The sequence below is a fragment of the Rhizobium sp. AG207R genome, from assembly GCF_027109195.1.
Classification (GTDB): Bacteria; Pseudomonadota; Alphaproteobacteria; order Rhizobiales; family Rhizobiaceae; genus Rhizobium; species Rhizobium dioscoreae.
Window position 1 is genome coordinate 113,967 of sequence record NZ_JAEPVT010000003.1, and the last position, 56,144, is coordinate 170,110.

55 protein-coding genes (2 of these 55 cut by a window edge) are annotated in these 56,144 nt (G+C 60.6%); 13 read left to right on the forward strand and 42 right to left on the reverse strand.

What is annotated here, in order from left to right:
* The 3 genes from JJQ51_RS08050 to JJQ51_RS08060 form a co-directional block, all read right to left on the reverse strand.
* On the reverse strand, nt 1-613 hold the 5' portion of the coding sequence (locus JJQ51_RS08050) for a LysR family transcriptional regulator (RefSeq protein WP_183809767.1). Its footprint begins 284 nt before the window's first position; the window shows 613 of its 897 coding nt (coding positions 1-613); it begins with the start codon at nt 611-613; the stop codon falls past the left edge of the window.
* A 70-nt stretch (nt 614-683) separates the two neighbouring features.
* Complete coding sequence (locus JJQ51_RS08055) at nt 684-1,022, reverse strand: ArsR/SmtB family transcription factor (RefSeq protein WP_113333660.1); 339 nt, start codon at nt 1,020-1,022, stop codon at nt 684-686.
* Nucleotides 1,023-1,123: 101 nt separating this feature from the next.
* On the reverse strand, nt 1,124-1,894 hold the full coding sequence (locus tag JJQ51_RS08060) for an SDR family NAD(P)-dependent oxidoreductase (RefSeq protein ID WP_269244515.1): 771 nt from the start codon (nt 1,892-1,894) through the stop codon (nt 1,124-1,126).
* Nucleotides 1,895-1,991: 97 nt separating this feature from the next.
* Here JJQ51_RS08060 and JJQ51_RS08065 point away from each other — a divergent pair, with 97 nt between their 5' ends.
* Together JJQ51_RS08065 and glpD are read left to right on the forward strand one after the other, a co-directional pair.
* Nucleotides 1,992-2,765: a DeoR/GlpR family DNA-binding transcription regulator gene (locus JJQ51_RS08065; RefSeq protein ID WP_269244516.1), complete on the forward strand. Its 774-nt coding sequence runs from the start codon at nt 1,992-1,994 to the stop codon at nt 2,763-2,765.
* Nucleotides 2,766-2,879: 114 nt separating this feature from the next.
* Nucleotides 2,880-4,391, forward strand: a complete 1,512-nt coding sequence (glpD, locus tag JJQ51_RS08070) for a glycerol-3-phosphate dehydrogenase (RefSeq protein ID WP_269244517.1) — start codon at nt 2,880-2,882, stop codon at nt 4,389-4,391.
* Nucleotides 4,392-4,400: 9 nt separating this feature from the next.
* Here glpD and soxR read toward each other — a convergent pair whose 3' ends face one another.
* Nucleotides 4,401-4,865: a redox-sensitive transcriptional activator SoxR gene (gene soxR / locus JJQ51_RS08075; RefSeq protein ID WP_183761499.1), complete on the reverse strand. Its 465-nt coding sequence runs from the start codon at nt 4,863-4,865 to the stop codon at nt 4,401-4,403.
* A gap of 74 nt (nt 4,866-4,939) precedes the next feature.
* On the opposite strand from soxR, the gene JJQ51_RS08080 reads away from it, so the two are divergent.
* Together JJQ51_RS08080 and JJQ51_RS08085 are read left to right on the forward strand one after the other, a co-directional pair.
* On the forward strand, nt 4,940-5,515 hold the full coding sequence (locus tag JJQ51_RS08080; protein WP_269244518.1) for an NADPH-dependent FMN reductase: 576 nt from the start codon (nt 4,940-4,942) through the stop codon (nt 5,513-5,515).
* Between the two features lie 169 nt (nt 5,516-5,684).
* Nucleotides 5,685-6,896: an acyltransferase family protein gene (locus JJQ51_RS08085; protein ID WP_269244519.1), complete on the forward strand. Its 1,212-nt coding sequence runs from the start codon at nt 5,685-5,687 to the stop codon at nt 6,894-6,896.
* Nucleotides 6,897-6,984: 88 nt separating this feature from the next.
* Here JJQ51_RS08085 and JJQ51_RS08090 read toward each other — a convergent pair whose 3' ends face one another.
* On the reverse strand, nt 6,985-7,776 hold the full coding sequence (locus JJQ51_RS08090; RefSeq protein ID WP_269244520.1) for a hypothetical protein: 792 nt from the start codon (nt 7,774-7,776) through the stop codon (nt 6,985-6,987).
* Nucleotides 7,777-8,174: 398 nt separating this feature from the next.
* Here JJQ51_RS08090 and JJQ51_RS08095 point away from each other — a divergent pair, with 398 nt between their 5' ends.
* Nucleotides 8,175-8,372 (forward strand): hypothetical protein, encoded by a 198-nt coding sequence (locus JJQ51_RS08095; protein WP_269244521.1) that lies wholly within the window; start codon nt 8,175-8,177, stop codon nt 8,370-8,372.
* A 133-nt stretch (nt 8,373-8,505) separates the two neighbouring features.
* On the opposite strand, the gene JJQ51_RS08100 is transcribed toward JJQ51_RS08095, so the two are convergent.
* The 3 genes from JJQ51_RS08100 to JJQ51_RS08110 are packed head-to-tail and all read right to left on the reverse strand — an operon-like array spanning nt 8,506 to nt 12,295.
* A complete protein-coding gene (locus tag JJQ51_RS08100) occupies nt 8,506-9,627 on the reverse strand; it encodes a mandelate racemase/muconate lactonizing enzyme family protein (protein ID WP_269244522.1) in 1,122 nt (373 codons plus the stop codon).
* Between the two features lie 21 nt (nt 9,628-9,648).
* Nucleotides 9,649-11,148, reverse strand: coding sequence for an aldehyde dehydrogenase (locus JJQ51_RS08105; protein ID WP_269244523.1), 1,500 nt, complete (start codon nt 11,146-11,148; stop codon nt 9,649-9,651).
* Nucleotide 11,149: 1 nt separating this feature from the next.
* Nucleotides 11,150-12,295: an iron-containing alcohol dehydrogenase gene (locus tag JJQ51_RS08110; RefSeq protein ID WP_269244524.1), complete on the reverse strand. Its 1,146-nt coding sequence runs from the start codon at nt 12,293-12,295 to the stop codon at nt 11,150-11,152.
* A 116-nt stretch (nt 12,296-12,411) separates the two neighbouring features.
* Here JJQ51_RS08110 and JJQ51_RS08115 point away from each other — a divergent pair, with 116 nt between their 5' ends.
* Nucleotides 12,412-13,311 carry a LysR substrate-binding domain-containing protein gene (locus tag JJQ51_RS08115; RefSeq protein ID WP_269244525.1) on the forward strand — a complete coding sequence of 300 codons (900 nt, stop codon included), beginning with the start codon at nt 12,412-12,414 and terminating at the stop codon, nt 13,309-13,311.
* 337 nt (nt 13,312-13,648) lie between these two features.
* On the opposite strand, the gene JJQ51_RS08120 is transcribed toward JJQ51_RS08115, so the two are convergent.
* The 6 genes from JJQ51_RS08120 to JJQ51_RS08145 all read right to left on the reverse strand — a co-directional run bounded on the left by JJQ51_RS08120 (nt 13,649) and on the right by JJQ51_RS08145 (nt 19,244).
* Complete coding sequence (locus JJQ51_RS08120; protein ID WP_095436050.1) at nt 13,649-14,056, reverse strand: F0F1 ATP synthase subunit epsilon; 408 nt, start codon at nt 14,054-14,056, stop codon at nt 13,649-13,651.
* A gap of 77 nt (nt 14,057-14,133) precedes the next feature.
* Nucleotides 14,134-15,564, reverse strand: coding sequence for a F0F1 ATP synthase subunit beta (atpD, locus tag JJQ51_RS08125; RefSeq protein WP_269244526.1), 1,431 nt, complete (start codon nt 15,562-15,564; stop codon nt 14,134-14,136).
* Nucleotides 15,565-15,588: 24 nt separating this feature from the next.
* Nucleotides 15,589-16,473: a F0F1 ATP synthase subunit gamma gene (locus JJQ51_RS08130; RefSeq protein ID WP_015341388.1), complete on the reverse strand. Its 885-nt coding sequence runs from the start codon at nt 16,471-16,473 to the stop codon at nt 15,589-15,591.
* Nucleotides 16,474-16,502: 29 nt separating this feature from the next.
* Entirely contained in the window at nt 16,503-18,032 is a 1,530-nt protein-coding gene (gene atpA, locus JJQ51_RS08135; protein ID WP_113333649.1) for a F0F1 ATP synthase subunit alpha, read from the reverse strand.
* The gene (locus JJQ51_RS08140) at nt 18,032-18,598 is read right to left on the reverse strand and encodes a F0F1 ATP synthase subunit delta (RefSeq protein WP_069613404.1); all 567 of its coding nucleotides are present in this window, start codon (nt 18,596-18,598) and stop codon (nt 18,032-18,034) included. Before JJQ51_RS08140 ends, atpA begins: the two co-directional genes overlap by 1 nt.
* Nucleotides 18,599-18,860: 262 nt before the next feature.
* Nucleotides 18,861-19,244: an AGROH133_08824 family phage infection protein gene (locus JJQ51_RS08145; RefSeq protein WP_145636119.1), complete on the reverse strand. Its 384-nt coding sequence runs from the start codon at nt 19,242-19,244 to the stop codon at nt 18,861-18,863.
* 257 nt (nt 19,245-19,501) lie between these two features.
* Between JJQ51_RS08145 and JJQ51_RS08150 the strand changes: the two genes are divergently transcribed.
* Nucleotides 19,502-20,557: a nucleotidyltransferase family protein gene (locus JJQ51_RS08150; protein WP_269244527.1), complete on the forward strand. Its 1,056-nt coding sequence runs from the start codon at nt 19,502-19,504 to the stop codon at nt 20,555-20,557.
* A 2-nt stretch (nt 20,558-20,559) separates the two neighbouring features.
* Here JJQ51_RS08150 and JJQ51_RS08155 read toward each other — a convergent pair whose 3' ends face one another.
* The 3 genes from JJQ51_RS08155 to JJQ51_RS08165 are packed head-to-tail and all read right to left on the reverse strand — an operon-like array spanning nt 20,560 to nt 24,947.
* Nucleotides 20,560-22,791, reverse strand: a complete 2,232-nt coding sequence (locus JJQ51_RS08155) for a primosomal protein N' (RefSeq protein WP_269244528.1) — start codon at nt 22,789-22,791, stop codon at nt 20,560-20,562.
* Nucleotides 22,792-22,840: 49 nt separating this feature from the next.
* Complete coding sequence (locus tag JJQ51_RS08160; protein WP_269244529.1) at nt 22,841-23,977, reverse strand: AAA family ATPase; 1,137 nt, start codon at nt 23,975-23,977, stop codon at nt 22,841-22,843.
* A 25-nt stretch (nt 23,978-24,002) separates the two neighbouring features.
* Nucleotides 24,003-24,947, reverse strand: a complete 945-nt coding sequence (locus JJQ51_RS08165) for a GNAT family N-acetyltransferase (protein WP_269244530.1) — start codon at nt 24,945-24,947, stop codon at nt 24,003-24,005.
* A gap of 247 nt (nt 24,948-25,194) precedes the next feature.
* Here JJQ51_RS08165 and JJQ51_RS08170 point away from each other — a divergent pair, with 247 nt between their 5' ends.
* Together JJQ51_RS08170 and JJQ51_RS08175 are read left to right on the forward strand one after the other, a co-directional pair.
* On the forward strand, nt 25,195-26,130 hold the full coding sequence (locus JJQ51_RS08170) for a tyrosine recombinase XerC (RefSeq protein WP_269244679.1): 936 nt from the start codon (nt 25,195-25,197) through the stop codon (nt 26,128-26,130).
* A 148-nt stretch (nt 26,131-26,278) separates the two neighbouring features.
* Nucleotides 26,279-27,370, forward strand: coding sequence for a TraB/GumN family protein (locus JJQ51_RS08175; RefSeq protein WP_269244531.1), 1,092 nt, complete (start codon nt 26,279-26,281; stop codon nt 27,368-27,370).
* Here JJQ51_RS08175 and JJQ51_RS08180 read toward each other — a convergent pair.
* The 20 genes from JJQ51_RS08180 to sdhC form a co-directional block, all read right to left on the reverse strand.
* Nucleotides 27,354-27,860, reverse strand: a complete 507-nt coding sequence (locus tag JJQ51_RS08180; protein ID WP_186449532.1) for a DUF2867 domain-containing protein — start codon at nt 27,858-27,860, stop codon at nt 27,354-27,356. The genes JJQ51_RS08175 and JJQ51_RS08180 overlap by 17 nt on opposite strands.
* Nucleotides 27,861-27,961: 101 nt before the next feature.
* Nucleotides 27,962-30,823 carry a M16 family metallopeptidase gene (locus JJQ51_RS08185; RefSeq protein ID WP_269244532.1) on the reverse strand — a complete coding sequence of 954 codons (2,862 nt, stop codon included), beginning with the start codon at nt 30,821-30,823 and terminating at the stop codon, nt 27,962-27,964.
* Between the two features lie 112 nt (nt 30,824-30,935).
* Nucleotides 30,936-32,342: a dihydrolipoyl dehydrogenase gene (gene lpdA, locus JJQ51_RS08190; RefSeq protein ID WP_269244533.1), complete on the reverse strand. Its 1,407-nt coding sequence runs from the start codon at nt 32,340-32,342 to the stop codon at nt 30,936-30,938.
* 27 nt (nt 32,343-32,369) lie between these two features.
* Entirely contained in the window at nt 32,370-33,008 is a 639-nt protein-coding gene (locus tag JJQ51_RS08195; RefSeq protein WP_269244534.1) for a LysE family translocator, read from the reverse strand.
* A gap of 17 nt (nt 33,009-33,025) precedes the next feature.
* Nucleotides 33,026-33,781, reverse strand: a complete 756-nt coding sequence (locus tag JJQ51_RS08200) for an SDR family oxidoreductase (protein ID WP_069613392.1) — start codon at nt 33,779-33,781, stop codon at nt 33,026-33,028.
* Nucleotides 33,778-34,299: a hypothetical protein gene (locus JJQ51_RS08205; RefSeq protein WP_442967290.1), complete on the reverse strand. Its 522-nt coding sequence runs from the start codon at nt 34,297-34,299 to the stop codon at nt 33,778-33,780. Before JJQ51_RS08205 ends, JJQ51_RS08200 begins: the two co-directional genes overlap by 4 nt.
* A gap of 2 nt (nt 34,300-34,301) precedes the next feature.
* Entirely contained in the window at nt 34,302-35,051 is a 750-nt protein-coding gene (locus tag JJQ51_RS08210) for a DUF4241 domain-containing protein (RefSeq protein WP_269244536.1), read from the reverse strand.
* Nucleotides 35,052-35,066: 15 nt separating this feature from the next.
* Complete coding sequence (odhB, locus tag JJQ51_RS08215) at nt 35,067-36,308, reverse strand: 2-oxoglutarate dehydrogenase complex dihydrolipoyllysine-residue succinyltransferase (protein ID WP_269244537.1); 1,242 nt, start codon at nt 36,306-36,308, stop codon at nt 35,067-35,069.
* Nucleotides 36,309-36,332: 24 nt separating this feature from the next.
* A complete protein-coding gene (locus JJQ51_RS08220) occupies nt 36,333-36,659 on the reverse strand; it encodes a YciI family protein (protein WP_145636096.1) in 327 nt (108 codons plus the stop codon).
* 11 nt (nt 36,660-36,670) lie between these two features.
* On the reverse strand, nt 36,671-39,655 hold the full coding sequence (locus JJQ51_RS08225; RefSeq protein WP_145636094.1) for a 2-oxoglutarate dehydrogenase E1 component: 2,985 nt from the start codon (nt 39,653-39,655) through the stop codon (nt 36,671-36,673).
* Between the two features lie 175 nt (nt 39,656-39,830).
* Entirely contained in the window at nt 39,831-40,733 is a 903-nt protein-coding gene (gene sucD, locus JJQ51_RS08230; RefSeq protein WP_095432963.1) for a succinate--CoA ligase subunit alpha, read from the reverse strand.
* Between the two features lie 12 nt (nt 40,734-40,745).
* Nucleotides 40,746-41,237, reverse strand: a complete 492-nt coding sequence (locus JJQ51_RS08235) for a DUF1579 family protein (protein ID WP_269244538.1) — start codon at nt 41,235-41,237, stop codon at nt 40,746-40,748.
* A 5-nt stretch (nt 41,238-41,242) separates the two neighbouring features.
* On the reverse strand, nt 41,243-42,436 hold the full coding sequence (gene sucC / locus JJQ51_RS08240) for an ADP-forming succinate--CoA ligase subunit beta (protein ID WP_113330702.1): 1,194 nt from the start codon (nt 42,434-42,436) through the stop codon (nt 41,243-41,245).
* Nucleotides 42,437-42,463: 27 nt separating this feature from the next.
* Nucleotides 42,464-43,426: a malate dehydrogenase gene (gene mdh / locus JJQ51_RS08245; RefSeq protein ID WP_069613384.1), complete on the reverse strand. Its 963-nt coding sequence runs from the start codon at nt 43,424-43,426 to the stop codon at nt 42,464-42,466.
* A gap of 180 nt (nt 43,427-43,606) precedes the next feature.
* Nucleotides 43,607-44,770 (reverse strand): cell division protein ZapE, encoded by a 1,164-nt coding sequence (gene zapE, locus JJQ51_RS08250; RefSeq protein ID WP_113330703.1) that lies wholly within the window; start codon nt 44,768-44,770, stop codon nt 43,607-43,609.
* 65 nt (nt 44,771-44,835) lie between these two features.
* Nucleotides 44,836-45,363, reverse strand: coding sequence for a protease inhibitor Inh/omp19 family protein (locus tag JJQ51_RS08255; protein ID WP_069613433.1), 528 nt, complete (start codon nt 45,361-45,363; stop codon nt 44,836-44,838).
* 336 nt (nt 45,364-45,699) lie between these two features.
* Complete coding sequence (locus tag JJQ51_RS08260) at nt 45,700-46,479, reverse strand: succinate dehydrogenase iron-sulfur subunit (protein ID WP_004107862.1); 780 nt, start codon at nt 46,477-46,479, stop codon at nt 45,700-45,702.
* A gap of 17 nt (nt 46,480-46,496) precedes the next feature.
* On the reverse strand, nt 46,497-48,353 hold the full coding sequence (gene sdhA / locus JJQ51_RS08265; RefSeq protein ID WP_113330704.1) for a succinate dehydrogenase flavoprotein subunit: 1,857 nt from the start codon (nt 48,351-48,353) through the stop codon (nt 46,497-46,499).
* Between the two features lie 7 nt (nt 48,354-48,360).
* Nucleotides 48,361-48,741 (reverse strand): succinate dehydrogenase, hydrophobic membrane anchor protein, encoded by a 381-nt coding sequence (gene sdhD / locus JJQ51_RS08270; protein WP_113330705.1) that lies wholly within the window; start codon nt 48,739-48,741, stop codon nt 48,361-48,363.
* A 65-nt stretch (nt 48,742-48,806) separates the two neighbouring features.
* On the reverse strand, nt 48,807-49,205 hold the full coding sequence (gene sdhC / locus JJQ51_RS08275; protein ID WP_069613380.1) for a succinate dehydrogenase, cytochrome b556 subunit: 399 nt from the start codon (nt 49,203-49,205) through the stop codon (nt 48,807-48,809).
* Between the two features lie 302 nt (nt 49,206-49,507).
* Here sdhC and JJQ51_RS08280 point away from each other — a divergent pair, with 302 nt between their 5' ends.
* Entirely contained in the window at nt 49,508-49,903 is a 396-nt protein-coding gene (locus JJQ51_RS08280; protein WP_113330706.1) for a hypothetical protein, read from the forward strand.
* A 6-nt stretch (nt 49,904-49,909) separates the two neighbouring features.
* Here the strand turns inward: JJQ51_RS08280 and JJQ51_RS08285 are convergent, their stop codons facing one another.
* From JJQ51_RS08285 to tsaD, 5 genes are read right to left on the reverse strand one after another with little or no spacing between them, the layout of a single operon-like run.
* Complete coding sequence (locus JJQ51_RS08285; RefSeq protein WP_113330707.1) at nt 49,910-50,560, reverse strand: class I SAM-dependent methyltransferase; 651 nt, start codon at nt 50,558-50,560, stop codon at nt 49,910-49,912.
* A 30-nt stretch (nt 50,561-50,590) separates the two neighbouring features.
* Complete coding sequence (locus JJQ51_RS08290; protein WP_113330708.1) at nt 50,591-51,022, reverse strand: EVE domain-containing protein; 432 nt, start codon at nt 51,020-51,022, stop codon at nt 50,591-50,593.
* A 3-nt stretch (nt 51,023-51,025) separates the two neighbouring features.
* Nucleotides 51,026-51,319, reverse strand: coding sequence for a YciI-like protein (locus JJQ51_RS08295; protein ID WP_113330709.1), 294 nt, complete (start codon nt 51,317-51,319; stop codon nt 51,026-51,028).
* Nucleotides 51,320-51,360: 41 nt separating this feature from the next.
* A complete protein-coding gene (locus JJQ51_RS08300; protein WP_269244539.1) occupies nt 51,361-52,350 on the reverse strand; it encodes an NAD(P)H-dependent glycerol-3-phosphate dehydrogenase in 990 nt (329 codons plus the stop codon).
* Nucleotides 52,347-53,444, reverse strand: a complete 1,098-nt coding sequence (tsaD, locus tag JJQ51_RS08305; protein WP_269244540.1) for a tRNA (adenosine(37)-N6)-threonylcarbamoyltransferase complex transferase subunit TsaD — start codon at nt 53,442-53,444, stop codon at nt 52,347-52,349. Before tsaD ends, JJQ51_RS08300 begins: the two co-directional genes overlap by 4 nt.
* 84 nt (nt 53,445-53,528) lie before the next feature.
* Here tsaD and hemC point away from each other — a divergent pair, with 84 nt between their 5' ends.
* The 3 genes from hemC to JJQ51_RS08320 all read left to right on the forward strand — a co-directional run.
* A complete protein-coding gene (gene hemC / locus JJQ51_RS08310; protein ID WP_145636077.1) occupies nt 53,529-54,458 on the forward strand; it encodes a hydroxymethylbilane synthase in 930 nt (309 codons plus the stop codon).
* A gap of 6 nt (nt 54,459-54,464) precedes the next feature.
* Nucleotides 54,465-55,193, forward strand: coding sequence for a uroporphyrinogen-III synthase (locus JJQ51_RS08315; protein WP_269244541.1), 729 nt, complete (start codon nt 54,465-54,467; stop codon nt 55,191-55,193).
* An 80-nt stretch (nt 55,194-55,273) separates the two neighbouring features.
* Nucleotides 55,274-56,144, forward strand: the 5' portion of a protein-coding gene (locus JJQ51_RS08320; protein WP_269244542.1) for a COG4223 family protein. The gene runs 410 nt beyond the window's last position; the window shows 871 of its 1,281 coding nt (coding positions 1-871); it begins with the start codon at nt 55,274-55,276; its stop codon lies beyond the right edge, outside the window.

The window sequence follows — 56,144 nt, forward strand, 5'->3', positions numbered from 1 at the left end:
GATTGATAATGCGGCGATTCTGCATGTCGGCAGTCAATAGACAAAGCCGAAGATCGCCGACTTCCTTCCAGGTGACGGTCTTGCGCTCGGAAAACGGGCTGCCCGCCGCGGTAATCAGGTGATAGCGCTCAGCATAGAGCGGCACGCTGGTGACACGGCCGAGCGGCTCGTTTTCCAGATAGGTAATGCCGGCATCGATCTCGAGATTTTCCAGCAGGCTCAGAACCTGCAGCGAATTGCGCGATAAAATGGAGAAGGTGACGTCAGGGTGTCTTTCCTGGAAAGGCGTGGTGATTTTCTGCACCATGGCGAGCGCTGTCGGAATGGCGGCGATCCGGATATGGCCGGCAAGACCCTTGCGCGCCGCGCGCATCTCCTCGCGCATAGTGCGGCTATCGCCGACGATGCGGCGCGCCCATTCCAGCACGCGCTGCCCCTCAGGCGTCAGACCCTGAAAGCGTGAACCGCGGCTGACGAGCATTACGCCGAGCTGATCTTCCAATTGCCGGATTGCCGCCGATAAGGTCGGCTGCGTCACACCGCATTCCTCGGCAGCACGTCCGAAATGCTTCTGATTCGCCAATGCTATGAAGAATTCCAGCTTGTCGATCATCCCGCTCTCCCGCGACGAAAGAGTTAGACCGACAGCATGGCGAGCGCAACATACAAAGCGGCCTCAGGGATCAGCGATCGGTCTGACAGAACGCCTTCTGCAGCGACTCAACGACGGCACAGATTTCCGACCGCGCGACGGCATAATGAATGAGTCGCCCTTCGCGGCGCGTATCGACCAGCTTGTCCAGGCGAAGACGCGCCAAATGCTGCGACACGACGGCCTGCGGAAGATCAAGAAGAGCCTCGAGCTCCATCACCGTTTTCTCGTGCTTGGCAAGCGTGAAGAGAATTGCCAGGCGCGTCTCGTGCGATAGTGCTTTCAGCAGGGCGCTCGCCTTTCGCGCCCTGTCAGTCATTTCCTCAACATCACGTTCCGCTGCACCGCCCTGCGGTAGAGACGACGACATATGACAGCCTCTAGTAAGAAATCCCCAGAGGTATGCTTATAATATTATCAAATCAGAAGCTGATTCAAAAAGACACGGAAAACCAAAAAAGGTCCGTTTTATCAGCAGATAAGCTGTCCGCCGTTGATCTCAATTACCTGCCCGGTGACGTAGCCGGAAAGCAGGGGCGCTGCGAGAAAGAGATAGGCGGGCGCGCAATCTTCGGGCGTTCCCAGGCGCTGAAGTGGGATCGATTTGCGCGTCTGCTCCAGCTTCTCTCTCGAGGAATAGCGCTCATGAAAATCGGTTGATATCGTGCCGGGAGAGACGCAATTGACCCGGATGCCATCCGGTGCCAGTTCGCGCGCCAGTGCTTTCGAGTAGGTTGCGACAAAGGCTTTCGAGGCGGAATAGATCGCCGATCCCGGGCTGCCGCCGGTCAACGCCGAAATCGAAACCGTATTGACGATCGCCGCCTGCCCGGCTGCCCGCAGCAGCGGCAACAGTCCTCTCGTCACCTCCATCACGGAAGTCTGATTGAGATGAACGATCTGCTCGTATTGTTCGTCCGTAAGCTCGCCGGCTGGGAATCGCCCGACCATGGTGCCGGCATTGTTGACAAGCACGTCGATGCGGTCGAAACGCTCGCCGGCAGCGCTAACGAAATCGCGCGTACCATTGCGGGCGGCGAAATCGCCGGCAATGAGAAAGGCGCGGCGCTCGGCTTCCGCTTCCATCAGAAAATCAGGCAAATCGCGACTGCCATCGCGGCCAACATGAACAAGGACATGGGCGCCGCAATCGAGAAACTGGCGCGCGACCTCCAGCCCGATGCCACGACCGGCGCCGGTGACCACGACGTTGCGATTTTCGAATAGCTTCGGATGAAACACGATGACCTCCCCAACCGCACTATTCGCGCGCCGGTAATTGCGGAATTTTCACTTTATCATATGATGACGAAAAAACGAAAGAAAGGGAGCGAAAACCATGTTCCTATCCGGACGTCAGACCGAGATCCTCGAAATCGCCAAGGCAGAAGGGCGAGTACTGGTGGAAGAGCTGGCGCTGCGCTTCTCGGTCACGCCGCAAACCATTCGCAAGGACCTGAACGACCTCTGCGACGGCCGCGTGCTATCGCGCGTGCATGGCGGCGCGATCTTCCCCGGCGGAACCGAGAACGTAAAATATGAGGCAAGACGTTCCATCGCCGCACCCGAAAAACAGGCGATCGGCCGCGCCGCAGCAAGCCTGATCCCCAACAACAGCTCGCTTTTCATTAATATCGGCACGACGACGGAAGCTGTCGGCGAGGCACTCCTTGGCCATCACGAACTGATGGTTATTACCAATAATATCAACGTTGCCAATAAGTTGCGTATTTTCCCCTCTATCGAAGTCGTCATTTCCGGCGGTGTCGTGCGCGGCTCGGATGGCGGCATCGTCGGCGAGGCGGCCGTCGATTTCATCAAGCAGTTCAAGGTGGATTACGCTGTCATCGGTGCCTCGGCGATCGATCCCGACGGCGCGCTTCTGGATTTCGACTTTCGCGAAGTGAAAGTCGCGCAGGCCATCATCGCCAATGCGCGGCACGTCATTCTCGTCGCCGACAGCACCAAGTTCGAACGAACCGCTCCGGTTCGCATCGGCCATCTATCGCAGGTTCATACCTTCGTAACGGACGAATGCAGCATCGAATCCGTGCGCTCCATCGCCGCGGAACATGACGTGCATCTTGTTGAAACCTCTCGCAGACCAGCTTGATCGGCGCGCTTTCCGTCAAGAAACGTTCGTTTGACATTCGTATCTGTTTCGCTTTAGATGGATTAGTTTCGATTTTCCATCTTCAGGGGATGGCTGACCTTTGCGGAGGGGCGGGTGAGCGAGCAGGTCTACGATATTTTCGTTATCGGCGGCGGCATCAATGGCTGCGGCATTGCCCGCGATGCCGTTGGGCGCGGCTATAAGGTCGCGCTCGCCGAGATGAACGACTTCGCCTCCGGCACGTCGTCGGGCGCCACGAAGCTCATCCATGGCGGGTTGCGCTATCTCGAACATTACGAATTCCGTCTCGTGCGCGAATCGCTGATGGAGCGCGAAGTGCTCTGGGCGATGGCGCCGCACATCATCTGGCCGATGCGCTTCGTCCTGCCCTATCACAAGGGGGGCATCCGCCCGGCCTGGCTGATCCGCCTCGGCCTTTTCCTCTACGATCACCTCGGCGGACGAAAGCTGCTGCCACCGACCGCGACGCTGGACATGAAGAAGGATCCGGCGGGCAAGCCGCTGAAGGCGCTTTTCACCAAGGCGTTCGAATATTCCGACGGCTGGGTCGACGATGCCCGCATGGTGGTGTTGAACGCACGCGATGCGGCGGACCGCGGCGCAACGATCATGCCACGGACGAAAGTGATCTCCGCCCGCCGCGAAGGCGCGGTCTGGGCGATCGAAACGGAGAATACGATTAGCGGCGAGAAGCGCCAGTTTCGTTCGAGCATGCTGGTCAATGCGGCGGGTCCTTGGGTCGATCAGGTGCTCGCCGGTGCCTTCGGCAAGAACCAGGTGCACAATGTCCGTCTCGTCCAGGGCAGCCATATCGTCGTGCGCAAGAAGTTCGATGATCCCCGCGCCTATTTCTTCCAGAACCCGGACAACCGCATCATCTTCGCCATCCCCTACGAGCAGGACTTCACGCTGATCGGCACCACGGATCGCGACTACAAGGACGATCCGAAGGATGTGAAGATCACTGCAGAGGAGACGACCTATCTCTGCAATGCCGCCAGCGAATATTTCAAGGAGCCGGTAAAGCCCGAGGATATCGTCTGGACTTACTCGGCCGTGCGCCCACTCTATGACGACGGCGCATCGAAGGCGCAGGAAGCCACGCGCGATTACGTGCTGAAGGTCGAAGGCGAAGAAGGCCAGGCACCGCTGCTCAATGTCTTTGGCGGCAAGCTCACCACTTATCGCCGCCTCGGCGAACATGCGCTGGAGAAGATCGGCGAGGCCATCGGCCTGAAGGGTACGCCCTGGACTGCCGGCAGTTCGCTGCCCGGCGGCGACTTTCCGGTTCGCGGCTATGAGGCCGAAGTCTCCAAGCTCAAGTCGCGCTATTCTTTCCTTGCCGATCCGCATGCCCGCCGCCTCATCCGCCGCTACGGCACACGCGCCGCCATCATCCTTGGCAACGCAAAGACGGTCGCCGATCTCGGCCGCTGTTTCGGAAGCGATCTCTACGAGGCGGAAGTGCGCTACCTGATCGAACAGGAATGGGCCTGTAGTGCCGCCGACATTCTCTGGCGCCGCTCCAAGAAAGGGCTCTACCTTTCGAAGGAAGAAGCCGCCGTTCTCGAAAGCTACATGGCCGAAAGCCGCGTCCACGCCTGAGCGTGCAATTCACTCTCCGGGATCGAGCAGCCGCGGTCCCGCCCCCTCCTCAGAAAGTCGGTCCCAGGGATTGCGCAAGGGGCAGCTGTCGAGCGAGAGGCAGCCGCAACCGATGCAGCCGTCCAGCTGATCGCGCAGTCCCTGCAGGCGTTTGATCCTGGCGTCGAGATCGTCCTTCCACACTTCCGAGAGCGCCTTCCAGTCGGCCGCGGTCGGCGTGCGTCCCTGGGGTAAGGCTTCCAGCGCCGCCTGGATCTCGGCAAGCGGAATGCCGACGCGTTGCGCCACCTTGATGACGGCGACCCGGCGCAGCACCTCGCGCGGATAACGCCGCTGGTTGCCGCGGCTGCGATGACTCTCGATCAGCCCTTTCGCCTCGTAGAAATGCAGCGCGGAGACCGCCACGCCGCTGCGCGCCGCCACCTCGCCGACGGTCAGCTGCCTGGAAAATTGACCAGGTTCGATTTTTCCCATTTTACGCTATTGACCTCAACTTTACTTGAGGTTTTATAACGCCAGCTCCGAACCGCGTAAAGCAGGAGTAAGACATGACAGAAAGAACCCGGCTGGCGATCATTTATGGCAGCACGCGTCCGGGACGGCTATGCGACCGGGTAGTCAACTGGGTCGCTCGGGAACTGGCACACTATCCCCTCATCGACATCGATCTGATCGACCCTCTCGAGTTCGATCTGCCCTTCCAGCATGATCGCGAGCATCCCGGCGTTGCCGCGCTTTCAGCGCGGCTTTCGGAGGCGGATGCCTTCATTGTCGTCACGCCCGAATACAATCACAGCTTCACGGCCTCGCTGAAATTCCTGCTCGATCTCGTCTATGAGCCGTGGCACGGCAAGCCCGTCGCCTTCGTTTCCTATGGCGGAATTTCCGGCGGGCTGCGCGCCGTCGAGCAATTGCGGCTCGTTTTTGCCGAGCTGCATGCCGTCACCGTGCGCGATACGGTTAGCTTCGCCAATCCCTGGGGCAGGTTTGCCGAGGATGGCACGCTGGAAAACCCGCTCGATGCCCGGAAGTCGCTGGTGCTTCTAATCGCGCGGCTGAACTGGTGGAGCAACGCCTTGAAGCCCGCGCGCGCAACGCGCCCCTATCGCTCCGTCGCCGCCTGATCCTTTTTCCAACATCCGAATCCGGTCTCTCGTTTCTGGCAGGTACGGGAGACCGGTCGACGCCCGGACCTTGCACCACAGGTTCGGGCGTCGTGCTTTCATGCATCTGCCTTGCCGAAACCGCCGCGATGACCTAACCCAATGGAGACGGAGTTTCGGCGGATACGGAATGGAGAACGGAAGACGTCTAGGAGGAGCGGATTTCATGCGCGCTGTCGCATGTCTGATGGTGCTTGTTCACCATCTCGTGCTTCGCATGAATTTCTACAAGGTCCCACCGGATCTGGACATGACCTTCATAATCGCGCGCTTCGGCAATCACGGCGTCTCGGTCTTCTTCGTCCTCAGCGGCTTCCTTCTTGCACGCCCCTTCTGGCTGGCACTGGATAGAGCTCAACCCCTACCTTCGCTGAAGATCTACGCCATGCGCCGCGCCGCACGCATCCTGCCGGGTTTCTGGTTTGCCCTGACGGTCGGCTTCCTGATTAGTTTCACCATCTATGGCTTTCCGCTCGATGCAGAACTGGTCGGCCGCTACATCGCCGGTTTCTTCCTGATGAGCCAATGGCACTGGCGCACCTTTTTTCCGGTGCAAGGCGATGGGCCGCTATGGTCGATCCCCTTCGAGACGACCTGCTATGTTCTCATGCCGATCGGCTTCCTGCTGTTGTTTCATCCGAAACTGAGAACGCGTTCCATTCTTGTCAGCCGCCTGCTCTGGATCGGCATCATTGCCATATCCTTGATTGGCCATTGGCTTGTCGTTACCTATCTTCCAACGGACACTGCCGGGCAAGGATGGCGTTATGGCTTCCAGGGTGGCGCCAAGGAATGGATGCCGCGTTACAATCCCATCGGCTTTTTCGCGATATTCGCGATCGGCGCGCTGGCCGCCGGCATCCAGACACTTCTTTCAGCCCGCCGCGCGGCGATCTACGATATCATCGGCGCACTTGCGATCGTCATGGGCGCGTGGCAATTGCCGCAGTCCATCGGCGGTGCGGCGGAAGGCTATGCCTGGCTTGGCATTCCCTATCAATTCCCGCTGCTTCCCCTCGCGGTCGCAATCGCGCTTTGCGCGCTTCCCCAATCGCTGCTAATGGCAAAGCTGCTCGACAATCCCGTAAGCCTTTATGTCGCCACCGTCTCATTCGGCGTCTACATCTGGCAGGATATCGTGCTGACCTTGATGCCGCAGCTCTTCCCCTCGTCTTTCGGCGCAGGCTCGGACGATGTGCTGGGCGGCTGGATAGTCTCAAGCCTGATCGCAACCGCCATCATCTTTGCCATCGGCACGCTGAGCTATGTGCTGCTCGAACGCCCCGTCATTCAGTGGGCGCGCTCCCGGGAAGGCAAAGTCATGCGACCCGCCACCGCTTAAACGGCAATCAGTAAACAATGATAGTCCTCGCTTAACTTCCAAATCCGATCTACAACGCACATATGGGCGACACAAACCGCCAAGATGCTCAATCAAAAATGCTACCTGACTCTCCTTCTTTGCGGTCCACAAGTGGCTCCTTTTGTAGCATGGGCTTAAGCGCATTAATCGTAGCTATCAGCTCATCCGCTTCGACTTGGTTTGTGATAACACCCCCAAGCCAAATTTTCTTTTGAGAAAAGCTAATATCGGCACCTGTGACTAAGGGCATTTCTCTCGAATTTCCGAGAATTGGTTTCTCCGCCGCTCGCGACGTCTCCGATGGCGTTAGGTCTTGCACTTTCGAACTCTCTTCAACTCTCTGATTTACAACAGATTCTTCCACAGTTGGCTGCCGAAGTGAATTACTATCGCTTTCAATCTTATTCTCCAAGTAGGAGAAAGTTTCTTGAAAGGCACGAACTGCCGCAGGGATGGCGGCATGGGTAAAGTCCTGCTTAATCAGAAATGATTGCAATGCATTTGCTGACGGACGACCATCGGTGAAACGGTCCATAATTCTTTGAAAAAGCTCCGGCTTGTTTACCGCCTGCTTTAGTGCATCTTGATAAGACTGCCGATCATCCGGATATAAAAGATCGACGGCCAACGGCGTCACCCGAACTTCGCTCTTACCGGCTTTATCAAGAAGCCCATACTGGCTTAAATCAGAGAGTACGGTTGCCGATCTACCAGAAATTCCCGTATATCCCATCGCCTTAGCGGCAACCTCTCGGTCGATCGGATTCGTGCGCTCGACTTGATGTATTTTCCTAACGAGTTCAAGGGCATATTCAATTGAGGTGCTGGGATAACTGGGGCTTCTTGATCGGGCGACCATTCGGTTTTCCTTTGAGTATGCGATATACCTACGCAGGCAATATTATACTCTTTTCAAGGAATAAGAAAGAGATTGAGATCGCGGAAGAATAATTTCTTGACGCGAATAAATAAATATGGCGATATACGATTACCGCATCCGAGTCGCGGTGGATCGGAGGTGAAATGCTTATAGCTATAGCCGGACGGCGCAATGAGCGCCGCGCAGTCTGGCAGTAACGAAAAGGGCCACAATACAATTCGGATTGCAGCCGATTGCAAAGTGGCCCGTGGCGTCAGCGGACAAGCCCTACCCGCTGGGCGGGATACCGGACGTGCCTATCTAACAGCGTTGCAGCGGTAGATTCGCATTTCTAGGTCCCTGCTTCAAGGGTTTTTTTGAAGAAGTGGACACACCATATGCACGACCGTAAGGTCACTCCCGATATTGTTCCGATCATCAAATTGGCTCGCATCAAGCAGATTCCTTACTCTTGGATTTCAGGTTACTATAAAGGCCTGAATTTCGGACGTATTGCGGATGTGATGTCAGGGCGGCTCTACCCGGATATTCCTCCGGCGGAGCATCTTCCTCCGGATTTTCCCACAGCGGTTTAGAAGCAATAGAATAAAGGGCGGTCCACATCGACCGCCCTCTTCTTTCTTCGACTTAGACTTCGTGATCGTTCACTTCGGTCTGCATCCGACCAGCCGATCATTAGTCGGGATTATTCCGCGTGTGCGACATACTTCAAACACGCGTCGCCTTCAGCCGCTCCTCATCCAGAACGATGCCGAGGCCTGGTGCGGCGCCGAGATCCAGCCAGCCGGCCTCATGCTTGAGCGGCGAGGCCATCGGATAATCACGGCGCGCTTCACTCCATTCCGGATTATCATAGGGATATTCGAGCCAGGCGGCATCGGCGACGCCGGCGGTCAGATGTGCATTGGCGAGCACCCCGATGCCGTTCGTCCAGGAATGCGGCGTGAACTGCACGCCCGCCTCGCGCGCCTGATAGGCGAGCCGCCGGCAACCGGTGATGCCACCAACGAGCGCAACATCGGGCTGGATGACATCGAAGGCACGCTCCTCGATGATATCGCGGAACTCGTAGAGCTCGCGCGTCATCTCGCCGCCGACGATGCGCACCGAAGTTGCCTGCTTCAATTCCTTCATGCCCTTGCGGTCGGAGCGGTGAAGCGGCTCTTCCATCCAGTAGACGCCGAGCCGCTCCAGTTCCCTCGCAACAGCGAGTGCGTCCTTGAAGGTCCATGGCAGGGTCGTATCCCAGGGCATGCGCCAACCCTGATTGCAGTCGACCATCAGCTCAAGCCGATCGCCGACGCGGGCGCGGATCGCTTCCAACGCCTTGACATCCTCGCGCCAACCGCCGCGGCCGCCCGAGGATGAGGAGAAGCGCACCTTCATGGCCGGAAAGCCCTCGTCGATATAGCGCTCGGCTTGATCGGCCATGGCAGACGGCTCGCGCAACACGCCGGAGGAGGCATAGAGCCGCACGCGGCTGGCGCGGCCACCGAGCAACCGCCAGACAGGCTCGCCGGTGATCTTGCCGGAGAGGTCCCATAGCGCCAGATCCATTGGCCAGCAGCGGCCATAATGGAAATTGATGTGCGACAGGACTTCATAATGCCGTTCGACATGCCGGGGATCCTGCCCGATGAACAGATCCTCATGCCCCTCGAAACCCTTCATCAGGTCGCCGGAGCCGATGCCTTCGCGACCCTCATCATCCCTGACGCGCACAATGGTCGCATCGAAATGCCGGCGCGGACGGCCATCCCAGCTCGCCTTGAACGCCGGATCGAGCGGCAGGCGGTGATGGGTGGTCTCGATGGAAACGATCTTGCTCATGGTCGTGCCTCCCTACAAACCTCAGCCGAACTGCTGCCAGATCGTCTTGTAATCGCAATATTTGTCGATCGCGTGCACCGAGCGGTCCCGGCCGAAACCAGACTGCTTGAAGCCGCCGAACGGCGTCGCGAAATTCGACATGTCATAGGTGTTGATCCACACTGTACCCGCGTGGATAGCCTCGGAGAAGCGATGAGCGCGATCCATGTCCCTGGTGAAGACGGCGCCGGCAAGCCCATAGATCGTGTCGTTGGCGATCTTCAGTGCCTCCTCCTCAGTATCGAAGGGGATGGCGGCGAGCACGGGGCCGAAGATTTCCTGCCGCGCCAGGCTCATGTCGTTGGTCATGTCGACGAAGACGCCCGGCGAGACATAATAACCGCCGGTCTCGCTCAGGACACGCTCGGCGCCGAAGGCACGCCGCGCCCCCTCCTTCTCGCCGGCCGCGATCATCGCCAGCACCTTGTTCATATGCTCTTCCTCAATCAGCGCACCAATCTGTGCCGAAGGATCGAGCGGATGCTTGAGGGCGATATCGGAGCGGGTGACCGCTTCAATCTTCTCGATCAGTCTGTCCTGCACTGAACGCTGCACGATCAGGCGCGTCGAGGCATGGCAAGTCTCGCCGGAATTGTAGAAGCAGCCCCAGGCAGCGGCGACGGCAGCCGCATCGAGATCGGCATCTTCGAAGACGACCAGCGGCGACTTGCCGCCAAGCTCCAGCGCCACGCGTTTGACGTTCGATTGCGCCGCATAACCCATGATCAGCTTGCCGACTTCGGTGGAGCCGGTAAAGGCGATCATGTCGACATCCATGTGCAGCGCCAGTGGCTTGCCGGTCTCTTCGCCATAGCCCGTGACCACATTGAAGACGCCAGCCGGCAGGCCGGCTTCGATCGCGAGTTCGGCAAGCCTAATCGCCGAAAGCGAGGACTGTTCGGCCGGCTTCAGCACGACGGAATTGCCAGCCGCAATCGCCGGCCCCAGCTTCCAGGCATCGATGATCATCGGATAGTTCCAGGGCGTGATCGCCCCGACGACGCCAAGCGGCACCTTGCGCACCAAAGCTCGCGCATTCGGGCCGGTCGGCGCGATCTCGTCATACATCTTGTCGATCATTTCGCCATAGAACTGGATGCCGTCGGCGCAAAGGCGCACATCGACACCAAGCGACGCCATGACCGGTTTGCCGACATCGATCGTCTCGAGCATGGCGAGTTCATCACCATGGGCGCAAATGAGCTCCGCCCATTTCAGCATGATCTTCTTCTTCTCCAGCGGCTCCTTCTTGCGCCAGATACCGCTTTCGAAGGCGGCGCGGGCGGAGGCGACAGCGGCGTCGATATCGGCGGCATTGCCGCGCGCAAGCTCAGCGCCGGGCTTGCCGTCCATCGGCCGGATGCGAATGAAGGTTTCGCCCGAAGCGGCGGCTCGATGGGCGCCGTTGATGAAATGACGACCTTCTGGCTTGAGGCCGGACAGAACGCTCTCCCAATAGTCGCGCGTATAATTCTTGGTCATCTCAAATTCCTTTCGGCAGCGCCATGACGGCGGCGGCAAACCGGTCGATATCGGCATCCGTCACATCACGGATCGTCGAGCGCCGCATGGGCTGGTTTTCGGTTGCGCGCATCTCGCGGGCGAGATCGGTTTCGTCGAACGGCTTGAACGCAGCCGGCAGCGCACGCACGATGCCGCAGCGGTCCATCCACTCCGAGACGAAAGCTGGAAGTTCGGCGGCGCTATCGAGGCCGCAAGCCTTGGCTGCGGCGTTCAGATCTGCGGTATCCGCTTCGACGAGCCATGGCAGCGTCACTTCGAAGCCGAGCGCCGTCGCAAGCCCGTGATGGACAGGGCCGAGGCCCGCCAGCGCATGGCTGATATTGTGGGCGATCGCCGTGCCGCAATTGTCGATGGCAATGCCGCCAAAGCAGGAGCCAAGCAGCACGTCGCCGCGAGCTGCCATATCGTCGGGCTGCTTGACGGCCGTCTCCAGCGCACCGGCCAGCAGCCGCAGCGCCTGATGCGCGTAGAATTGCGCGCCGCGATGCGTGTTGCGGTTCGTGGCTGCTTCGAAAGCATGGATGAAGGCATCGAGGCCGCACCATGCCGTCAGGCTGGCGGGCAAGGTCTTCGTCAGCGTGGGATCGAGGATGACGAGATCGGCCTTCGTCTCCGGACCCCAGATCCAGAGCTTCTTGCCCTCAGGCCCGGCAAAGATATTCGTAGCCGATGTCTCCGAACCTGTCCCCGCAGTGGTCGGGATCATGATCTTCTTCAGCGGATTTTTCGGCAGCGGATTGGCGGCCAGCGCGTAGTGCATGGGATCCTCGCCGGAGGCGATGCAGCAGGCAACGATCTTGCCGATATCGAGCGCCGAGCCGCCGCCGATGCCGATCACCATGTTGGCCCCGTGCCCCGCTGCGATCGCCGCATGCAGATGCGTAAGCTTCGGCTCACCGGCAAAATCGGAGAAGACCTGCGTTCTCACGCCCACTTCGGCAAGCTCGGCGCTGACCTTGGCAGCAAGGCCCGACTGCGCCAAGAAGGCATCGATCACCAGGAGAACGGTGCTGACGCCATCGAAGGATTTGACCGCAGCGGGAAGGCCAGAGAGCGCACCCTCGCCGAAATGAATGTCTGGGATGGCGGAAATGGAAAAGGACACGCAGGATCACCTTGGAGAAGCGGCTGATTTGATGTCATAATCCTGCATCACAATTTCAGATCTTCAAATCCGGGCAATTATCGGGAATATTGATGATCTGAAGTTATGGAGACCCGATGCTAGAAAAAATCCCGCTTGAGGCCTTCCGCGTGTTCGACGCGGCAGCGCGCGCCATGAATTTCTCCCGCGCCGGCCGCGAGCTCAACATCACCCAAGCCGCCGTCAGCCGCCGCATCAAGGGGCTGGAAGATCATCTCGGCGCGACGCTCTTTACTCGGCGCGGCCGAAATCTGGCGCTGACACCGGACGGCGAGCGGCTATTCCAGCGCGTCCGCGCCACGCTGGAATATCTGGAAGAAAGCCTGGAGCCCTTTCGCACAGGAACAGGCGAAATCATCTCGATTGCGGCGAGCGGCTCGATCTCCCATCTCTGGCTCGGGCAGCGGCTGCGGGATTTCGGCAAGGAGAGCCCCGGCATCTCAGTCCGCCTGCTGACGACGGATGTGCACTCCGAACTCGCCTCGGAGAACAACGATCTCATCATCATCTATTCCACCGGCGAGCACCCGCGCTGGAGCCTGACGCCGCTCTTGAAGGAAGTGCTGGTGCCGGTCGCCTCGCCGGATTACCTGGCGGCCCGCGGTCTCGACCCGCAGGCACTGACGGCGGTCGACATTGCCGGGCTCGATCTCATCGACTACGAACGCGCCAATGCCCATTGGATCAGTTTCCGTCAATGGTTCGGCCGCGTCGGTGACCCCTTGAAGGGCAAGCTGCCGCGACCGCGCCTGTCCTTCTCGACCTACATCATGGCGGTGGAAGCAGCACTTAGGGGCGAAGGTATCGCGCTCGGCAGCCTCGGTCTCATAGAGGAATATCTACAAGCAGGCACCCTCGTCACCGTCGGCAACGACCGTGTCGAGAGCGGCTTTGGGTATTATCTCGGCGCACCGCGCTTCCGTTCGTTGTCTCCCGAGGCGGCGCAGCTGCACCGGTTCCTGCTGGAAGGGCAGTAGGTCTGATGCGGCTTCGGGGGAATCGCCTCAATGCCTTCGCGTCGAGAGATGACAGATGCGGTCGCTCACCATCCGTTCTCTTGGTTCGAGGCTGCAGCCCCATTCGACAAGCTCATGGGGGCTTTCGCACCTCACCATGAGGACTGATCTTGCGTGGCTCTCCACGGGGCTCTGGCGTGGCTCACTGCGTGCTTGCTCCACCTCATGGTGAGGTGCAGCGCCGTTAAGCGGAGCGAAAACGGTGTTGCCTCGAACCACGAGGTGGCCTCTGGGCCTTCCAACAAAAAAGCGGCCCACAGGGACCGCTTTCATCTCACTCATCGATGTTCGGACCACATCAATCCTGCGGGATCGAGCCGCGCAGATGCGAGAGTTCCATGATGAAGTGCTCCAGGCGCGACTTGTGCTCATGATGCTCGGCATCTTCAAGCTCGGCCTTGGCGGCATTGATGCGGCGGTCCAGCTCGTCGCGGCTCATGTCTTCGACCGGAACGGCGGATTCGGCGAGCAGCGTGCAGCCGGTCGGCAGAATGTCGGCGAAGCCGCCGAAAACCACGTAGTCCTGCTTCTTGCCCGAAGCCGAATGCACCTTGACGACACCAGGCTTGATCGTGGTCATGGTCGGCGCATGGTTCGCCATGACGGTCATCTCGCCTTCGCTGGCGGGGATGACGACATCGATGACCTGTTCCGACAGCAGCAGACGCTCCGGAGAAACCAGTTCGAAATTGAAATTGTCAGCCATGGCCCGTCACTTCTCGATTGTCTTATTCGCAAGGCAAGGGCGCGCGGACAATGCCGCGCGCCGATGGATTGGCCTGATTAGGCGGCCAGCTTCTTGGCCTTTTCGATCGCTTCGTCGATCGAGCCGACCATGTAGAAGGCAGCTTCCGGCAGGTGGTCGTATTCGCCATTGACCAGGCCCTTGAAGCCCTTGATCGTGTCTTCGAGAGCGACGAGCTTGCCCGGCGAACCGGTGAAGACTTCGGCGACGAAGAACGGCTGCGACAGGAAGCGCTCGATCTTGCGGGCGCGGGCAACAGCCAGCTTGTCGTCTTCGGACAGCTCGTCCATGCCCAGGATGGCGATGATGTCCTGCAGGGCCTTGTAGCGCTGCAGCGTCGACTGAACCTTACGGGCAACCTCGTAGTGCTCTTCGCCGACGACCATCGGGTCGAGCATGCGCGAGGTGGAGTCGAGCGGGTCGACGGCCGGGTAGATGCCCTTTTCAGCGATCGAGCGCGACAGAACGGTCGTTGCGTCCAGGTGGGCGAACGAGGTTGCCGGTGCCGGGTCGGTCAAGTCGTCGGCCGGAACGTAAATGGCCTGAACCGAGGTGATCGAGCCCGTCGTCGTCGTCGTGATGCGTTCCTGCATCTGGCCCATGTCGGTTGCGAGCGTCGGCTGATAGCCCACGGCCGAAGGAATACGGCCGAGCAGAGCCGACACTTCCGAACCTGCCTGGGTGAAGCGGAAGATGTTGTCGACGAAGAACAGAACGTCCTGACCTTCATCGCGGAAGTTTTCAGCAACAGTCAGACCGGTCAGAGCGACGCGAGCGCGGGCGCCCGGCGGTTCGTTCATCTGGCCGTAAACGAGCGCGGCCTTGGAGCCTTCGCCGCCACCGTGCTTGTTGACGCCCGATTCGATCATTTCGTGGTAAAGGTCGTTGCCTTCGCGGGTACGCTCACCCACGCCTGCAAACACCGAGTAACCACCGTGCGCCTTGGCGACGTTGTTGATCAGTTCCATGATGAGAACGGTCTTGCCAACGCCGGCGCCGCCGAACAGGCCGATCTTGCCGCCCTTTGCATAAGGGGCGAGCAGGTCGACGACCTTGATGCCGGTGACGAGGATCTGCGCTTCCGTGGACTGCTCAACGTAGGACGGAGCATCCTGGTGGATGGCGCGCTTCTTGGAGGTGTTCAGCGGACCTGCTTCGTCGACCGGCTCGCCGATGACGTTCATGATACGGCCCAGCGTCTCGTGTCCGACCGGAACCGAAATTGGTGCGCCCGTGTCCTTGACCGGCTGACCGCGAACCAGACCTTCGGTCGAGTCCATGGCAATGGTGCGGACGGAATTTTCGCCGAGGTGCTGTGCGACTTCGAGAACCAGACGATTGCCGTTATTGTCGGTTTCAAGCGCGTTCAGGATCGCCGGGAGCTCGCCGTCGAAAGCAACGTCCACAACGGCGCCGATAACCTGAGTAACCTTACCGACAGAACCTGCGGGGGTAGCTGCGTCAGCCATATTCTTACCCTCTTTTCCCTAACCTCAGAGCGCTTCCGCGCCCGAAATGATTTCAATCAATTCCTTGGTGATCTGTGCCTGGCGCTGACGGTTATAGTTCAGCGTCAGCTTGTTGATCATCTCACCAGCGTTGCGCGTCGCATTGTCCATCGCGCTCATCTTGGCGCCCATCTCGCCGGCGACGTTTTCGAGCAACGCGCGGAAGATCTGGACGGAGATGTTGCGCGGGATCAGGTCCGCGAGGATCGAAGCCGCATCCGGCTCGTATTCGTAGACGGCGCCCTTGTGGGCTGCATCTTCTTCGACGACGGCGGGAGCCGAAGCCGGAATGAGCTGCTGTGCCGTCGGGATCTGGCTGATCACCGACTTGAATTCGGAATAGAACAGCGTGCAGACATCGAATTCGCCGGCTTCGAACATCTCGATGATGCGCTTGCCGATGGCGTCGGCATTGTCGAAACCGATGCGCTTGACGTCGCGCAATTCCTTGCGCTCGACGATCAGCGATGCGTATTCGCGGCGAAGGACGTCATAACCCTTCTTGCCGACGGTGAAGATCTTTACCGTCTTGCCTTCCGCCAGAAGCTTGCGGGCATGGTCACGGGCAAAACGCGAAATCTGCGAATTGAAACCGCCGCACAGACCGCGCTCGGCCGTGCAGACGACGAGCAGATGCACATCGCTCTTGCCGGTTCCGGTCATCAGCAGCGGCGCGCCGTCAGCATCGCTGACGGCAGCCGAGATGTTGGCCAGAACAGCGGCCATGCGCTGCGAATAAGGCCGGGCGGCCTCGGCCGCCTCCTGCGCACGCCGAAGCTTCGCCGCGGCGACCATTTTCATCGCCTTGGTGATCTTCTGCGTCGCCTTGACGGAGGCGATCCGGTTTTTCAGATCCTTGAGTGAAGGCATCCTTGGTCCGTCCTAGAGCTTGGGCCCGATTACGCGAAAGACTTGGCGAAGCTGTCGAGAGCAGCAGTGAGCTTACCCTTCGTCGCGTCGCTGATGGCCTTTTCGTTACGGATGGTATCGAGGATGTCCTTGCCTTCCGAGCGGAGGTACGACAGCAGGCCCTGTTCGAACTTGCCGACCTGAGCAACAGGCAGCTTATCGAGATAGCCGTTGACGCCGGCGAAGATCACCGCAACCTGCTCTTCCGTCTTCAGCGGCGAGAACTGCGGCTGCTTCAGGAGTTCGGTCAGGCGAGCACCGCGGTTCAGCAGGCGCTGCGTTGCGGCATCGAGGTCGGAACCGAACTGGGCGAAGGCGGCCATTTCGCGATACTGGGCGAGTTCACCCTTGATCGAGCCTGCAACCTGCTTCATCGCCTTGATCTGAGCCGACGAACCGACGCGCGAAACCGAGAGACCGACGTTAACGGCCGGACGGATGCCCTGATAGAACAGGTCGGTTTCGAGGAAGATCTGGCCGTCGGTGATCGAGATCACGTTGGTCGGAATGAAGGCCGAAACGTCGTTGCCCTGCGTTTCGATGACCGGCAGAGCGGTAAGCGAACCAGCGCCCTTCTCGTCGTTCATCTTTGCTGCGCGCTCGAGGAGGCGCGAGTGCAGATAGAAAACGTCGCCCGGATAAGCTTCGCGGCCCGGCGGGCGGCGCAGCAGCAGCGACATCTGACGGTAAGCAACGGCCTGCTTGGAGAGGTCGTCATAGCCGATCAGGGCATGCTGGGCATTGTCACGGAAGTATTCACCCATGGCGCAGCCGGCAAACGGAGCCAGGAACTGCATCGGAGCCGGATCGGAAGCGGTCGCCGCAACGATGATCGAGTACTTCAGGGCGCCGCGCTCTTCGAGCACCTTGACGAACTGGGCGACGGTGGAGCGCTTCTGGCCGACGGCGACGTAAACGCAGAAGAGCTTTTCGCTGTCCGGACCGTTATCCTGGATGGACTTCTGGTTCAGGATCGTGTCGAGGATGATCGCAGTCTTGCCGGTCTGGCGGTCGCCGATAACAAGCTCGCGCTGGCCGCGGCCAACCGGGATCAGAGCGTCGATGGCCTTGAGGCCGGTCGACATGGGCTCATGAACCGACTTGCGCGGAATGATACCCGGAGCCTTGACGTCGACGCGCGAACGGCGGGTCGCATTGATCGGGCCTTTGCCGTCGATCGGGTTGCCGAGCGCGTCGACAACGCGGCCGAGAAGTTCCGGACCGACCGGAACGTCAACGATCGCGCCGGTGCGCTTGACGGTGTCGCCTTCCTTGATGTCACGGTCGGAGCCGAAGATAACGACACCGACGTTGTCGGCTTCGAGGTTCAGCGCCATGCCGCGGATGCCGCCGGGGAATTCGACCATTTCGCCGGCCTGAACATTGTCCAGACCGTAGACGCGGGCGATACCGTCACCGACGGAGAGAACCTGGCCGACTTCGGAGACTTCAGCTTCCTTGCCGAAGTTTTTGATCTGATCTTTCAGAATTGCGGAAATTTCCGCGGCGCGGATATCCATCAGCCGACCTCTTTCAATGCAAGCTTAAGGGTGGAGAGTTTGGTGCGAAGGGACGTATCGATCTGACGCGAACCGACCTTGACGATCAGACCACCAAGGATCGACGGATCGACGGTGACGGCAATCGTCACGTCCTTGCCGGTGACGCCCTTCAGCGCCGCCTTCAATTCATCTTCCTGCGCAGGAGTGAGCGCATGGGCCGAGGTAACCTCGGCGGAAATCTCGCCGCGATGCTGGGCGGCGATGATGCGGAAAGCCTTGATCATGCCCGGCAGCGCAAAAAGGCGCCGGTTGCTGGCCACAAGCTTCAGAAAATTGGTGACATAGGCGCCAAAGCCGGCCTTCTTTGCCAGCGCTTCGATCGCGCCGACCTGCTCTTCAGCCGAAAAAACCGGGCTGAGGACGAAGCGCTTCAGATCATCGCTTTCGTCGAGCATGGCTTGGAACCGATCGAGATCGGCTGCCACTGCCGGCACGGCACCCTCTTCAAGAGCCAATTCGAACAGCGACGAGGCATATCGTTCTGCAACGCCAGAAACATGCTGGGATGTGTCTGCCACGGGCACAAAATTCCCTGATTTCAACCCAAGAACCAAACTTCCGGGTGACGGAAGCGATATGCCCTTGAATTCGTTTTGATTTCCCCCAGAAATCAGCAGGAGCGCGCTCCTGCCTCATCCGAAATTCGGGGTTCGTCTAACATAGGATATTGAGACTCGCAACACGCGTATTCGACGAATACGCCATTCGGGCGAATTTATGATGGCAAAATTTAAAAAGCATGGGGATAGCACAGGCAAAAATGGCCGCGCCGGAGCCGTTTTCGGCTCAAATATAGCCAAGACCATAGAGAAAAGGTAGCGCCGCAAGAATCGCCTGCACAACCAGAAGGAGAAGGCTCAAAAATACACTGCCCCGATCGGACATGAGCGACAGGATGCGACCGAACGCCGCGACACCGAAGGAGGCGCCGAGCGCGAGATAGATCATCGGCTGCGCCAGGAGGATCGCCACCAGCCCGAAACCGACCATGAAGCCACCGGCCGAGCGCGCTTCCGCATAGGCCTCCGACCGGCCCTCCTTCACCTGCAGCTTGAGGAAGCGGTAGGTGTAGCCTGGTGCGAACATCAGGAAAAGGCCGATCAGTGCCGTGACGGCAGCCGAACAATAGGCAAGCCGCTCGCCGAATTCTGTCGGAAAATAAAGCTCCATCGGTTTTCCTCAAGTCAGTCAAATCAAATCAATCACAAGGAGAAATCGACATATGACATGAAGCGCGGCGAGAGGGAATACGGCACGAAATGCGCGGGATGAACATGTATAAATATCGCAATTATATGAAAATATTTACATTATCCCTATTTTAGATTATTTTTTGCTGAAAAGGGATAATCCGGCATCGTTGCCAATTTCTTTGCTGGAAATGAGCTTATCCCTTTTCAAGAGAAAAATTTTCTGAAAGGGATAAATTGTTTCATTTCAGTGAATTAAAGAGCGATCAAATAAGGCAGACCATCGATACGGAGCAGGTATTCGAAACCTGGCTCGCCGTAAATGCCGAGCTGTCTCATCGATTTGCAGGCGCCATGGCATGGAAAACGGTTTCCGGACGCGACTACCTTTATCGCAAGGCAAAGACTGCATGGAAATCACTTGGCCCGCGCTCTTTCGACACTGAGCAAACTTACCACCAATTTCATGAGGGCAGAAACGAACGTCGACAGCGCCTGGCCGCATTATCAACCAAGCTCGACGAAATGGCGGCCATCAATCGGGCTATGCGACTTGGCAGAATGCCATTAACAACCGCGCGTATTCTGCGGGCGCTCAATAGGGCCAATCTTATCGGTAGCGCTCTGGATATTGTCGGCACCAATGCGCTTTTTCTCTATGAGAGACTTGGCGGCATCAGGATCGACAGTGGCCTTCTCGCAACCGGCGACATCGATCTGCTTTTCGATGTGCGCGCCAGCCTCAATCTTTTGCGAAGGAATATCGGCGCAGAAGGCTTGATGGGTATCTTACGCACTGCCGACAAATCGTTTCATTCACTTGGTAAGCGGAGTTTCCGCGCCGCAAATAAGGATGGATATCTTGTCGACTTGATCGGCCCCATGCCATCGCATCCCATCAGCAATTCAAGGCCCGCCAGTATTGGTCAGAATGAGGATGATCTGGCCGCCGTCGAGATAGAGGGCCTGCAATGGTTAGTTAATAGCCCTAAGGTGGCAGCTATTGTCCTTGATGAACGCGGCTACCCCGTACAATATACCTGCCCCGATCCTAGAAGTTTTGCCTTGCACAAGCTTTGGCTTTCACGCCGGGAAGATCGCGACCCCTTGAAGAAACTCCGCGATGAAGCGCAGGCTCATGCGGTCGCAAACATGATAGGCCGTTATCTGCCGCACCTTCGATTTGACGACCCCGTACTCGGCGCTATCCCGAAGGGCCTGCGAAAGCTGTCCCATGAGTTGGAACACACAGCGTCGAAGTCGCCAGACGATAAAATCGAACCGAATTGGTAACTTCATAAGAAGCTTTGCGGATCAATATCGAGCTGCACTTGCACGGAGCCGCGCTCTTTCGGTGATTGCGCCAGCATCGCGCGCAGAAAGCCCTGCATGTCGGAATTGCGCCTGCCATGCACCAGCAGCCGGAAGCGATGGCGGCCGCGTACCAGCGCGATCGGCGCTTCGGCAGGACCCAACACCGAAATGCCCGAAACCTGCGGCGCCGCATTGCGCATGCCGCGCGCATGGGTCTCGGCATCCTGCCTGCTGTCGGCCGAAACGATGATCGAGGCAAGCCGGCCGAAGGGTGGCAAGATGGCCCTCTCCCGCTCCGAAATCTCGCGCTCGTAAAAGGCGGTGGCATCGCCGGATACGATCGCCTGCATGACGGGATGCTGCGGCTGGTAGGTCTGCAGCAGACCATGGCTCTTGAGACCGGTTCGCCCGGCGCGTCCCGTCACCTGCGACAGGAGCTGGAACGTCCGCTCGGCAGCGCGCGGATCGCCATTCGCCAGGCCGAGATCGGCATCGACGATGCCGACCAGCGTCATCAGCGGAAAATTGTGCCCCTTGGCGACGAGCTGCGTGCCGATGACGATATCGGCCTCGCCCTTGGCGATGGCGTCGAGCTCCAGCCGCAGTCGCTTGACGCCGCCCATGATGTCGGAAGAGAGCACGATCGTCCGCGCCTCGGGGAAATGCCGCTCCACCTCTTCGGCAATGCGCTCGACGCCCGGGCCGCAGGCAACGAGATGGTCGAGCGTGCCGCATTCGGGGCAGGCCTCCGGCGTGCGCTCGGCATAGCCGCATTGATGGCACTGGATCTGATTGCGGAAGCGATGCTCCACCAGCCAGCTCGAACATTGCGGACACTGGAAGCGATGGCCGCAGACGCGGCAGAGCGTCAACGGCGCATAGCCGCGCCTGTTCAGGAACAACAGCGCCTGCTCGCCCTTGGCAATCGTCTTGCCGATCGCGCGGATCATCACGGGCGAAAGAAAACCGCCGCGTTCCGGCGCATGCCGGCGCATGTCGATCAGATGCAGGTCGGGAAGAGCCGCATCGCCAAAGCGCGTCGGCAGGTGGATCGTCGTGTAGCGCCCGCTCTGGCCATTGACCTGGCTCTCGACCGAAGGCGTCGCCGACACCAGCACGACCGGGAAATCGCCGATGCGGCCGCGCACCACAGCCATATCCCGTGCATTATAATAGACGCGATCCTCCTGCTTGTAGGCAGGATCATGCTCTTCATCGACGACGATCAGCCCGAGATCCTCGAAAGGCAGGAACAGCGCTGAACGCGCCCCGGCCACGACCCTGACTTCGCCGGTAACGGCCTGTCGCCAGACCTTCTCGCGCATGCGCGGCGCAAGATCGGAATGCCATTCTGCCGGCTTGGCGCCGAAGCGATCCTGAAAGCGCTCCAGAAAACTTGCCGTCAACGCGATTTCCGGCAGCAAGATCAGCACCTGCTTGCCGCGCCTCAGCGTTTCGGCGATGGCCTCGAAATAGACCTCCGTCTTGCCGGAACCGGTGACGCCGTCGATCAGGGAAACCGCGAACTCGCCCTTGCGCACATCGGCCAGGATCTCATCGGCAGCATCCTTCTGCGGCCCCTGCAGCCGCGATGCGGTGAATTCCGGATCGGGCTTGGCGACGACGGGTGGCGGCGGCAGGAAGATGGTCTCGAAAATGCCCTGCGCAATCAGCCCGTCGACGACGCTGGTGGAGACACCGGCCGCATGCGCCAAGCCGAGCCGCGTCCACGAAAGCCCATCGGCGGCAATCTCCATCACCTTGGCGCGCGCCGGCGTCATCCGTTCCGGCTGCCCGCCGATGAATCGCAGTCCCTCGACCATCGGTTCGGGATCGAAGGCGGCCGGCGCTCTCAGCGCCATGCGCGCCACCAACCCCGGCGGCGACAGCGTATAGGCGGCAACCCAATCGATGAAATCGCGCATATGCTTGCCGAGCGGCGGGCAATCGAACACATGGCTGATCGGCCGAAGCTTTTTCGGATCGACACCACCATCATCCTCGCCATCCCAGACCACGCCGATCACCTGCCGCGGCCCGAGAGGCACCTGCACGACAGAACCAGGCTCGACCGCCATGCCCTCGGGCACCGCATAGGAATAGGCCCGCGGCGCCGGCATCGGCACGAGAACGGGCACAGTACGGCTCATCACAGGCTTTGCAGGCGCCGCCTCGAAAAGCGCACCGAACAGATCGGAAGAATCTTTGCTCATTGCGCCAGACCATGCCCCGGACGGACGCAAAAGAAAACCCGGATTGCCGCTACTCATCTTCATCATCGATCTCGCCAGTCAGCCGCATGCCGTCGATCCAGGTGGAGCCGTCCTCGCGGATCACCCGGCGCGGCTTCGCGCCGCAGCGCTCGCGAACAGCCTCGGCCAGACGTTCTGAATGGGTGACGATCCAGATCTGGCTCGTCTTTGCGGCCTCAGCGATCATATCGGCAAGCGGCAGCAGCATGTCCGGATGCAGGCTCGCCTCCGGCTCGTTGAGCGCGATCAGCGGCGGTAGGCGGTAGGACATCAAGGCGGCGGCAAGGCCGAGAAAACGGATCTGGCCATCGGAAAGCTCGCGCGGCTGGAAGATGCGGTTGGGAAATTCGGGCAGCATCAGGCCGAAATCCGCCGTTTCCTGTGGCTCCGGCACGACGAGCCTGGCGCCGCCAAGCGCTGCGGCAAGAACCCGGTCCAGCTCCACGGTGTCTTCGCGCGTATGGACGAGGGTTGCGAAAACGGCGGCGATATTGGCGCCATCCTCATCCAGCATGGCAGACGTCACAGCAAGGCAAGGCGCACGCAGCGGCGAGCCGCGATCGGTGCGGAAGCCATGGTAGAATCGCCAGGCGTCGACGGCGCGCCGGAACGTGCCGATCTCCGGAAAATGACCGGCATCGCCCAGGAGTGCGACCGCGGTTTCGGAGGTCAGGGCGTTCTCGGGATACGCCTGCATGCGGCCGCTCTCGCCGCGCACGGAAATGCCGGGGCCATCGCGCTTCATCATCGTCACCGGCCGCCGCCCCGTCTCGACGGAAAGCTCCTCGGCCTTGACTTGCGGCTCCAGTGGAAATCCGGCGGATGCCACGGGCGGCCGCATGCCCGCTTCGATCCAGTAGCGGAAGGTTGCCGCCCGCTCCATGTCGAGCAGCTCGACGTCGAAGCGAATGCGGGCGGACTCATGCGAACGCCGCTTGCCCGACCACATGGCCGAGAACATGCCGCCTTCGCTTGATATCTCATGCGCCAGCCTCCCGCGAACCGCCGCCTGAACGAGCTGCAGGGAGCGATAGAGATTGGACTTACCCACCCCATTTTCGCCGATGAACAGATTGACATCGGAAAGATCCATGCGGATCGAGCGCAGGGAGCGATAATTGCGGGCAAACATGGAGCGAAGCTGCATGCGGAGGGTTTAGCCGATTCCGATATTAAAGAGAATGCGAAACCAGAGGCTCGTCCTGGTTCGGAGGAACAAGCGGCGAGAAGGTTGCATTTCCATCCGCCGCAAGATCGACGACCGTATGCCTCTCCAGCGCCTTCGTCACCTCGTTGACATCGCCGTCCAGATGTTCGACGGGAATGAGATTACCCACGAGGAAATCGAACCGGTCGCCGCGCTTGTTGAGCAGCTCGTGGAACACGGTCATGTCGCGCAGCTCGGTCGACCATTTGGCGAACCAGTAGAACAGGCCGGAATTGCGCGCCGTCAGATTCACCGGCAGGATCGGCAGATTGTATTTACGTGCCAAGCCCACGGCCGAGGTCTTCCACGGGCGTTCATTCAGCCTGCCGTTCGCCCAGTAGGCGATGCGGCCGGACGGGAAGAGCACGGTCACCTTGCCCTCCGCCACGGCGCGGTTGGTCAGCTGCAGCGTCTCGCGCGTCTTTGGCTTGCTCTTATATTCCTCGCGCCACTCCACAGGGATGATCATCTCGGCAAAGCGCGGGTTGACGCGTACCGCATCGCGGTTGGCAAAGATCATCATATCGGGCCGGCGCGACTTCAGAAGATCGAAGACAGCAACGCCATCGGCGATGCCTGTGGGATGATTGCTGACGAGAATGAAACCGCCCTTAGTCGGAATACGATCGGCATGGGTGACGCCGATATCGAGCCGCAGCAGATCGCTCATATATTCGAAGCATTGAAAGCCGGAGAGCTTGGCGACATCGTCGGCGAACTCGATCGCCTTGTTGTAGCGCAGCAGCGTGTAGAGAAACGGGCGCATGAGCGGCCAGAGCGGATTGCGAACGATCTTCTGACCGCGCTCGGCGATGAGAGTATCGACAATATGTCCGGGCTGGCCCTGAGACACCAAAGCGATCGCTTCTGCAAGTTGTCCCAGTGCAGTTATCGAGCCGCGGCGCGCCATGAAGTGTCCTGAATGGTTGGGAGATATTCTATCGCAATCGAATATGATCGAAGCATGACAAGCGCCTCGCATATGGAAGGCGAACCATCCGAGATCCGGAATCGACCCATATGCAGTTTCATTGAAGTCCAGCTACTCCCCGCAGCACGAAGGGAAAACGCGCCGGAAGCAGCGGGAAAATTAGCGATTCCATAACCTTCCTTCCTTCAAAGTGGCAGATGCGATCTGAATTTCAAGGGGTTTTCCACTGAACGAATTGCTTGTTATCGCCGACTCCAGGTTGATGGCGGAACGCAACCGCTGGCTTGACGCGCTTGGCCAGGAACGGCGGCTCGCCGCCCACACGCTGAATGCCTATGAACGCGACACGCGGCAATTCCTCACCTTCCTCACCGGCCATCTCGGCGGTCCGGCGACGATCGAGGATATTCACGCGCTCCGTCCCGCCGACTTTCGTGCCTTTCTGGCCGCCCGCCGCAAGGATGGTGCCGGTGCGCGTTCGCTCGGGCGCAATCTCGCGGGCCTTCGTTCGCTGCTGCGTTATCTGGAAAAGAAGGGCCTGGTGAACGCCGCGGGTGCCGCTGCGGTCCGCTCGCCGAAACAGCCGAAATCACTGCCGAAGCCCCTTTCCGACAAGCAGGCGATTACCGTCGTCAGTGACGAGGCGCAGCTGCACGAAGAGCCATGGATCGCTGCGCGCGATGCCGCCGTGCTGACCCTGCTCTACGGCTGCGGTCTGCGCATTTCCGAAGCGCTGGATCTGAGACCGCAGGACTTTCCATCAGGAGCGACATCGCTGCGCATCACCGGCAAGGGCAACAAGACGCGATTGGTGCCGTTGCTGCCGATCGTCACGCAAGCGGTCGATCAGTATCGCAAGCTCTGCCCCTATCATCTCGAAGCCGATGACGCCCTTTTTCGCGGCGCGCGCGGCGGCAAGCTGCAGCCGGGCATCATCCAGCACGGCATGCAGAAACTGCGCGGCGCCTTCGGGCTGCCGGATACGGCAACACCGCACGCGCTCCGTCATTCCTTTGCCACCCATCTCCTGGCTGGCGGCGGTGACCTCAGAACCATCCAGGAACTGCTCGGCCACGCCAGCCTCTCGACGACGCAGGTCTATACCGGCGTCGATTCCTCGCGCCTGCTCGAAGTCTACGACCGCGCCCATCCCCGCGCGTAAGGCCGTTCGTGCGCATAAGAAAAGATTAACCTCTCGCGTTAAGGGAATTTCCGTCTCGTTCGCGTAAAGCAGAACCATGTCCCGGCATGCCCTCCGAAAGCCGCTTTCCGGCGTTAGCGGTCATGCTCTCTGCGAACGGAAGATTCTGATGATTTCTGCCCTCGGGTCCAAGACGATGCGGTCGATGAAGCCGACGCTTGGCGATATGCTGCTCTGGCTTGCAACCGCCTTTCCGCTGATGCTTGCGGTGCTGTTGGTCGCGACCATGCTGACGCTGCAGCCGGCTCATGCAGAAGGTGCTGTGTCCGACAGTTGCGGCGGCAAGGATTTGATGGCCGAACTTCAGAAGAACGATCCGGCAAAATACGCCTCCATCATCGCCGCCGGCGACAAGGTGGAGAATGGCAAGGGCATCTTCTGGAAGATCGAAAAGCCCGGCCTGAAGCCGTCCTGGCTGCTGGGCTCCATGCACGTTTCGGATTCGCGCGTGCTCACCTTGCCGAAGGGTGCTGCCGACGCCGTTGCATCAGCCGATACGATCGTTGTCGAATCGGATGAAATTCTCGACGACAAGAAGGCCGCCGCTGCCCTCTTCGCCAATCCTTCACTCACCATGCTCACCGACGGCTCGACCATCAGCCAGCATCTGTCGCCCGAAGACAATGCTCGGCTGGAAGCGGGTCTGAAAGAGCGCGGCATTGCGCTCGCCGCCGTTTCGCGCATGCAGCCCTGGCTGATCTCGAGCTCCTTCGAGATGACGGGCTGCGAGGTTCGCCGCAAGACGGCCGGTGCGAAATTCCTCGACCAGAAGCTGGCGGGCGATGCCGCGGCCGAGGGCAAGAAGGTCGTTGGCCTCGAAACGCTGGCAGAGCAGGCCAAAGCCATGAGCGATCTGCCGATCGCGCTTCATCTGAAATCGCTGATGCAGACGCTCGAACTGGGCGACAAGATCAACGACGTCAATGAAACGATGACAGGCCTCTATCTCGCCGGCAATATCGGCGCGATGATCCCGATGCTGAAAGTGATCGAACCGGACCAGAAGATTACCGATGCCGATACCGCCGCCTTCGAACAGCGCATCATCCTCGATCGAAACAAGGTCATGGCCGAGCGCGCCGCGCCGGTTCTCGAAAAGGGCAATGCCTTCATCGCCGTTGGTGCGCTTCACCTCGTCGGCGATCAGGGCCTCGTGGCGCTGCTACGCAAGCAGGGCTTTACTGTCACGGCGGTAAACTGACCGCTCGCAACCGCTTGCCGAGATCGGCAAGCATCGTCGCGACGATCAGGCGGTGGAATGGCGTGATGATGGCGAGATAGATCCGACCCAGCAATATGTTCCGCCGGACGAGCGTCGTGGCATCAACCAGCCGGCGCCCCTGATCGTCATCACGCACGTCGATAACGACCCGAAAATCGAGATGCCGATCATCGAAGCCGAGCACGACCTGATTGTCGGACTTGCTGACGACGGGAAAGAAGCCGATCTTTTCCAGCTCCTGTGCCCGAAGGTCGCTGCTGGATTTCAAGCCGAACAAACTGGTTATCGCATCGCGCACTCGTATCAGCAGCCGCGCCCAAATCGGAAAGCGGCTCAGCATCGATCGGGCGGCGGCGATGGCCGTCAGATCCGAGTTCGGGATACTCAGCTCGTAGCAGTCAGCCCAATCGGCATCCGGCAGCGCCGGATGCGGCATTAGGGGCTTCACCATCAAAGGCCTTGCAGACATGATTTCATCCGCCTTTATTCGACGGCTGCAGACTACCACACATTGCAATGCTACCCGACCAACAAAAGCCGGCTGCGGCAATTTGGCCGGCAGATAATAGCCTAACGCACGGCCGATCCATCCGCCGGCAATATCTTCAACCGCCAGGAAGCATCAGGCTTCAGATAGGTCGTTGCGATGGTGCGGACATCCTCGGCGGTCACGGCTTCGTAGCCGCTGATGCTCCTGCGAATACGGTCGAGACGCCGAGGGTCTCTCTGAGCATCGCGAAGATTCTGGACCCAATAGCCGTTGGTCTGCTGCGAGCGCTTCACCGCTTCGATGATCGGAACCTTGGCCCGCGTCAGCTCATCGGGCGAAACATCTCCCTGACCGAGATCGGCGGCGATCTTATCCACCAGCTCAAAGAAGTGATCCACCTTGGCGGGCGTGGTTTCGACATAGAGATAGGCAAAACCATAGCCGGGGATCGACCTCGACAGATCGACCTCGCCCTGAGGGCTGTAGGTGGCGCCCTCGGCGATACGGAACTGGTCGATTAGGCGATTCTGCAGGATCGCGCCGGCGACATTGGCAGCGGCAGCACGCGGCAGATCCGAAAGGAAATCGCCGATCGGCATGGCGACGGCTGCACCGGCGCTGTCGCTGCGCCCATCGTGAAGGCGCACGACCGGATCGGTCGTCGGTGCCGGAAAGTGCACGCCGGAACCGTCACTGTGTTTCCCTTCGTCGCCGCGAACCGGCAAGGCGCCGAAGGTCTGCGCCGTCAAGCGAATGGCGTCATCGACCTCGACATCGCCGGCGATGATGACTTCGATCGGCCCCTTCGAAAGAGCGGGCTGCAGGAGGCCCTCGAAATCTTCCGGCTTCGCATCCATCAACTGCGTCCGGTCCGGAAATGCCCAGCGCGGATCGCCAGAATGCAGGAGGCCGGAAAGGTCGCGGCCGACCACGCTGCCTGGCGTCGCCTGAAGCTGGGGAAGCATGTTCAGATAGGCTTGCTGGACCCGTTTGAAAACATCCGGACGATAGGCCGCATCGGAGACGTAAGCAGTCAGCAGCTGCAATTGCGTTTGCAGATCGCGCGGCTGCGTCGTACCTTCGAATTTGAAAGCGGCATCCTGAATGGCGAAATCAATGCTCACGACCTTCGCGGCAAAAGCCTTCTGCATGTCGTCATAGCTGATGGCTTTCAGGCCGGATAGCGGCAGAGCCGGCGCCGCCCAAATCGGCAGCGGGCGATCGTTCGGCAGGTCCAGCCGGCCACGGCCGACTTCTGCGCGCACCAAAATCTCGTCAGCGCGATATTTCGTCGGCTTAACGGTCAGGCGGACGCCATTGGCGAATCGCACCATCGTAACGCCGAGATCATCGACCGTACGGCGTTCGACGATATCGCCGGGCTTGCCGAAATCGGTGTAGGGCCATGCGACCGAAGCCGTCTGTTCCGGCGCCTTTACCGCCACGGCGCGCGATTCGGCATAGGCTTTCTCCACAGCGGCATCGCCGCCCTCGAGCATTTGCGGGATTTGCAGCACCAGCTGCGGACCATTGCCGGTAAAGACGCGCTGAAGAACCTGGTTGACCTCTTCCGCCCGCAGGTCTTTCATCGCAGCATCAAACAGCGCCAGATCTTCCGCAGGCGAGGTGAAAACCATGTTTTCGCCGACGCTCCAGTTGAGCGAACCGGCAATATCCGGGCTCGTGCGCGTCGCGGCACCGCTCGCGGCTGCCTGGAGGGTGGAGCGATATTCGGCGATTTCCCTGTCGATCTCGCTCTGGTCGGCGCCGAACTGCGCTATGCGGCGCTGCTCCTGATCGATAGCGGCCAGGGCAGCCCGCCACTTCGCGGGATCGCTATCGGCGGAAACCATCGCCACATGGGCCGATTTCAGCAGATCCTGCGCACCGGCCTGCGCGCTGACGAAGGGCGGGTTGGGCTGCTGTGCCAGAACTGACAGGCGCCGGTTGAGAACGGCGAGGCCGATATCCTCCACCAGCTGCGCGCGGCGCTTGGCAGCCGTATCCGGCGATGCGTCGTAGGCCCGTGTCCAGGCAAGCTGCACGCGGGTCGCGCCACCCGGCACGATGACCGTGCCGACGCGCTCTCCATGGCTTTGGAGAGTGCCGAGATCAGGGTCTGCGGGTGCAGCTGCGGCGGGGACCCAATTGCCGAAGCGGTTGCGGATATCGGCTTCGATGGCGGCCGCATCGATATCGCCGACGACAATCAGGGTGGCGCGATCGGGGCGATAATAGCTGCGGTAGAAATCCCGCAGCAGATCGACCGGAGCGTTGCTGATAATATCGGTCTTGCCGATCGGCGGGCGCCGCGGCACACGCTGCCCTGGCAGCAGCTGAGCAAGCAAACCGGTCCCGCCGCGATATTGCGGCGTGTCGCGCAGCTTCTCTTCCGAAAGGATGACGCCGCGTTCGCGGTCGAAGGCGCCGGCGTCGAGCGTTAGTTCGCTCGCCGTCTCGCGCATCAGCATCAGGCCGGTCGAAACCATCTCCGGATTGGCTTCCGGCAGATCCAGCGCATAAACAGTTTCGCCATAGCTCGTCGACGCATTGGTATCCGCGCCGAAGGCCAGACCGAGACGCTGAAGGGTGCGCACCATCTCGCCTTCCGGCACATGGGTCGAGCCCTTGAAGGCCATATGCTCGAGGAAATGCGCCAGACCCTGCTGGTCGTCGCGCTCCTGCAACGAGCCGGCACCGATGCGGAAGCGGATCGCCACCTGGCCGGCGGGTGTCGCATTGTGCATTACGGCATAGCGCATGCCGTTCGGCAAAGTCCCAAAGCGAATTCCCTGCTCCACCGGCAGATCGCTTGCCGCCTGAGGCCAGCTGGCGACAGGCGTTTCTGCATAGGCGGGAGCCGCAACGGTAACGAGGAGTGCGAGCGCTGTCGCAACGAAAAGTTTCAGGGACAGGCGGCCGGCTGGGTTTTGACGTGACATGCTTGCTTTGTTGGTGAGAACGATTGGATGATGCGATGCACGGGAGCCCGTACATCGCATCATCAGGCAAGCATTGCAATCCCGGCGCTTGTCACGCCGGGACGGTTCGATCTTACATGTGGATCGGCTTGAAGAAGGTCGCGAGCGCGGCTTCCTTGACAGCTTCCGACATTGTGGGATGCGCGTGGCAGGTGCGGCCGAGATCCTCCGACGAACCGCCGAATTCCATCAGCACGGCAATTTCGTGGATCATTTCACCGGCGCCGAAGCCGACAATATGGCCGCCGAGCACGCGGTCCGTTTCCTTGTCTGCGAGGATCTTGACGAAACCGTCCGTCGCCAGCATGGCGCGGGCGCGGCCGTTGGCGGAGAACGGGAACTTGCCGACCTTGTAGGCGATGCCAGCAGCCTTCAGCTCTTCCTCGGTCTTGCCGACGGAGGCGACTTCCGGCTGCGTGTAGACGACGCTCGGGATGACGTCGTAGTTCACATGGCCGGCCTGGCCAGCGAGGATTTCCGCAAGCGCCACGCCCTCATCTTCCGCCTTGTGGGCGAGCATCGGACCCTTTACGACGTCGCCGATAGCATAGATGCCGGCGACGTTGGTCTTGAAGTGACCGTCGATCTCGACGCGGCCGCGATTATCGAGCGCCACGCCTGCTTCTTCGAGGCCGAGGCCTGCCGTATAGGGCTTGCGGCCGGTGGCGACGAGAACGACATCGGCATCGAGCACGACCTTGTCGCCGCCCTTGACCGGCTCGAAGGTGACCTTCGCGCCGTTGCCGGTTTTTTCCACGCCGACGACCTTGGCGCCGAGATGGAACTCAAGACCCTGCTTGGCAAGCATGCGCTGGAACTGCTTGGAGACTTCACCGTCCATGCCGCCGAGGATGGTGTCGAGATATTCGACGACGGTGACCTTGGCGCCGAGGCGCGACCAGACCGAGCCGAGCTCGAGGCCGATGACGCCGCCGCCGACCACGATCATCTTGCCCGGCACCTTGTCGAGCGCGATGCCACCGGTGGAGGAGATGATGACCTTCTCGTCGATCTCGAGCGGAACGCCCGGAATGCCGGCAACGTCGGAGCCGGTGGCGATGACGATATTCTTGCCTTCGATCTCGGTGACCTTGCCGTCTTCGGCCGTGACGGAAACCTTGCCGGCCGAAACGATCTTGCCGGTGCCCTGGAAGGCATCGATCTTGTTCTTCTTGAAGAGGAAGGCGACGCCATCGACGTTCGACTTCACGGTCGCATCCTTGTGCGCCAGCATCTTTTCAAGATTGAGCTTCGGAGCGGCGACTTCGACGCCGAGGACATCCATGCCATGGCCGGCATGATGGAACACTTCGGAAGCGTGCAGCAGCGCCTTGGACGGGATGCAGCCGACATTGAGGCAGGTGCCGCCATAGGTCGCGCGCTTTTCGACGACCGCGACCTTCAGGCCGAGCTGCGCTGCCTTGACTGCGCAGACATAGCCGCCGGGGCCGGTTCCGATAATGATCACATCGTAGGACATGTTTTAATTTCCTTGTTTGTATCTTTGTTAGTCAGTCGCCCGTGCCAAGGCGAGGCGGATGCCGAAGCCCACAAGCGCCGCTCCGGTGATGCGGTTGAACCATTTACCCGATGCGATGAAACGATCGCGCACCGGCTTGACGGTGAAGAAGGTGGAAGCGCCGGCAAACCAGGCGACAAGCGCTGCCGCCATGCCGATGCCGTAGCTGAACTGGATGAGCGCCGGCGTATCGTGATGGACGAGCGTCGAAAACAGCGACAGGAAGAACAGCACCGGCTTCGGGTTCAGCGCATTGGTGATGAAGCCCGTGGCCAGGCAGCGCCAGACGGAAACCGGCTTGCGATCTTCCTCGGTGATCTCGACATCCTTCACCTGAAAGCCGGATTGGCGGAAGGACTTGAAGCCGAGATAGACGAGATAGGCCACGCCTGCCCATTTGATCAGGCTGAACAGCATTAGCGACTGCGACACGATCAGGCCCAGGCCGAGAATGGTGTAGCTGATGTGGAAGAGCAGCGAGAAGCCCATGCCAAGGCCCGTCATCATGGCCGCGCGGCGGCCATGCACGATGCTCTGGCGCAGGATCACGGCAAAATCGGCGCCCGGAATAACGATGAAGATCGAGAACACCGCCATCAGGCCGAGGAATTCGAGAATATATGGCATCTATCGTCCCTTTCCGATCAGCGACCGCCGCTCACGTCGAGCACGGCACCGGTTATATAGGATGCATGCGGGCTCAGCAGGTAGAGGATGGCATCCGCGACCTCATCAGCCGTTCCCGAGCGCTTCATCGGCAATTGCGGCGCGATATCGCGCGCCCGATCCGGCAGTCCGGCGGCCGCGTGGATATCGGTATCGATGATGCCGGGCCGCACCGCATTCACCCGAATGCCTTCCGCCGCCACCTCGCGTGCAAGCCCGACAGTGAACGTATCGATCGCGCCCTTGGAAGCGGCATAGTCGACATATTGCCCGCCACCGCCAAGCGTCGCCGCCATGGAGGAGACGTTGACGATCACTCCGCCCTTGCCGCCATGCCGGGTCGACATGCGGCGCACGGCTTCGGCCGCCGCCAGCATCGAACCGGTGACATTGATGCGAAACATGCGGTCGATCCGCTCCGGCGTCATTTCATCCAGGCGCTGGATGACATCGACGATGCCGGCATTGTTGACGAGCCCGTCGATGCGGCCGAAATGCGCGTCGACCTTGGCAAAGATGGCTTTGATATCCTTGGGCTTGCCGACATCGCCGGCAACTGCGATCGCCTGGCCGCCGGCGTCAACGATCGTCCCAACCACAGCCTCGGCCGCATCCTTGTTGGACGCATAATTGACCGCAACGGCCCAGCCATGCTGAGCGGCTGCCAGACAAACCGCGGCACCGATGCCGCGGCTGCCGCCGGTCACGAGAAGAACAGGTGTGTCGTCGGTCATTGATTGCATCCTTTCAGACTAAGGACATCCCACGGCGCGACAGTTGCCTTCCCCTTGCCCCAGAGGGACGACTTCTGGATCGAGGGACCGAGCGCCGGCAGGAACAGCCGATCCGCCGCGCTCTCGCCTTCTCCCGGCAATGCGCGGATATGGCCTTTCAGATCCGAGGCATAGACCATGCCCTGCCACACGGTGCAGGCCCTGAGGTCGGCTCCCGTTACATCCCCTTCAGGACATTCGAACATGATCCGCCCATCGGCGCGCAGATGGTCGTCCGTGCGCATCACGATCCCATCGGCCACGATATTGGTGTTGCGCACTGCGAGCTTGAATCTGTTGCTGACGGATGATTCCGAGCCCATGGGCTCGAAGCGCAGCTCATAGGCATTGTCCATATCGACATAGACAGCCTTTTCCTGCACGCATTCTTCCGCATAGGCAGGCACGGAATTGACCGCGCAGGCCACCATTATCCAAGGCATCGAGGCCAGTCGGATCATCGCGGTTGCGATCGGCATCGTCATTGCCCTCCCGGCTCGCGCCGGCCGTCGGCATTTTCCATGACGCCGAAATCGGTGAACAGAACCAGCGGCCTGCCGGCGGCATCCAGCCCCCAAAACACCGGATAGAAGCCATCACCCCAGCCGCTCGAGAAGATGGCGACGTTGCCGCGCTTGCCCGATATCGGCCGATGTAACACGTAGTCGTCGTTATTCGGCTGCAGCTCGGAGGCCAGAACGTCATCATAGTAGTTGATATCCGACGACGACTTCTCTGCCTGGACCTGCTTTTCGCGCTCCTGGATCAGCGCGAAGGTGTCGGCATCCATGTAGCAGCCAAGACCGGCATCAACCGGATAGCCGAAGAACTCATCATTCTTCAGCGAGGTGATATCCTGGCCTGGGACCACGGCCAGTTCCCAGCGCACCGGCTTGCCCTCGGCAAAACGCATGCTGGCCGCAGCGATGCGGCCGAAGGCTTGATACAAGGTAACGGGATAATCGCCGGGAGAAACGGTGCGAGTAAATGCGGCGCGGTCAGGCCCGACGAGCGGGTCGCTGGCGACGATGCGCCCGGAGGTCAGTTCCACCTTACCGATGTGCAGGACATTGATCGAGCGGGCGGCAAGATCGGCGTCGCCAAGCGACGCCAGATCGAGATTGCTGCTGAGCTTGGAAATGTCGAACTCCGCCGCGCCGGCGGAGGATGGCACCCATGCGGCGACGGCGCATAGCAATCCGCGCAGCGTCCGCATGGGCCATGTCGACATGATCCAACGCTCCCCTTAGAGATCGAGAACGAGACGTTCCGGATCTTCCAGGCTTTCCTTGACGCGTACGAGGAAGGTAACCGCTTCCTTGCCGTCGACGATGCGGTGATCGTAGGAGAGCGCCAGATACATCATCGGACGAATGACGACCTGGCCGCCGATGGCGACCGGACGCTCCTGGATCTTGTGCATGCCGAGAATGCCCGACTGCGGCGCATTGAGGATCGGCGATGACATCAGCGAACCATAGACGCCGCCATTGGTAATGGTGAAGGTGCCGCCCTGCATGTCGGCCATCGCCAGCGTACCATCGCGAGCGGCCTTCGCCAGACGGCCAAGCTCCTTCTCGACTTCCGCGATCGACATCTGATCTGCATCGCGGATGACGGGAACGACAAGACCCTTGTCGGTGCCGACGGCCATGCCGACGTGGCAGTAGTTCTTGTAGATGATGTCGGTGCCGTCGATCTCGGCGTTGACAGCAGGCAGTTCCTTCAGCGCATGGGTGACGGCCTTGGTGAAGAAGCCCATGAAGCCGAGCTTCACGCCATGCTTCTTCTCGAAGATGTCCTTGTACTTGTTGCGCAGGTCCATGACGGCCTTCATGTCCACCTCGTTGTAGGTGGTAAGCATGGCAGCGGTATTCTGCGCATCCTTGAGGCGCTTGGCGATCGTCTGACGCAGGCGCGTCATCTTGACGCGCTCTTCGCGGTTGACGTCCTCGACAGCGGTCGGCGCGCGGGCGGCAACCGGTGCTGCCGGTGCGGCGGCCGGCGCCGATGCAGCCTTGGCAACGGCAGCGATCACATCGCCCTTCAAGACCTGGCCGCGCTTGCCGCTGCCTTCGACCTGATCGGCGGAGAGGTTGTTTTCAGCAAGCAGCTTGCCGGCAGCAGGCGCCGGCGGCATGGAGGAAGCCGGAGCGGAAACGGCGGGAGCGGCAACCGGTGCAGCGGCGGCGGGTGCCGGAGCAGCAGCAGCGGCAGCGGCAGCCTGTGCCGGAGCGGCAGCAGCGCCGTTGCCGGCGGAGATCTGGCCGAGCAGCGCACCGAGACCCACGGTTTCGCCGGCCTGGGCAACGATTTCGGAAAGCGTGCCGGCAGCAGGCGCCGGAACTTCGATCGTCACCTTGTCGGTTTCAAGTTCGAGAAGCGGCTCATCGGCCTTGATGGCATCGCCGACCTTCTTGAACCAGGTACCGACGGTCGCTTCGCTGACGGATTCGCCGAGGGTAGGAACGCGGATTTCAGTGGCCATTGTTCAAATCCTGATTTTTCGTCTTTATGAGTTGAATGGAATTCCGGCGACAGAGGACCGGAGAATGAGTGAGGGCATCGGCGAGATTTCGATACGGAAACCGAGCCCGGCGAGTAGGACGGGATCGGCATCGCCAAGCGACTTGGCCGCATCGGCATTCTCGACGTCGACGACAGCCACGCCGAAAGCACCATCGGCCGCGAAGACCGGGCCGACGACAATTGCTGTCCCGGCATTCGCATGTTCTCGCCAATAGGCGGCGTGTTGCTGCATGGCGGCCATCTCCTCCTCCGTGGCGTCATGCGGGAAGCTGGGGCGCGGCGGCACAAGTTTCAGATGAAAATAGGCCATCGCGCAACCCCTCAACCGCCAAGCGCGTCCTCAAGGAACGCCGCAAGCTGCGACAGATGCTTGGACATCAGGCCCGTCGCCGGCGAGGCGGCGGCCGGACGGCCGGTGTAGCGAACGCGCTGGTACTTCGCATCGATATGGGCAAGCACCCATTCCAGATACGGATCGATGAAGGACCATGCGCCCATGTTCTTCGGCTCTTCCTGGCACCAGACCATTTCCGCATTGCGGAAGCGGCTGAGCTCGTTGATGAGCGCCTTGGCCGGGAACGGATAGAGCTGTTCGATACGCAGCAGGTAGATATCGTCGATGCCGCGCTTCTCACGCTCTTCCAGCAGATCGTAATAGACCTTGCCCGAGCAGATGACGACGCGACGGATCTTGTTGTCCTTCTGCAGCTTGATCGGGCTGTCCTTGATCAGCTCCGCATCATCCCAGAGCAGGCGATGGAAGGAGCTTTCGCCGGCCATCTCCGCAAGGGTCGATACGGCGCGCTTGTGGCGCAGCAGCGACTTCGGCGTCATCAGGATCAGCGGCTTGCGGAAGTCGCGCTTCAGCTGACGGCGCAGAATGTGGAAGTAGTTCGCCGGCGTTGTGACGTTGGCGACCTGCATGTTGTCTTCGGCGCAGAGCTGCAGATAGCGTTCCAGGCGAGCCGAGGAGTGTTCCGGACCCTGGCCTTCATAGCCATGCGGCAGCAGGCAGACCAGACCCGACATGCGCAGCCACTTGCGTTCACCCGACGAGATGAACTGGTCGAACACGACCTGCGCACCATTGGCGAAGTCCCCGAACTGGGCTTCCCACAGGGTCAGCGCGTTCGGACGGGCAAGCGAGTAGCCGTATTCGAAGCCGAGAACCGCCTCTTCCGAGAGCATCGAGTTGATGACTTCGTAACGGGCCTGGGTCGGCGAGAGATTGGCGAGCGGAATGTAGCGCTCTTCGGTCTCCTGATCGTAGAGAACCGAGTGGCGCTGCGAGAAGGTGCCGCGTTCGCAGTCCTGACCGGACAGGCGGATCTTGTGGCCTTCGACGACGAGAGAACCGAAAGCCAGGGCCTCCGCCATCGCCCAATCGATGCCCTCGCCGGTCTGCACCATGTTGGCGCGGTTTTCCATGAAGCGCTGGATGGTGCGGTGCGCATGGAAGCCGGCCGGGATTTCCGACAGCTTGCGGCCGATTTCCTTCAGCGACTTCATCGGCACGGCGGTCTTGCCGCGGCGCTGCTCGTCGGCATTGTCGGCCGTGTGCAGGCCGGACCACTCACCGTCAAGCCAGTCGGCCTTGTTCGGCTTGTAGGACTGGCCGGCCTCGAATTCCTGCTCGAGATGAGCGCGCCAGTCGGCCTTCATCTTCTCGACTTCGCCTTCGGTCAGCACGCCTTCGCTGATCAGCCGCTGCGAATAGATCTGCAGTACCGTCTTGTGGGCGCGGATGACCTTGTACATGTTCGGCTGCGTGAAGGACGGCTCATCGCCTTCATTGTGGCCGTAACGGCGGTAGCAGAAGAGGTCGACCACGACCGGCTTGTGGAACTTCATGCGGAATTCGGTCGCGATCTTCGCGGCATAAACAACCGCTTCCGGATCGTCGCCGTTGACGTGGAAGATCGGCGCCTCGATCATCTTGGCGACGTCGGACGGATAGGGCGACGAGCGCGAGAAGGCCGGATTGGTGGTGAAACCGATCTGGTTGTTGATGATGACGTGCATCGTGCCGGCAACGCGGTGGCCGCGCAGACCGGAGAGGCCGAGGATTTCGGCAACGACGCCCTGGCCGGCGAAAGCCGCGTCACCATGGATGAGCAGCGGCACGACCTTGGCGCGCTCGGACAGCGGGATGATATCGCCGTCCCATTGGGTGGCGCCCATATCCTGCTTGGCGCGGGCCTTGCCCATGACCACCGGGTTGACGATTTCGAGGTGCGACGGGTTTGCCGTCAGCGACACGTGCACCTTGGCGCCGTCGAAATCACGGTCCGAGGAGGCCCCGAGATGGTACTTCACGTCGCCCGAGCCTTCGACTTCGTCCGGCGCGTAGGAGCCGCCCTTGAACTCGTGGAAGATGGCGCGATGCGGCTTGCCCATGACCTGGGAGAGCACGTTCAAACGGCCGCGATGGGCCATGCCGAACACGGCTTCGCGAAGACCGAGCTGGCTGCCGCTCTTGAGGATCTGTTCGAGCGCCGGGATCAGCGACTCACCGCCGTCGAGGCCGAAGCGCTTGGTACCCTTGAATTTGACGTCGAGGAACTGCTCATAGCCCTCGGCTTCGATAATCTTCTGAAGGATGGCCTTCTTGCGCTCGGGATTGAAGGCGATGCCCTTGTCCGGACCTTCGATGCGCTCCTGAATCCAGGCCTTTTCCTCCGGATTGGAGATGTGCATGAATTCGACGCCGAGGGTGGAGCAGTAGGTGCGCTCAAGGATCTCGATCATCTCGCGAATGGTCGCGAATTCGAGGCCGAGCACGTTGTCGATGAAGATCTTACGGTCGAGGTCGGCCTCGGTGAAGCCGTAAGCTTCCGGCGACAGTTCCTTGTAGTCTTCGACCGGGGCCGCAATGCCGAGCGGATCGAGCTTGGCATGCAGATGACCGCGCATGCGATAGGCGCGGATCATCATGATGGCGCGGACGGAATCGCGCGTCGCCTGCAGGACGTCGGTCGCGCTCGCCGGCGCTCCGGCGGTTTCGGCCTTGGCCTTCAGCTTGGTTTCGATGACCTTTTCGACAACGCCCCAGTCGCCATCGAGCGCGGAGACGAGATCGCCCTTTGCCGGGATCGGCCAGTTCTTGCGCTGCCAGGAGGCGCCCTTGGCCGCCTTCTTCACATCGTCGGGACTATCCTCGAGCGCCTTGAAGAACGACCGCCACTCGTCGGAGACCGATGAAGGATTGTCCTCGTAGCGCGCGTAGAGCTGCTCGATATAGGCAGCATTGGCGCCATCCAGGAACGAGGTGATCTGAAATTGCTCGTTGGCTTCTTGCCTTGCCATGGTGAATCTGCGGGCGCTCTCGCCCGTCTCCCAACTTGTTTGCATTGCCGGTTTTCGGGTTCCCGGCGACCGTATTTCGTCTGAGGCCATCAAGGCCGTCGGTATGCACTTGTGAATTCTGAAACCGGACGGGACAAGGCGACTGCCGCCCCGTCCGGCCTTGCTATAGGTAGGCTCAGCCCTTCAGGACTTCCACCAGCGTCTTGCCGAGACGCGCCGGCGACGGCGACACGCGGATGCCTGCCGATTCCATCGCTGCGATCTTGTCTTCCGCGCCACCCTTGCCGCCGGAAATGACGGCGCCGGCATGGCCCATCGTGCGGCCGGGAGGTGCCGTGCGGCCGGCGATGAAGCCGACCATCGGCTTCTTGCGGCCCTTCTTGGCTTCGTCCTTGAGGAACTGTGCGGCGTCTTCTTCAGCCGAACCGCCGATTTCGCCGATCATGATGATCGACTTGGTTTCGTCGTCGGCGAGGAACATCTCGAGGACGTCGATGAATTCGGTACCCTTGACCGGATCGCCGCCGATGCCGACGGCCGTCGTCTGGCCGAGGCCTTCATTGGTGGTCTGGAACACAGCTTCGTAGGTCAGAGTGCCGGAACGCGAGAGAACGCCGACGGAGCCCTTCTTGAAGATGGAGCCTGGCATGATGCCGATCTTGCATTCGTTCGGGGTGAGAACGCCTGGGCAGTTCGGCCCGATCAGGCGCGACTTCGACTTGATCAGACGGTCCTTGACCTTGACCATGTCGGCGACCGGGATGCCTTCCGTGATGCAGACGATGAGCGGGATCTCGGCGTCGATCGCTTCGAGGATCGCGGCTGCGGCGCCTGCCGGCGGCACGTAGATGACCGAGGCGTTAGCGCCGGTCGCATCCTTGCCTTCGGCGACGGACTTGAAGATCGGCAGCTTTTCGCCGTCCTTGCCGGTCCAGGTTTCACCGCCCTTGGAAGGGTGGATGCCGCCGACCATCTTCGTGCCGTGATAGGCGAGCGCCTGTTCAGTGTGGAAAGTGCCGGTCTTGCCGGTCAGGCCCTGAACCAGAACCTTGGTGTCTTTGTTGATGAGAATAGACATGCGAGGCCTTTGTTACGAGAGGTTGGAAGACGCGGAGGCAACGCGACGGTACAAGCCGCTGACGACCTCCTGCCATGTATCGCTGCCGGCGGGCGAGAACGTGACGCCCATGCGGTAGCAGTCTTCATTTTCGAACTGGAAGAGAGTGCGCTGCTGACCGCGCGGCGAAACTCGGGTCAGGACAAGCTTGTCGTCGATCCATTCGCCGGAAGCCGGCGCGGCGGGCACAAAGCCCACCGTATCGAACTGATAGAGCTTATAGGCCTGATCCGCTCCGTCGAAGCCGAGAATATTCCGGGCTTCGAACGAGGTTTCGCCATCGCGCGTCTGCACGTAGCGCTGTTCGACGAAAAATCCGCCGAACAGACACTCGGCCGTGAGCCGCGCGGTTGCCGTGCCTTCCTTCGTCCAGACCGAGGCCGCGACATGCTCTTCCCCTTCCCAGGTGCCGGCAAAGGCACCGAGGCGAAGATGAGCAGCCGTTGGAGCGAGGGAAGCAGCCATCCCGATCAGCCCTTGACTGCCTTCACGATCTTCTGGGCGGCATCGTCCAGGTCATCTGCGGAGATGACGTTGAGACCGGATTCGTTGATGATCTTCTTGCCGAGCTCGACATTGGTGCCTTCGAGGCGAACGACGAGCGGAACCTTCAGACCGACTTCCTTGACGGCTGCAAGCACGCCTTCGGCAATGACGTCGCACTTCATGATGCCGCCGAAGATGTTGACCAGAATGCCCTGGACAGCCGGATCGGCAGTGATGATCTTGAAGGCGGCCGTGACCTTTTCCTTGGAAGCGCCACCGCCGACATCGAGGAAGTTCGCCGGCTCAGCGCCGTAGAGCTTGATGATGTCCATGGTTGCCATGGCGAGACCGGCGCCGTTGACCATGCAGCCGATGTTGCCGTCGAGGGCGACATAGGCGAGATCGTATTCGTGGGCCTGGATTTCCTTCTCGTCTTCTTCGGTCGTATCGCGCAGCGCGCGGATGTCTTCATGACGGAAGAGCGCGTTGCCGTCGAAGGAAACCTTGGCGTCGAGAACGCGAAGGCGGCCGTTGGTCATGACGATCAGCGGGTTGACTTCGAGGAGCGCCATGTCCTTCTCGACGAAGGCCTTGTAGAGGATCGGGAAGAGCTTGGCGGCATCTTCGCGGGCAGCGCCCTCAAGCTTCAGCGCGTCAGAAAGGGCAGCCGTGTTGGCAGCCGTCACGCCCGTCGACGGGTCGATGGCGACGGTGATGATCTTTTCCGGCGTGTCATGCGCAACGGTCTCGATGTCCATGCCGCCTTCGGTCGAAACGACGAAAGCAACCTGACCGACGGAACGGTCGACGAGGATCGAGAGATAGAGTTCGCGGTCGATATCGGCGCCGTCTTCGATGTAGAGACGGTTGACCTGCTTGCCGGCCGGGCCGGTCTGCTTGGTCACCAGCGTATTGCCGAGCATGTCCTTGGCGTTGGCGACAACGTCGTCAACGGACTTGGCGAGGCGAACGCCGCCCTTGGCGTCTGGGCCGAGTTCCTTGAACTTGCCCTTGCCGCGGCCGCCAGCGTGAATCTGGCTCTTGACGACGTAAAGTGGGCCTGGAAGCTGTTTGGCAGCAGCAGCGGCTTCATCGGCGGAGAAGATGGCAACGCCGTCCGCGACGGGTGCGCCATAGCTCTTCAGCAGCGCCTTAGCCTGGTATTCATGAATGTTCATGGGTCTATCCCTGTTGGAACGCGGAAATTACTTCAGCGACGGCGCGATCGTGGCGCAGGCTTCGCAAAGACCCGCAACGGCTGCGACCGACTTGTCGAAGGCTTCCTTTTCAGCCTTGTTCAGGTCGATTTCGATGACGCGCTCGATGCCGCCGGCACCGATGACGGTGGGAACGCCGACATACATGTCCTTGACGCCGTACTGGCCATCGAGGTGCGCGGCGCAGGGCAGGACGCGCTTCTTGTCCTTGAGGTAGGACTCGGCCATGGCGATGGCGGACGCGGCCGGAGCGTAATAGGCAGAACCGGTCTTGAGCAGGCCGACAATCTCGGCGCCGCCGTCACGGGTGCGCTGGATGATTTCTTCGAGGCGCTCGGCGGTCAGCCAGCCCATGTTGACGAGATCCGTCAGCGGGATGCCGGCAACGGTGGAGTAGCGGGCGAGCGGAACCATCGAGTCGCCGTGGCCGCCGAGAACGAAAGCCGTGACGTCTTCGACCGATACGTTGAATTCCTTGGCGAGGAAAAGGCGGAAGCGCGAGCTATCGAGCACGCCAGCCATGCCCACGACCTTGTTGGTCGGCAGGCCTGAGAATTTCTGCAGCGCCCAGACCATGGCGTCGAGCGGATTGGTGATGCAGATCACGAAAGCATTCGGGGCATACTTCTTGATGCCGGCGCCGACCTGTTCCATGACCTTGAGGTTGATGCCGAGAAGATCGTCACGGCTCATGCCCGGCTTGCGGGGAACGCCTGCCGTGACGATGCAGACGTCAGCGCCTTCGATCGCGGAATAGTCGCTGGCGCCGGTGAGGTTGGCGTCGAAGCCCTCGACGGGAGAGGACTGGGCGATATCGAGGCCCTTGCCCTGAGGAATGCCGTCCGCGATGTCGAACAGGACGATGTCGCCCAGTTCCTTCAGGCCGGCGAGATGCGCCAGCGTGCCACCAATCATGCCAGAACCAATAAGTGCGATCTTGTTGCGCGCCATTTCGGTGTATCCTTTGCGATCAAAATCCGTGGCGGGACACCGTGACAGGCATCCACAATAGCCGCCAATCGCATAGACCCAAAGGCCGAAATTGGCAATTGATTATTTTGAGATCAGGAATTTCAATCGGTTAGATCGAAAAATTCTTACGTAAACGTAAGATACTCTGTCACCGAATTGTTACTCGGCGGCACGCCTGGCCGGAGTCTGAGCCAGATATTCGGCGCTCCGCATCTCGAAAAGCCGCGATGCCGTGCGGTCGAATTCGAAGCCTTCTGTCCCCCGCCGCTCATCGAGCAGATCTTCCGGCATGGTAGCCGCGGAGATGTAGAGACGGATATTATGATCGTAGAGCGTGTCGATCAGAATGATAAAACGCTTCGTCTGGTTGCGCTTATCCGGCCCGAGCTTCGGCACGCGATCGAGGAAGATCGTATCGAACCGTTCGGCGATGGCGAGGAAATCGGCAGGCCCGAGCGGCGCGTCGCAGAGATCGGCGAAGGAAAAGCGCGCCATGCGGTCGACGGCCAGAGGCACATGGATGGAGCGCCCCTTCATCGGGATCTCCATCGGCTGCGCCCTGCGCCCATGCAGCGCCTGCATCCAGGAGGCGTCCATAGCCATGTCGGTGCGCTGGTCCAGTGGCGTCAGATAGACGGGCTGGCTGTTCAGCTTCTCCATGCGATAGTCGGTCGGCGAGTCTAGCGTCACCACATCGACATGCTTCTTGAGGAGATCGATGAAGGGCAGAAAGAGGCCGCGATTGAGCCCGTCGCGATAGAGATTGTCCGGCTCGACATTCGAGGTGGCGATCAGCACGCAGCCGAGCGAGAACAGTTCGGAAAACAGCCGCGACAGGATCATCGCGTCGGCAATGTCGGTCACAGTGAATTCGTCGAAGCAAAGCAGTTCGGCTTCGGCATAGAGATCGGCGGCGACAGGTGGTATGGGATCGGCCTGCTTGGTCTCGCCATTCTTGAATTTCAGCCGCTGCGCCGCGATGCGATTGTGCACATCGGTCATGAACTCGAAGAAATGCGCCCGGCGTTTCTTCTGGCAGGGCGCCATCGAGAAGAACATGTCCATCAACATGGTCTTGCCGCGTCCAACGCTGCCATGAATATAGAGGCCCTTGATCGTCTCGACCGACTTCTTGCGGGCAGCAAACATCCAGCCGAGCGCGCTGGATTTTGCGGCGGGCCGCTTGCGCTTGAGATCGGCAAGCACCCGGTCCAGCATTTTCGCCACATCCATCTGTGCCGAATCCACCTGAAGGGATCCGGACGCCGTCAGCGCCTTCAGCTGTTCGCAGACGCTGATCGAATAATCTGGCATGGGCTGCATGGGGAAATATCCGCCTGTGCAAAATAAGGGCGCACCCGAAGGATGCTGCCCCTTTTAAAATAAGCTTATCGGCTAAGGCTGAGCGGCTGGCCGGAGGCGGTCGAACCGTCAAAACGCGAATCGGCCGTCTTGTAGACCGTACCGATCGTCGAGCCGTCACGATTCTTCAGGAGAACCTGCTTGCCGGAGACTTCCCACGAGCCCATCGAGGTCAGTTCGCCCGCGCAACCGCGCGTACCGCCGCGTGAGCCGCTGCCGAGGTTGGTCAATGTCAGGAACATATCGCAGCTCGATCCGCCATTGCTCACCTTCCAGCTGCCGACCATCGATTCCTTCGTGACATCCATGGCCGAAGCCGCCATCGCCTGCTGCTGCGCCGGATTGGCTGCATTCGGTGCGCTCGCCGGCGCCGCCGGGAATTGCGAGCCGTTACCGGCGCCGGGAGGCGGAAGCTGGCTGGACTGGACGGAAGGAACAGGCTGAGCCTGCAGTGGTGCCGGAGACGAATAACTGTCGTTATTGTATGCCGTGCGCTGGCAACCGGCAAGCGACAGGCCAATCGCCGCAGCCGTCACTGCATATCTAAACTGCATCATCACACTCCTAAATGATTGTCCACCGCTGACATCGACAAAGTGATATTTAATGATGTCCGAATTATCGTATTTCACTTTGGTTAATCAAGTCGATACCGCCACAAATTGCCGAAGGCCATAGCTGGACAAGAATCGGGTGGTTTCAAGGCTGATCCACCGCGCCTCACTCAAAATGAACGCAGGCGGAGAATTTCGGCATTCTCTCCCACCAATGCTCTCTTGAATACCTATGCGCGACGATAGCGATATCGCATGTCATCTAGAGGATTATGCGAGCGCTTCGGCAAAAAACCTGCCGAAGCATTCTTTCATCATTTGCAGTCAAAAGGCGGGTCAGACCCGCCGCTCGACCATCATCTTCTTGATTTCGGCGATCGCCTTGGCCGGGTTCAGACCCTTCGGGCAGGTCTGGGCGCAGTTCATGATCGTATGGCAGCGATAGAGGCGGAAGGGATCCTCGAGGTTGTCGAGGCGCTCGCCCTTGGCTTCGTCTCTGGAGTCGATCAGCCAGCGATAGGCCTGCAGCAGCACAGCCGGGCCGAGGTAGCGGTCGCCGTTCCACCAGTAGCTCGGACAGGAGGTGGAGCAGCAGGCGCAGAGAATGCATTCGTAGAGGCCGTCGAGTTTGAGGCGGTCCTCATGGCTCTGCTTCCATTCCTTGGCCGGCGGCGGCGAGACCGTCTTCAGCCAAGGCTCGATCGAGCGATGCTGGGCATAGAAGTTCGTCAGGTCAGGCACGAGATCCTTGACGACGGGCATATGCGGCAGCGGATAGACCTTCACGGTGCCCTTGATCTCATCCAGACCCTTGGTGCAGGCGAGCGTGTTGGTGCCGTCGATGTTCATCGCGCAGGAGCCGCAAATGCCTTCGCGACAGGAGCGGCGCAGTGTCAGCGTCGGATCGATCTTGTTCTTGATGTAAAGCAGACCGTCGAGCACCATCGGGCCGCAATCGTCGACATCGATGTAATAGGTATCGATGCTCGGGTTCTGACCGTCATCCGGGCTCCAGCGATAGACGCGGAATTCGCGCGTGTTCTTGGCGCCGACCGGCTTCGGCCAGACCTTGCCTTCGCGCATCTGAGAGTTCTTGGGGAGAGCGAGTTCAACCATGGTCAGTTCCTCTCAGATCAATACACGCGTGCCTTCGGCTCGATCTTGTGCGGATCGATGCCTTCGGCGATCAGGTCGGTGTGGACCGGACGATAGTCGAGCCTCACGTCGCCTGCCTCGTTGACCCAGGCAAGCGTATGCTTGCGCCAGTTCTCGTCGTCGCGGCCGGCAAACTTGCCCTCGGTATAGTCCTCGCGGGCATGCGAGCCGCGGCTTTCCTTGCGAGCCTCGGCGCCGTAGATCGTCGTGATGGCGTTGGCCATCAGATTGTGCAGTTCCAGCGTTTCGACGAGGTCGGAATTCCAGATCAGCGAGCGGTCGGTGACCTTGATGTCCGGCAGTTCCTTCCAGATCGCCGACAGGCGACGGCAGCCGGATTCCAGCGATTCCTGGGTACGGAACACGGCGGCATCTTCCTGCATGGCGCGCTGCATCTTCTCGCGCAGTGCCGCCGTCGGCGTCGAGCCGCTGGCATGGCGCAGGCGGTCGAAGCGCTCCATGATCTTGTCGCAGGCGGCGACATTCACAGGCGGAACTGGGCTGTTGCGGTCGATGACCTGGCCGGCGCGGATGGCGGCGGCACGGCCGAAGACCACGAGGTCGATCAGCGAGTTGGAGCCGAGGCGATTGGCGCCGTGCACCGATGCGCAGCCGGCTTCGCCGACGGCCATCAGGCCCGGCAGCACGCGCTCGGGATTGCTGCTGTCGGCATTCAGCACTTCGCCCCAATAGTTCGTGGGAATGCCGCCCATATTGTAGTGAACGGTCGGAAGCACAGGGATCGGATCGCGGGTCACATCGACGCCGGCGAAGATGCGCGCGCTCTCGGAAATGCCGGGCAGGCGCTCGTGCAGTACGGCCGGATCGAGATGGTCGAGATGCAGGAAGATATGGTCCTTGTTCTTGCCGACGCCACGTCCTTCGCGAATCTCAAGCGTCATGCAGCGCGAAACGACGTCACGCGAGGCGAGGTCCTTCGCCGAAGGGGCGTAGCGCTCCATGAAGCGCTCGCCTTCGGAATTGACGAGATAACCGCCTTCGCCGCGTGCGCCTTCGGTGATCAGGCAGCCCGAACCGTAGATGCCGGTCGGATGGAACTGAACGAATTCCATGTCCTGCAGCGGCAGGCCGGCGCGGGCCACCATGCCGCCACCGTCGCCGGTGCAGGTATGGGCGGAGGTCGCCGAGAAATAGGCGCGGCCATAGCCGCCGGTCGCCAGCACCACCATCTTGGCGGCGAAGCGATGGATCGTGCCGTCATCGAGGCACCAGGCGACGACGCCGGTGCAACGACTGCCGTCATCGGACATGATGAGGTCGAGTGCAAAATACTCGATGAAGAATTCCGCATTGTTGCGCAGCGACTGGCCGTAGAGCGTGTGCAGGATGGCGTGACCCGTACGGTCGGCAGCGGCACAGGTGCGCTGCACCGGCGGTCCCTCGCCGAAATTCTGCATGTGGCCGCCGAACGGGCGCTGATAGATCTTGCCTTCTTCGTTTCGCGAGAAGGGCACGCCGTAATGCTCGAGTTCGTAAACGGCCTTCGGCGCTTCCATGACCATGTACTGCATCGCGTCGACGTCGCCGAGCCAGTCAGAGCCCTTGACGGTGTCGTAGAGATGCCACTGCCAGCTGTCCGGCGTCATGTTCTGCAGCGAAGCGGCGATGCCGCCCTGGGCGGCGACGGTGTGCGAACGGGTGGGGAAGACCTTGGTGATGCAGGCGGTGCGGAAGCCCTGTTCGGCCATGCCGAGCGTGGCGCGCAGGCCGGCGCCGCCGGCGCCGACGACGATCACGTCATAGGAGTGGTCGATATACTTGTAGGCTTTCCCGTTCTGGGCGGGCCCATTCTGAGCGGATGAGTTCGGTGCCATGATGCAATTATCCTACGAACGCGATCTTCAGAATGGCGAAAAGACAGAGCCCCGCCACGACGATCGCGAAGAACGTGTTGAGCATGAGAAGGACGATCTTGGCGAATTCGCCATGAACATAGTCCTCGATGATGACCTGCATGCCGATCTTCATATGAATGAGGGCGGAGATCACCATCAGGGCGAAGATGACGGCGACGATCGGATTCGAGATCGCATGCACGACTTCAGCGTAGGGCGCGCCAGCATAGATCATCAGGAAGATGACGAAGAAGAGGAAAAGTGGAACATTGGCAACGGCGGTCAGGCGCTGGCGCCAGAAATGATCGGTACCTTCCTTGGCGGAACCGAGACCGCGGACTTTGCCCAGAGGAGTGCGCATATCCATGAGAAATATCCTTTAAAGCATGATCCCGAAATGTGCCCAGGCGCTTCCGGGAGCGGTCATGCCAATCAACCCAGCCGGATGACGATGCCGATGATCCAGACCAGCGCGGTCAGACAGATCGAGCCGATGAGCGTGAACTTGGCCATCTTCGTCGAGACGGCGGGATCGAAACCATGCCCGAGATCCCAGATGAAATGACGAAAGCCACCCAGCATATGGTGCAGCAGCGCCCAGGTGTAGCCGAGCAGGATGATGCGGCCGATGATCGTACCCATGATCCAATTGACCAGATCGAAATAACCCTGACCCGTCGCCGCGGCGATCAGCCACCAGGCAACCAGCAGCGTGCCGAAGTAGAGCGCGCCGCCGGTGATGCGGTGGACGATCGACATGACCATGGTGGGGATGGGTTTGTAGATTTGCAGATGCGGCGACAGAGGCCGGTTTTGTGTGACGTTCGCCATCAGAACCTCGCGGCGTTACGATACGCTTAGAACCCGGATATCCGGGGCAACGCGCGCGCGGGGATGCGCAGTGTGCGTTGCATCATTGCGACCATTAATCACACAGACGGCCATCGACAAGCACAATTGATGCCTGCATCGAATTTAATCGATTCGGATCGCTCTGCACTTTAGCGAGCATGCAGAGAAGAGCCTCCCATTCCGGCCCATTTACCATTTCGGCAAGCCTGACATGGACTTCGCTGTGGTCTTCGGGCAATCTGCCGTTAAGATTTCATTAACGAACCGAAGCGGATCGAATCATGGCCCCGCATCTTTTCAAGGCAGCAGCGCTCGTTTTAGCGGCAGCCGCTCTTTCCTCGACGCCGACTTCAGCCGGCGACTATCGCCACTGGCACCATCACAACCGCTCCGGCATCGTGCGCCTCAACCAGATATCCCAACCGCAGAATTCAGGGCAGCAACCCGCCCGGATCGTGATAATGGAACGACGCGATGCGGCAAGCGCCGGCAGCTATGCCGGTTCGGCCGATGTCTATCGGGCTGATGGCGGCACCTATGTTATCGGCTATGGCGGCTACAATCCCTATGCCCGGTCCGCTGCGGCGCAGCTGCGACCGAAGGCGAAGGTCATCGATGTCCGCTATGCCGGCAATCCATGCTCATACGAAGCGGGCGTCTGCGTCATCCGGCATTGATGATTCTCAATCGGCGAGAAACCGCCAGACCGTCGTTTTCTTGACTTCGCTGTCCTCAAGCGCCCGCGTCACCGGCACCTGATAGGTCGCCTGCTCTTGCAGACGATCCTTGGGAAGATAGGCCCTGCCGGGATCGCCGACCAGAACCGTCTTCCCGTCGCCGGCCAAACGTCTTAACCAAGGAACGAGGCTCACGGCAAAATCGCGATCATAGAAGACATCGCCGGCGAGAATGACGCCCTCATCCACGGCCTGCCCGATCATATTGTCGCCGGAAAAATCCAGGGCCACACCGTTTTCAGCAGCATTGAGCCGGATCGCTGTGCCCGCCCACGGATCGATATCGACGGCCAGCACATGGGCCGCACCCGCTCGCTTGGCAGCAATCGCGACAAGTCCGGAGCCGCTGGCAAAATCCAGCACCGTTTTGCCGGCAACGATCTCCGGATGATCGAGTATATAGCGCGCCAAGCCCTGGCCGCCCGCCCAGGCAAAGGCCCAGAAGGGCGGCGGCAGGCCGATCTCTTCCAGCTCCTCTTCCGTCTTCAGCCACAACTCATGCGCCTCGCTTGCCAGATGCAGCCGGATTTCCGGCACATGCGGCGGCGCCATCAGGCTGGTATTGGCGTGGATGAAGCTTTCCGGATCGGTTTTCAATGAATCTCCCAACTGCCCAACAAGGAGGAATCAGGCCGGCGGGTTGTCCAGCCCGCCCATGCGGCAGACTTCCAGCCATTCATCATCCATCACCGGTTGCACCGAAAGCCGCATGGAGGTGACGAGCGCCATCTGCGCAAGCTTCGGATTGGCCTTGATGTCTTTGAGAGTCACGGGATTCGGCATGTCGCGGACGGCGCGGATGTCGACGCATTCCCAGCGCGGATCATCCTTTGCGGTCGAATCCGGATGCGCCAGCGCGCAGACCTCGACGATGCCGACGACCTCCAGCCCGTCATTGGAGTGATAAAAGAAACCCTTGTCGCCGATCTGCATGGCCCGCATGTTGTTGCGGGCAAGATAGTTGCGCACGCCGGTCCATTCCGTTCCCTTGTCGCCGGCATCCTTCTGCTGCTGCCAGGACCAGGAGGACGGCTCGGATTTATAAAGCCAATGCGCCATCTCTCATGCCTCCGGCTTGTTGAAGACCCAGTTGAACGGCTTGATCTCGACGCTCTCGAACAGGCCGGCCTTCGTATAGGGATCGGCATCGGCAAGCGCCTTGGCCGCTTCGATGCTTTCCGCCTCGACGATCACGAGGCTGCCATTCGGCTTGCCTTCCGCGTCGAGGAACGGACCCGCCATCTTCAGCGTGCCCTCGGCATTGAGCTTATTCAGATGTTCCAAATGCGCCGGGCGCGTCTCCATGCGGACATTCAGGTGACCGGGCTTGTCCTTGCAGACAAAGGCAAACAGCATTGCTTGGCTCCTTCAGATATTCAGAAAATATTCCCCAGAAACTATTCCGTGGTGATCGGCCGCGTCATCAATTGCCCGATGGCTGTGGCTATGTCGAGCTTGCCGTCGATGATGGCGGACACCGCGTCGGTAATCGGCATGTCAACGCCGAGCTCCTGGGCAAGCCGTGCGGCAATGGATGCGGCATAGGCGCCTTCGACCAGCGTGCCATGCGTTGGGTCAACCGTTTCTCCTTTACCAAGGGCAATGCCGAAACGCAGATTGCGGGATTGATGGCTGGTCGCCGTCAGCACGAGATCGCCAAGACCCGATAGGCCGCGCACGGTTTCAGCCTTGCCGCCCTTGGCCGCAACGAAGCGCGACATCTCGGCAAGGCCGCGGCTGATCAGCGCCGCACGGGCGGAATCGCCGATACCCCGACCCTCGACGATACCGCAGGCAATCGCGAGGACATTCTTCAGCGCCCCCCCGAGCTGCACGCCGATACGGTCGTCCGAGGCGTAAAGACGGAAGGTCGGACCGGAAATCGCCTGTGCAAGCCGTTCCGCCACCGCCATGTCTGCAGCGGCGATCGCCATGGCAGTCGGCAGGCCTTTGGCGATGTCGGAGGCAAAGCCCGGCCCGGAGAGAACGGCGATGACATGCTCCGGCAGTTCGCGCTCCAGCATGTCGGTCAACAGATCGCCGGAAACCTTGTCGATACCCTTGGCGCAGGTGACGACGACGGCATCCTTGGCAAGATAAGGCCCATAATGTTTGGCAGCATCGGCCTGCGCCTGCGAAGGCATGGCAAAGAGGACGATGTCCGCATCGGAAACGGCATCCGCCTCGGCCGAGAACTTCAAAGAATCCGGAAGCGCAATCCCCGGCAGGACGGCATCATGCATGCGATCGGCTGCAAGATCCGCCATCAGGCCGGCTTTTCGCCCGACGAGGGTGACGTCGCTACGGCCGGTCAATGCAATGACGGCTGCGAGCGCCGTACCGAAAGCGCCGGCGCCGATGACTGCGATCCGCTCGTTGCCGCTCATGCCTTTGCTCCTCGTTTGCCGTGCCCGAGCAGAGTTTCCGCCTTCTGATCCAGCGGCCAGCGCGAGCGCGGCTGCACATCGAGATCGTCAGGCGCCGCACCCGTTGCCATACGCTCCAATCCAGCCCAGGCGATCATGACAGCATTGTCCGTACACAACCTCAATGGCGGCGCGATGAAACGGAAACCGTTGGCGTCGCAAAGCTCCTGCAGCGTGCGACGCAGTTCGAGATTGGCAGCGACACCGCCGGCCACGACAAGCGACGGCTGTTCCGCCGTCTTCGGAAACTCCGCCTTGAAGCGCTGCAGGCCTCGGCCAATGCGATCCTTCAGCGTGCGCGAGATTGCCTTCTGGAAGGAGGCGCAGATATCGGCGATATCCTGCTCCGTGACAGGCGCGATCGCCGTCGCCGCCTGCCGTACCGCCGTCTTCAGGCCGGAAAAGGAAAAATCGAGGCGCGTCTCGCCGACCAGCGGCCGCGGAAGATCGAAACGGTCCGGATTGCCATTCTTGGCGGCTGCCTCTACGGCCGGGCCGCCGGGATAAGGCAACCCCAAAAGCTTGGCCGTCTTGTCGAAGGCCTCGCCGAGCGCATCGTCGATGGTCGTGCCCCAGCGCTCATATTGGCCAACGCCGCGCACCAGGATCAGCTGGGTATGGCCGCCGGAAACGAGCAGCATGAGATAGGGAAAGGCAAGTCCGTCCGTCAGCCGCGCGGTCAGGGCATGGCCTTCCAGATGGTTGATGGCGTATAATGGTTTGCCTGTCGCACGTGAGATCGCCTTGCCGGTCATCAGACCGACGAGCAGGCCGCCGATGAGGCCGGGACCGGATGTGGCGGCAATGGCATCGACGTCTAAGAGCGACACATTGGCGCGTTTCAATGCTTCGTCGATCAGCGTATCGAGCGCCTCGACATGCGCACGCGCGGCAATTTCCGGCACGACGCCGCCGTAGGCGCTATGCTCGTCCAATTGGCTGAGGACGACATCGGAACAGACATTGGGCGTGCCGTCATCCTGGCGCTCGACAATGGCCGCAGCGGTTTCGTCGCAGCTTGTTTCGATGCCGAGAATACGAAGAACGGATGCCATGGAGAAAGTTCGTTGCCTACAGGTCGATTGCGATAAAGCGGAAATATGGTTACGGGAACTGTCGGTAACAACGGATCAAAGCGGATGCAAACAAAACCTTTCCGGATCGGCACGCGGGGTAGCCCGCTGGCGCTCGCCCAGGCGCGAGAAGCGCGCGACCGCCTGATGGCGGCCCATGGCCTTCCGGAGGAGATGTTCGAAATCGTCGTTCTCACCACCAAGGGCGACCGCATCACCGACCGGTCGCTCGCGGCAATCGGCGGCAAAGGCCTGTTCACCGAGGAACTGGAAGAAAAGCTGACCTCGGGCGAACTCGACTTCGCCGTACACTCGGCCAAGGACATGGCGACGAAACTGCCCCAAGGCTTGGCGCTCACCGCCTATCTGCCGCGCGAAGATATCCGCGATTCCGTCATCGGCCGCACCGCGCCGAAATTGATCGAGCTGCCGCACGGCGCTACCGTCGGCTCTGCGTCGCTGCGCCGCCAGGCACTGATCCGCCGTCTGCGCCCTGATATCAATGTCATCACATTCCGCGGCTCCGTCCAGACGCGCCTGCGCAAGCTGGAAGAGGGGCAGGCCGACGCGACCTTGCTGGCGCTGGCCGGCCTGAAGCGGCTCGGCATGGTCGAGGTCATCACCGATATTCTCGACCCGGACGAATTCCCGCCGGCGCCCGCGCAAGGCGCGATCACAATCGAAAGCCGCATCGACGACGCGCGGATGAATGATCTGCTCGCCGCCGTCAATGACGCGCCGACCTTCGATGCCGTATCCTGCGAACGCGCCTTCCTGGCCGCTCTCGACGGCTCCTGCCGCACACCGATAGCCGGCTACGCAATTTGCGAAGGCGATCATCTGCGCTTCTTCGGCATGATCCTCACCCCGGATGGCAAGCAGGTACACACGACCACGATCGAGGGCCACCGCCGCGATGCCGAGGCGCTCGGAATCAATGCCGGCCAGGCGATCCGCGCCGAAGCCGGCAGCACCTTCTTCGAAGACTGGACCTGACAAAGGATGCGCGTCGTCGTCACCCGCCCTCAGCATTCGGGTGAGCGCACCATGCGGCGGCTGGCGCAGATGGGACATGAACCCCTGCTGCTGCCGCTGGCCGAACCTGTCCACGATGCCGAGGAGGCGAGACGAGCGCTTCTTGCCACGCAGGGCGCCGTCGCCGTTACCAGCGCCGAGGCGATCCGGGCGCTTTCGCTGTTGGATTCCGATCTTGCGCCTCATCTTGGTCGTCGCCTCTTTGCCGTGGGAAAGGCGACAGCCAAAGAAGCGGCTGATCTCGGATTCAGCAATATCGCCATATCCGAAGGCGGCGGCACAGAGCTTGCCGTCATGATCTCCGGCCATCCTTCAGGCCTGAACGACGGCCCCCTTCTCTATCTTGCAGGCTCTCCGCGAGCGGCCGGCTTCGAAGCCGGACTAGCTGAGCGACACCTGCCTTTCCTGACCATCGAATGCTACCGGATGCAGAATATCGTCCCAGACGACAACATTCTTCGCCGGCTTTTCGCCGACACCCGCGCGGACGCCGTACTGCTCTATTCCCATGAGACGGCGAAACGCTTTTTCAGCCTGCCATTCGTTCGGCACAACCCCGGCATCCTTGCTGAAACACGATTTCTCTGCCTGAGCGAAACCATCGCCAGCGCAGTTCCGGAGCCGATGCGATCCCATGTCGATATTGCCGACATGCCGAATGAAGACCGGCTTATGGCGCTTCTGATCCACGCGTAAGGTCGCAATTTTGATGTAAGGCCTTTCCATAATCGCCTTGTCTGTCTAACTTCGTTGCAGCGCATGATAAAGAGGACCTCATGGTATCGCGAAAAACGCCTAACCATTCGAAGCCCAACGACGAACCGGTCACGATTGATCTGGAAGCCGAAAAAACTGCGCAAGACGCAGCTCCCGAAGATTTGACTGAGCGCAGCCATGGCGAGCTTGGCGGCTCCTCGGCTGATGAAGTGGAAATGCCGCTGGAAGCGGAGAAGGAGCCATTTCGCGAAGAAGCTCAGGAGTCGATCTTCGGCGCCGCACCGCAAGAGGCGCAAACGGCCGCTGCGCAGCAGGCCGATCCTCCACCGTCCCATGCCGACCATCCGCCTCATACCGAGCGTCCGCCGTCGCGCGAGGGTTCGACATCAGGCCTTATCGCGGCCGGCATCACCGGCGGCCTGATCGCCCTCATTTGCGCCGGCGCCTTGCAATATGCGGGCTTCCTGCCTGGCGGTCGCACAGGCAAGGACAACTCAACCGAGATTGCCGCACTGAATGCGGAGATCGACGGTCTCAAGCAGAGCATCGCCAATCTCGCCGCCGCACCAACCGCAAAGCCGGACGAAGCACTGACGGCCCGCGTCGCAGCACTTGAGGCGAGCGCTGCCAACGGCGCTTCGGCAAATGGCTCGGCTGGCATCCCTAATCCCGCCTCCGACCAGAAGATCGCTTCGCTCACCAGCGAGGTGGAGCAGCTGAAATCGGATCTCAGCAAGGCAACGCAGAGCCAGGCAACCTCAGATGCCGAAGTCAGCAAGCGTCTTGACGACGCTGAAAAGAAGTTGAGCGGACCGAGCCAGGAAAGCGCGGTTGCCCGCGCCATCGCAGCTGCAGCGTTGAAGGCGGCAATCGACCGCGGCGGCCCCTTCCAGCCTGAGCTCGACACCTTTGCCAATGTTGCGCCGGACG

Excerpts from the sequence above, each read along its gene's own strand:
- JJQ51_RS08055 (WP_113333660.1), bottom strand. The coding sequence starts at position 1,022 with ATGTCGTCGTCTCTACCGCAGGGCGGTGCAGCGGAACGTGATGTTGAG.
- JJQ51_RS08065 (WP_269244516.1), top strand. The coding sequence starts at position 1,992 with ATGTTCCTATCCGGACGTCAGACCGAGATCCTCGAAATCGCCAAGGCA.
- soxR (WP_183761499.1), bottom strand. The coding sequence starts at position 4,865 with ATGGGAAAAATCGAACCTGGTCAATTTTCCAGGCAGCTGACCGTCGGC.
- JJQ51_RS08080 (WP_269244518.1), top strand. The coding sequence starts at position 4,940 with ATGACAGAAAGAACCCGGCTGGCGATCATTTATGGCAGCACGCGTCCG.
- JJQ51_RS08085 (WP_269244519.1), top strand. The coding sequence starts at position 5,685 with ATGGAGAACGGAAGACGTCTAGGAGGAGCGGATTTCATGCGCGCTGTC.
- JJQ51_RS08090 (WP_269244520.1), bottom strand. The coding sequence starts at position 7,776 with ATGGTCGCCCGATCAAGAAGCCCCAGTTATCCCAGCACCTCAATTGAA.
- JJQ51_RS08095 (WP_269244521.1), top strand. The coding sequence starts at position 8,175 with ATGCACGACCGTAAGGTCACTCCCGATATTGTTCCGATCATCAAATTG.
- JJQ51_RS08100 (WP_269244522.1), bottom strand. The coding sequence starts at position 9,627 with ATGAGCAAGATCGTTTCCATCGAGACCACCCATCACCGCCTGCCGCTC.
- JJQ51_RS08105 (WP_269244523.1), bottom strand. The coding sequence starts at position 11,148 with ATGACCAAGAATTATACGCGCGACTATTGGGAGAGCGTTCTGTCCGGC.
- JJQ51_RS08115 (WP_269244525.1), top strand. The coding sequence starts at position 12,412 with ATGCTAGAAAAAATCCCGCTTGAGGCCTTCCGCGTGTTCGACGCGGCA.
- JJQ51_RS08120 (WP_095436050.1), bottom strand. The coding sequence starts at position 14,056 with ATGGCTGACAATTTCAATTTCGAACTGGTTTCTCCGGAGCGTCTGCTG.
- atpD (WP_269244526.1), bottom strand. The coding sequence starts at position 15,564 with ATGGCTGACGCAGCTACCCCCGCAGGTTCTGTCGGTAAGGTTACTCAG.
- JJQ51_RS08130 (WP_015341388.1), bottom strand. The coding sequence starts at position 16,473 with ATGCCTTCACTCAAGGATCTGAAAAACCGGATCGCCTCCGTCAAGGCG.
- atpA (WP_113333649.1), bottom strand. The coding sequence starts at position 18,032 with ATGGATATCCGCGCCGCGGAAATTTCCGCAATTCTGAAAGATCAGATC.
- JJQ51_RS08145 (WP_145636119.1), bottom strand. The coding sequence starts at position 19,244 with ATGGAGCTTTATTTTCCGACAGAATTCGGCGAGCGGCTTGCCTATTGT.
- JJQ51_RS08155 (WP_269244528.1), bottom strand. The coding sequence starts at position 22,791 with ATGAGCAAAGATTCTTCCGATCTGTTCGGTGCGCTTTTCGAGGCGGCG.
- JJQ51_RS08160 (WP_269244529.1), bottom strand. The coding sequence starts at position 23,977 with ATGCAGCTTCGCTCCATGTTTGCCCGCAATTATCGCTCCCTGCGCTCG.
- JJQ51_RS08165 (WP_269244530.1), bottom strand. The coding sequence starts at position 24,947 with ATGGCGCGCCGCGGCTCGATAACTGCACTGGGACAACTTGCAGAAGCG.
- JJQ51_RS08175 (WP_269244531.1), top strand. The coding sequence starts at position 26,279 with ATGATTTCTGCCCTCGGGTCCAAGACGATGCGGTCGATGAAGCCGACG.
- JJQ51_RS08180 (WP_186449532.1), bottom strand. The coding sequence starts at position 27,860 with ATGTCTGCAAGGCCTTTGATGGTGAAGCCCCTAATGCCGCATCCGGCG.
- JJQ51_RS08185 (WP_269244532.1), bottom strand. The coding sequence starts at position 30,823 with ATGTCACGTCAAAACCCAGCCGGCCGCCTGTCCCTGAAACTTTTCGTT.
- lpdA (WP_269244533.1), bottom strand. The coding sequence starts at position 32,342 with ATGTCCTACGATGTGATCATTATCGGAACCGGCCCCGGCGGCTATGTC.
- JJQ51_RS08195 (WP_269244534.1), bottom strand. The coding sequence starts at position 33,008 with ATGCCATATATTCTCGAATTCCTCGGCCTGATGGCGGTGTTCTCGATC.
- JJQ51_RS08200 (WP_069613392.1), bottom strand. The coding sequence starts at position 33,781 with ATGACCGACGACACACCTGTTCTTCTCGTGACCGGCGGCAGCCGCGGC.
- JJQ51_RS08205 (WP_442967290.1), bottom strand. The coding sequence starts at position 34,299 with ATGCCGATCGCAACCGCGATGATCCGACTGGCCTCGATGCCTTGGATA.
- JJQ51_RS08210 (WP_269244536.1), bottom strand. The coding sequence starts at position 35,051 with ATGTCGACATGGCCCATGCGGACGCTGCGCGGATTGCTATGCGCCGTC.
- odhB (WP_269244537.1), bottom strand. The coding sequence starts at position 36,308 with ATGGCCACTGAAATCCGCGTTCCTACCCTCGGCGAATCCGTCAGCGAA.
- JJQ51_RS08220 (WP_145636096.1), bottom strand. The coding sequence starts at position 36,659 with ATGGCCTATTTTCATCTGAAACTTGTGCCGCCGCGCCCCAGCTTCCCG.
- JJQ51_RS08225 (WP_145636094.1), bottom strand. The coding sequence starts at position 39,655 with ATGGCAAGGCAAGAAGCCAACGAGCAATTTCAGATCACCTCGTTCCTG.
- sucD (WP_095432963.1), bottom strand. The coding sequence starts at position 40,733 with ATGTCTATTCTCATCAACAAAGACACCAAGGTTCTGGTTCAGGGCCTG.
- JJQ51_RS08235 (WP_269244538.1), bottom strand. The coding sequence starts at position 41,237 with ATGGCTGCTTCCCTCGCTCCAACGGCTGCTCATCTTCGCCTCGGTGCC.
- sucC (WP_113330702.1), bottom strand. The coding sequence starts at position 42,436 with ATGAACATTCATGAATACCAGGCTAAGGCGCTGCTGAAGAGCTATGGC.
- mdh (WP_069613384.1), bottom strand. The coding sequence starts at position 43,426 with ATGGCGCGCAACAAGATCGCACTTATTGGTTCTGGCATGATTGGTGGC.
- zapE (WP_113330703.1), bottom strand. The coding sequence starts at position 44,770 with ATGCAGCCCATGCCAGATTATTCGATCAGCGTCTGCGAACAGCTGAAG.
- JJQ51_RS08255 (WP_069613433.1), bottom strand. The coding sequence starts at position 45,363 with ATGCAGTTTAGATATGCAGTGACGGCTGCGGCGATTGGCCTGTCGCTT.
- JJQ51_RS08260 (WP_004107862.1), bottom strand. The coding sequence starts at position 46,479 with ATGGTTGAACTCGCTCTCCCCAAGAACTCTCAGATGCGCGAAGGCAAG.
- sdhA (WP_113330704.1), bottom strand. The coding sequence starts at position 48,353 with ATGGCACCGAACTCATCCGCTCAGAATGGGCCCGCCCAGAACGGGAAA.
- sdhD (WP_113330705.1), bottom strand. The coding sequence starts at position 48,741 with ATGGATATGCGCACTCCTCTGGGCAAAGTCCGCGGTCTCGGTTCCGCC.
- sdhC (WP_069613380.1), bottom strand. The coding sequence starts at position 49,205 with ATGGCGAACGTCACACAAAACCGGCCTCTGTCGCCGCATCTGCAAATC.
- JJQ51_RS08280 (WP_113330706.1), top strand. The coding sequence starts at position 49,508 with ATGGCCCCGCATCTTTTCAAGGCAGCAGCGCTCGTTTTAGCGGCAGCC.
- JJQ51_RS08290 (WP_113330708.1), bottom strand. The coding sequence starts at position 51,022 with ATGGCGCATTGGCTTTATAAATCCGAGCCGTCCTCCTGGTCCTGGCAG.
- JJQ51_RS08295 (WP_113330709.1), bottom strand. The coding sequence starts at position 51,319 with ATGCTGTTTGCCTTTGTCTGCAAGGACAAGCCCGGTCACCTGAATGTC.
- JJQ51_RS08300 (WP_269244539.1), bottom strand. The coding sequence starts at position 52,350 with ATGAGCGGCAACGAGCGGATCGCAGTCATCGGCGCCGGCGCTTTCGGT.
- tsaD (WP_269244540.1), bottom strand. The coding sequence starts at position 53,444 with ATGGCATCCGTTCTTCGTATTCTCGGCATCGAAACAAGCTGCGACGAA.
- hemC (WP_145636077.1), top strand. The coding sequence starts at position 53,529 with ATGCAAACAAAACCTTTCCGGATCGGCACGCGGGGTAGCCCGCTGGCG.
- JJQ51_RS08315 (WP_269244541.1), top strand. The coding sequence starts at position 54,465 with ATGCGCGTCGTCGTCACCCGCCCTCAGCATTCGGGTGAGCGCACCATG.